Below are 54,159 nucleotides of genomic sequence, written 5' to 3'. Positions count from 1 at the left end.
TTTGCCGCTGCCGGCGATCTTGCGGACGAATACCGGCCAGGCCGGCCTCCGCACAACTTTGACGACGGGCACCAGCGGCGGCACTTCGAGCCGTTTTGCCGGCGCCGCCTGGCGCTTGTCAGCCTCGAGAGATTGGGACTTGAGCGCTTCGGATCTGACGGGTTCAGGCTTCCGAGAGTCAGGCTTGGGAGCCTCCGGTTGTGCAAGCTCAGGTTTGGCTGGTTCAGCTTTGGAAGATTCGACCCTGCGCGCCTCAGGCCTGGGGGGCTCGGACGTGACCGGTGCGGATTGGCGAGGCTCGGGCTCCGGCGGCGTCGGAAGCTCGGGCTTGAGCGATGCAGGCTTGGCAGGCTCTGCCTTCGGGGGTTCGAACTTCCGGGATTCTGGCCTCGGCTCCGTAGGAGCAACCGGCGCTGTTTCACGAAGCTCGGGCTTTTGCTCCGATTTGGGGAGCTCCGACCTGATAGGTTCGACCTTGCGCGGCTCAAGCTTCGGCGTCTCAAGCTTGGGCAATTCGGGGCCGGGCGGCCGCGGTGCGGGCGCCTCCGCGGCCGGCGGCGGCGTTACCGATTTCGATTTCAGCCTTGCCAGCAGTTCCTCGATCGAGGGCACCGATGCTGCGTCAAGCGGCGCGCGCGGCGCGGCCGGTGGCGTCGCCCGAACCGGAGGTGGCGGTGCCGCAACCGCAGCGGGCGGCGGCAGATCGTCCGGCGCCAATTGGGCGAACTTGCCGCGCGCGATCTCCAGCGCCTTGTCGAAGTCGGGCCGGTCGATCCACGCCTTCGACTGCACCTCGCTCACACGGGCTTCCCACAAGCGCGCGGCCTCGATGTCGTAATAGCCCATCTGCTTCTGGTTGATCAGTTGCAGACCGTGGCCGGTGACCGCCCATTGTCGGCCAAGCCAGTGGATGTCACGGTGGAGCGGCATCGCACTGGCCCTCGCCTTACATGCCGTGCTCGATGACCTTGAGCCCGCCCATATAGGGCTGCAGCACATCGGGCACCGCGATCGAGCCATCCTGCTGCTGGTAGGTCTCCATCACAGCAATCAGGGCGCGGCCGACCGCCGTGCCGGAGCCGTTCAGCGTATGCACGAAACGCGGCTTGCCGTCGGGACCGCGGTAGCGTGCATCCATGCGGCGGGCCTGAAAGTCGCCGCACACCGAGCAGCTCGAGATCTCGCGATAGGCGCCGCCATCGCCCTGCCCCGGCATCCACACCTCGATGTCGTAGGTCTTCTGCGCCGAGAAGCCCATGTCGCCGGCGCACAGCGTCATCACGCGATAATGCAAATCGAGCTTCTGCAGCACCTGCTCGGCACAGGACAGCATGCGCTCGAGCTCATCCTTGCTGGCTTCAGGCGTCGTGATCGACACCAGCTCGACTTTTGTAAATTGGTGCTGCCGGATCATGCCGCGCGTGTCGCGTCCCGCAGCTCCTGCTTCGGCACGGAAGCACGGCGTCAGCGCGGTGAGCCGCATCGGCAGCTCTTTCTCGTCGAGGATGGATTCGCGCGCGAGATTGGTCAGCGAAACTTCCGCGGTTGGAATCAGGCCGAGACGCTCGCCGCGCAGATCGGCATTCGGGGTGGAGAGCAATTCACCCTTGATCGCCCAGAACTGGTCGTCCTCGAACTTCGGCAACTGGCCGGTGCCGAACATCACGGCGTCGCGCACCAGCAGCGGCGGGTTGATCTCGGTGTAGCCGTGCTCGCCGGTGTGCAGGTCGAGCATGAACTGCCCGATCGCACGCTCGAGCCGCGCCAGCCCCTTCTTCAGCACGACGAAGCGCGCGCCGGACAGTTTCGCGGCGGCCTCGAAATCCATGTAGCCGAGCGCGGTGCCGAGATCGTCATGCAGCTTCGGCGCAAAGCCGTAGTCGCGCGCCTTGCCGAACACATGGTGCTGGACGTTGCCGTGCTCGTCGACACCGTCGGGCACTTCGTCGAGCGGCAGGTTCGGAATCGACGACAGCTGCTTCGTCAGCTCTTCATCGGCCGACTTCGCGGCCAGCTCGAGCTCGGGCATCGTGGTCTTCAGCTCGGCAACTTCGGCCATCAGCTTGGCCGCGCGCGCCTCGTCCTTGGACTTCTTGGCGTCGCCAATTTCCTTCGAGGCCGCGTTGCGCCGCGCCTGGGCCTGCTCGGACGCCAGGATCGCCGCGCGCCGCTTCTCGTCGATCGCCAGCAGCGACGACGACAGCGCCCCCAGTCCGCGGCGCTTCAGGCCGGCGTCGAAGGCTGTCGGGTTGTCGCGGATCGCTTTGATGTCGTGCATGGCAGTCCTGATGGCGGGCTTGCAGATAACGTCTTACGTCAACGCTTGCGTTGCATGTTTCCACTACCACGGCCGTCATCGTCAGCGAAAGCGGGTGATCCAGTATTCCAGAGACGTCAGCGTGTGACGGAGGGGCCGCAGCGTACTGGATACCCCGCTTTCGAGGGGTGTGACGGCGGGGTATGTGACCAAATCACCCTACTCGGCCGGATTGGTCGCCGACGGCGCCCCGGACGAGGCGTTCGCGGTGGCCGCCTTCTTCTCCACCATGCGCACCGCGATGATGGCGCCCTCATAGAGCGCGAGCAGCGGGATCGCCAGCGAGGCCTGGCTCAGCACGTCGGGCGGCGTCAGCACCGCGGCGATGATGAAGGCGATCACGATGAAGTAGCGCCGCTTCTCCTTCAGCATCTTCGAGGTGACGATGCCGATGCGGCCGAGCAAGGTCAGGATCACCGGCAGCTGGAAGGCGATGCCGAACGCGAAGATCAGCGACATCATCAGCGAAAGATATTCGCCGACCTTGGGCAGCAGCTGGATCTGCGCGGTCTCCGCGCCGGCGGTCTGTTGCATGCCGAGCGAGAAACGGGTCAACATCGGGAAAACCACGAAGTAGACCAGCATCGCGCCCATCACGAAGAAGATCGGCGTGGCGATCAGATACGGAAGGAAGGCATTGCGCTCGTGCTTGTAGAGCCCAGGCGCCACGAACATGTAGACCTGTCCGGCGACGATCGGGAACGAGATGAAGGCGGCCCCGAACATTGCGAGCTTGAGCTGGGTGAGAAAATACTCCAGCAGCGCCGTGTAGATGAATTTCGAATTCTCCGGTCCCGCCACCCAGATGAACGGCCAGACCAGGACATTGAAAATCTGCTTGGCGAAGAAGAAGCAGATGATGAAGGCCACGGCGAAGCCGAGCAGCGCCTTGATCAGCCGCGAGCGCAGCTCGATCAGGTGATCCATCAAGGGGGCCTTGCTGGCCTCGATGTCTTCGGCGCTCATGACGCCCTCGCGTCCTTGAGCACGTCGGGCTGTGCCGGCGTGACGTCCTGCGGCGCCGGCTCGGGCTTCACCTCATTGGTGATCGCAAGCGGCTCGCCGGCGGCAGCGTGCGCTTCGGCCTCGACGAAGGTTTCCGGCGTCGGCTCGGCAGGTGTCGTTGGCGTGACCGGCGCATCTATTGCGGACGCTACCTGCGCATCGACCGGCTTGTCGATCTGCAGGGCGTCGGTGACGTCCTTCTGCAGCGAGGTCATGATGTTGCCGCTGGTGATGCCGGTCGCAGCTTCCCTGACCTCGTCAAAACTCTTCTTGAGGTCGGCCATCTCGGCCTCGCGCATGGCTTCCTGGAACTGGCCCTGGAATTCGGCGGCCATCTTGCGGGCCTTGCCCATCCATTGCCCGACCATGCGCAGCACGCCCGGAAGTTCTTTCGGGCCGATGGCGATCAGCGCGACGACCGCGATGACGACCAGTTCACTCCACCCGATATCGAACATGAATTGTTCCGCCTAAGCGCGCCGCCATCGGCCCCATCGCTCCCAACAGGATGTGGGGCTGCCGGCGCCTTTTCTCAATCGGCGTCCATAGCGCGTCTGTGCGACGGCGTCACCGTTTCGCGCGAAGAAAAACGTCGAAATATACGTCAGTACAAGCGCGTTAGACGGCCTTGCTGCCGACGTCCTGGCGCGCGGCCGACGGCGTCGAATTGTGATCGATCGACTTGGTGGGCTCGGTCTTGTCCGCGACCTTGTCGTCGTCCTGCATGCCCTTCTTGAAGGCCTTGATGCCCTGGGCGACGTCACCCATCAGGTCCGAAATCTTGCCGCGACCGAACAGCAGGAGGACCACTGCGATCACGACGATCCAGTGCCAAATGCTAAGCGAACCCATCCTGCAACCCTCCAGAAATGGCCGGCGGACCGGCCTGAACATGGCCGGAAGTTAGGCCCGCGGGGTGTCAAAAACAAGGACCTCTGCCGCGGCAAATCGCTGTCGCGGCTACGTAATATTGCTAGGCTTAACCGGGAATATTCCGCCCTATTCGCCCTTCTCGGCGTCGTCGTGATCGCCCGCGTCGTCGGCCCGTTCGTCCGGCTCGTCGGCGTCGGGCTCGGCCGCGTCAGGTTCGCCTGCCTCCACGTCAATGATCACCTCGGCTTCGACCACGGCGATGGCTTCAACCTCGGCAGCGGCCTCGGTTTCGGTCTCGACCTCAGCCTTCGGTTCCTCGGCCTCCGGCTCGACGGCCGGCGCGAGCAGCAGTTCCAGCGTATCGCCGGGCTCGAGCGGCTCCTCGTCCTCGCGCAGCGTCGCATCGTCGGATGGCGACGGAACGGAGAAGCCGGTCGGCAGCCGCGAGTCGAGCAGACCCGTGCCCTTCAGCTCCTCGAGCCCCGGCAGGTCGCCGAGCGCTTCCAGGCTGAACTGCGACAGGAAGCCGTCGGTGGTACCGAAGGTCAACGGGCGGCCCGGCGTCTTGCGGCGGCCGCGCGGGCGGATCCAGCCGGTCTCCAGCAGCACGTCGATCGTTCCCTTCGACGTCACCACGCCGCGAATCTCTTCGATCTCGGCGCGGGTCACCGGCTGGTGATAGGCGACGATGGCCAGCACCTCGATCGCTGCACGCGACAGCTTCCGCGTCTCGGTGCTCTCGCGCGTCATCAGCCACGACAGATCGCCGGCGGTGCGGAACGTCCACTTGTTGGCGACCTTAACCAGATTGACGCCACGCGGCGCATATTCCGCCTGCAACTGCGCGAGCGCCTGCTTGATGTCGACGCCGTCGGGCATCCGCTTGGCCAGCGTCGCCTGATCAATCGGCTCGGCCGATGCAAACAACAGGGCTTCCAGGAGCCGCAATTCCTCAGGACGCGCTACCGGATGATCCATAGGAGAAACCTCCTCCTCGGGCTCGTCTCTGCGCACTTCCGCCAAGCTTGCCATGGGCTTGCTCTCCTTCTTCCACTTACTCAACCGACAGGTCCGGCGCGGCCATTGCGGCCTGTGCCTGACGCTTCCGGAAATAGATCGGCGCGAACGCCTGCTTCTGGTTGATTTCCATCTCGCCTTCGCGAACCAGCTCGAGGGCCGCGGCGAAGCTGGATGCGAACACCGTCGCCTTCTGGGTGGGATCGGCGACGTAGTTCATCAGGTATTCGTCGAGGCAGCTCCAGTCCTCGGCGATGCCGACCAGCCGCTCCAGCGAGGCGCGCGCTTCGGCGAGCGACCAGACGGTGCGCTTCTGCAGATGAACCGTGGTCAGCACGCGCGACTGGCGCTGCGTGGCATAGGCCGACAGCAGGTCGTACAGCGTCGCGGTGAATTTCGGGTGCTTGATCTCGGCAATCGATTCCGGATTGCCGCGCGGAAAGATATCGCGCTGGAACTGCGGCCGGTTCATGAGCCGGTTCGCCGCCTCGCGGATCGCCTCCAGACGGCGCAGCCGGTTGGCAAGCGCGGTCGCCATTTCCTCGGCGCTCGGCCCCTCCGCGCTCGGCGGTTCGGGCAGCAGGAGCCGCGATTTCAGGAAGGCGAGCCAGGCTGCCATCACCAGATAGTCGGCGGCGAGTTCGAGACGGATCTTGCGTGCCGCCTCGATGAACGAAAGATATTGGTCGGCGAGCGCAAGGATCGAGATCTTCGACAGGTCGACCTTCTGCTGCCGCGCCAGCGTGAGCAGCAGGTCGAGCGGGCCTTCGTAGCCCTCGACGTCGACCACCAGCGCCGGTTCGCCCTCGGCGAGGTCGGCCGGCCGCCCGGTATCAAACGATAGAATTTCAGCGGTCATGCCGTCCCTACCCGATCCAACAACGCATCCAGTTCGGCCCGCGCCGCCTGCCGGTCCAGCGGCTGGGGCTGCTTCCGCGCAGCGAGCGCAGCCTTGGCGCGCTCAAGCGCCTTGCCGGTGAGTTCCGGCGTCTCCCGCGCAACCTCGCGCATCTCGTCGATATTGCCGTTGCAGTGCAGAATCATGTCGCAACCGGCGGTGACGATGGCGCGGGTCCGCTCGGCAATTGATCCGGCCAGCGCATTCATCGACACGTCATCACTCATCAACAAACCCTGAAACCCGATCAGGCCGCGAATCACCTGTTCGATGATTGTCGCAGAAGTCGTCGCCGGATGGACGGGGTCCAGCGCGCTAAACACAACATGTGCAGTCATCGCCATCGGCAGGTCCGCCAGCGGCTGAAACGCGGCAAAATCGGTCCGTTCCAGCTCGGCCCTGGCGGTATCAACCGTCGGAAGCCGGAAGTGGCTGTCCGCCGTGGCCCGGCCATGACCGGGTATATGCTTGAGAACCGGCAGCACACCGCCCTGTTCCAGCCCGTCGGTGACCGCACGGGCGATCGCGGCGACCTTGTCCGGTTCGGTTCCATAGGCCCGGTTGCCAATGACAGCATCTGCGCCCCCCACCGGAACATCGGCCAAAGGCAGGCAATCCACCGTGATTCCAAGGTCGATCAGGTCGGCCGCAATCAGCCGCGAGCTGAGCCGCGCGGCCGCAAGGCCGAGCTTCGGGTCGGTGTCGTAAAGCGCGCTGAAGCTCGCGCCCGGCGGATAGACCGGCCAATGCGGCGGACCGAGCCGCTGCACCCGGCCACCCTCCTGGTCGATCAGGACCGGAGCGTCGGCCATGCCGGCCGCCGACCTGAGTTCCCCAACAAGAGCGGTGACTTGGACCGGACTCTCGATGTTGCGCTTGAACAGGATGAAGCCCCACGGCCGCTCGGCGCGAATGAATTCGCGTTCAGCGTCGTTGAGGGTCAGCCCGGATATGCCCGTGATGAATGCGCGGTTCGTCATTCGGCCGATTAGGCCGTATGCAGCTCACGGGTCAAGGAAACGGCCTTTAATTTCTTTGGATGAGGCATTGCGGCCCACCGGCCGACATCAGGCTCCGGCACACTTGGTTCGCCTCTTCCGACGACGCGAACGGGCCGGCAAAGGCGCGGTAGTAGACGCCCTTCTCGCCGAGATCGACGCGTTTCACCACCAAAGTCTGCGAACCGAGCACGTTGCGATACTTGCCCTGCAGCGTCCGATACGACGCCTGCGCGTCCGCCTCGTTCTTCTGCGACGACACCTGGACGAGGTATCCGCCACCGCCAACCGATGCGGTCGAGGTCGACGCGACCCGGGTCGGGGGCGCAGCCGGAGCTGCCGCCCCGTCAGCCTGCCCGGGAACCAGCGACATTGGCGAGTTCACGCTGGCGTTGGCTGCCGACGGATTGCCGCGCGACACCGGAGGCTTCGCCGCCGCGGGCTTGGCCGGCACCGCCGCCGTCGCCTGCGCGCCATCAGGTGTGTCGCCGCCCTTGACCGAGAGCGTGCGGACCTTGCGCGGCTCGTTGTTCGGCAGGGTCCCGTTGGCGGTGAGCGGCGCCGGCGCGGGCTGCGCCGTCTGCACGCTGGCGGCTGGCGGCGGGTTCGCATTGGCGTTCAACGGCGGAAACACAACGCGCGGTCCGGCGGTCTTCGAATTGACGTCGACCGGGGTCTCTTCGCGCGACACGATCTTTTCGGTGCCGTCACCCGTCGCCATGCGATCCGGCGTCTTTGCCGGCGCATCGGCCTGGGCCGGAATCACCTTGGTCGGCGTGTTGTCAGCCTTGATGATCGGGGGCTCACCGGTCCGCGGTGAGCCGACATAGTTGCGATAGGCGAGCGCGCCACCGGTGCCGACCACCGCAAGCGCCACGACCGCGGCAACCGTCATCAGGCCACTGCTCCGCTTGCGCGGTTCGGGTTCTTCCTCGTAGGCCTCATAGGCGTAGGGATCGTCCGGATAGGACGGATCGCGCTGCAGATCCTGCTCGCCGGCTTCCAGCTGGCCGTAGAGCGCGTCGTCATAGCGCGACGGATCCTGCACCTGATCACCGCCCTGATAATGCGGCTCCTCATCGAAGGCCTCAGGCTGCCGGGGGGGCTCGACCGGCCGATAGGCTGCGACCGGCGCGGGCGCAGGCGGCTGCGCCTGCTGGGCCGCATAACGGTGCAACGGATGCACCGGCTTCGGCTGATAGTCCTGCTCCGGCTCTTCGTATTCGGTGTGCTGCACGGGCGGCGGCGCAGCAGCTTCCTGCCGCGCGCGCTGCATCCAGGGCGGCGGGCCTGCAGGCGGCGTGTCGTCCTCGTCCGCCTGCGGCTCATATTGTTGCGGCCGCGCATTGGCGCGCGACTGCAGCGGACGCGGCGGCGGCTTGTTGACGGTGCCAAATGGATCCGTCTGGCCGATCAGCCGGGCCAGTTCAGCGAGCGGATCGCTCTCGGCCTTGGAGGCCGTGTCGGCGGAAAAATTTCGGTCCTGATATCGATCAGCCATTGTGATGATGCATCCCCTTCGGGACAGCGCCAAGATCGCCGGCACAGCCGGTCCGAACGAGTTGGCCCCTGCCAGATGCCCTCACAAATCCCCACTCGTGAGGGCCTAATGCCCCTGCCTACCGCATCTCGGTTGGAGCGTGGACGCCTAGAACAGCTAAGCCCGATGCCAGAACCGAGACGACGCCCTGAACCATTGCCAGTCGCGCCCTCGTGATTTCTGCATCATTATTGATAATGAAGCGTAAATAGGGCAAATCGCGCCCCTTGGTCCAAAGCGCATGAAATTCACTGGCCAAATCATATAGATAAAAAGCGATTCGGTGCGGCTCGTGTGCCACCGCCGCGGCCTCGATCATCCGGGGATAAAGCGCAAGCCGCTTGAGCAGGTCGAGCTCGGCCGGGTCGGTCAGCCGCTCCACCGTAGCACTACGGAGATAGGCCAGCCGGGCCTCGTCGGTCTCGGGGAGATCGGGAACCGCCTCCTCCCGCGCGTTGCGGAAGATCGAATGGCCGCGGGCGTGGCCGTACTGGACATAGAAGACGGCGTTGTCCTTCGACTGCTCGATCACCTTGGCGAGGTCGAAATCGAGCACCGCATCGTTCTTGCGGAACAGCATCATGAATCTGACGGCATCAGAGCCGACCTCGTCGACGACTTCGCGCAGCGTGACGAATTCGCCTGAGCGTTTCGACATCTTCACCGGCTCGCCATCGCGCAGCAGCTTCACGAGCTGCACGATCTTGACGTCGAGCACGGCCTTGCCCGCGGTTACCGCCTTCACGGCCGCCTGCATCCGCTTGATGTAGCCGCCGTGATCGGCGCCGAACACGTCGATCAGATTGGTGAAACCACGCTCGAACTTGTTGCGGTGGTTGGCGATGTCGGACGCGAAATAGGTGTACGAGCCGTCCGACTTGATCAGCGGCCGATCGACGTCATCGCCATAGGCGGTGGCGTGGAACAGCGACTGCTCGCGATCCTCGTAATCCTCGACCGGCTTGCCCTTCGGCGGCGGCAGACGTCCTTCGTAGATGTCGCCCTTGGCACGTAGGAAATCGATGGTCTCGGCGACCTTGTTGTTGCCGGAGGTGATCAGCGAGCGCTCGGAGAAGAACACGTCGTGATGGATGTTGAGCGCGGCGAGATCGCCCTTGATCATCTCCATCATCATGGCGATCGCCTTGTCGCGCACGATCGGCAGCCACGCGGCTTCCGTCATGCCGAGCAGCTTCTCGCCGTATTCCTTGGCGAGCGCCTCGCCGACCGGCACGAGGTAGTCGCCCGGATAGAGCCCTTCCGGGATCGCGCCGATGTCCTGGCCCAGCGCCTCGCGGTAACGCAGGAACGCCGAGCGCGCGAGCACGTCGACCTGGGCGCCGGCGTCGTTGATGTAGTATTCGCGGCAGACGTCGAAGCCCGCGAATTGCAGCAGGCTGCACAGCGCGTCGCCGAACACGGCGCCGCGGCAATGGCCGACATGCATCGGTCCGGTCGGGTTGGCCGAGACGTATTCGACATTGACCTTCTCGGCCTTGCCGATGTCGCTGCGTCCATACGCAGAGCCGGCCGCCAGCACGGCGCGCAGCGCGTCGGCCCAGACCTGCGGCTTCAAGGTCAGGTTGATGAACCCGGGACCTGCGACATCGACGGAGGCCACCAGCGCGTCGGCGCGCAGCCGCTCGGCGATCTTGTCGGCGAGCTCGCGCGGCTTGGCCTTTGCGTCCTTGGCGAGCACCATCGCGGCATTGGTCGCCATATCGCCGTGGCTCGCATCACGCGGCGGCTCGACCACGACGCGGGACAGATCGATGCCCGCGGGCCAGTTGTCCTCGGCTCCGACCGCGGCACAGATCGCGTGCACGCGCGTCAGCATGTCGGCAAAAAGGTGTGGTGAAGCAGTGGTGTCGGCCATGGCAGGGCGCTAACGCAAATCCGGGGTCGAGTCAAAAAGCCTTTGGTGTTCGATCAGGGCGAAACGGTCGGTCATCCCGGCAATGAAATTGCCGATCCGCCTGTTCCGCGCGCTCGCGGTCTCCTGCACGCTGCCCTCGATCCATTCCGCCGGCAGGTCGCCTGGCGATTGCCGGTAGCGCTCAAACAGGTTGCGCACCACCTGCTCCGCCTCCCGCATGACGATCATCACCCGCCGGTGGCGATACATCCGCCGGAACAGGAACGCCTTGATCGCCGCCTCCTGCTCGGCGACCTGAGGCGGAAACGCGATCAGCGGCGCATTGTGGCGGCGCACGTCCTGGGCCGATTGCGGCTGCGCTACCGCGAGCCGCCGAGTCGCCTCGTTGAAGACAGCGCTGATGAAATGCGAGATCAGCTCACGCACCAGCTCGGCGCCGCGCCGGACCTCGTCGAGCCCGGGGTAATGGCGGTCGATCTCGGCGATGATCTCTGATGTCAGCGGCATCTCCTTGAGATCGTCCACCGCGAACAGGCCGGCGCGCAGGCCGTCGTCGATGTCGTGGGCGTCATAGGCGATGTCGTCTGCGAAGGCCGCGATCTGCGCCTCGAGCGAGGCGTAGCTCCAGAGCTCAAGGTCGTAGGTCTTGTTGTAGTCGGCGATCCCGACCGGAAGGCCGCCTTGCAGATAGCGGCCGGCCGGCGCGCCGTTGCGCTCGGTCAGCGGGCCGTTGTGCTTGACGATCCCCTCGAGCGATTCCCAGGTCAGGTTCAGGCCGCCGAATTCCGGATAGCGGTGCTCCAGCGCGGTGACGACCCGTAGCGCCTGCGCATTGTGGTCGAAGCCGCCGTCGGCCTTGAGGCAGTCGTCGAGCGCCCGCTCCCCGGCATGGCCGAACGGCGGATGGCCCAGATCGTGCGCGAGCGCCAGCGTCTCGGTCAGATCCTCGTCGACCCCGAGCTGGCGCGCCAACGCCCGGGCGATCTGCGCCACCTCCAGCGAATGGGTCAGCCGGGTGCGATAGTGATCGCCCTCATGGAAGACGAAGACCTGGGTCTTGTGCTTCAGGCGGCGGAACGCCGTGGAATGGATCACCCGGTCGCAATCGCGCCGGAACGGGCTGCGGGTCCGGCTCGGCGGCTCCGCGACAAGCCGGCCGCGGCTGCGGTCGGGGTCGCAGGCATAAGGCGCGCGGGGGGCAGCCATTCCGACCGACACAGTATTTTAGTCCTTATCCATTTGATTCCATGGTCCGACGCACTTAACTATGACTAAGGCGGCTGACCAAATGAATTGGGTATGACGCCGGGCATGATCCGATTCGACCATGCCCAGAATAGGGTTCGGAGACCGATATGACTGCTGCCATCACCGTCAGCGAACGGGCCGCCCGCCGTATCGGGCAGATCCTCAGCAAGGAAGGCGAAGGCGCCAAGCTGCGCATTTCGGTCGAGGGCGGCGGCTGCTCCGGTTTCCAGTACAAGTTCGATGTCGAGCGCACCCAGGCCGATGACGACCTCGTGATCGAGCGCGACAGCGCGGTGGTGCTGATCGATCCCGCCTCGGTCCCGTTCCTGGCGGGCTCAGAAGTCGACTTCGTCGACGACCTGATCGGCGCCTCGTTCCGCGTCGTCAATCCGAACGCCACCGCCTCCTGCGGCTGCGGCACCAGCTTCTCGATCTAACGCCCTCGCGCCGACGCGTTTCCCCGATGCGAACCGGTGTCCGGTTCGCACGAGGCGCAATTATTCCGCCGCCACCACCTGCGGACGCTCGGCGTCGCCATCCGCCAGCGGATCGAGCTTGCGGCGCAGCCTGCGGTCGATGCGGTCGAGATAGATGTAGATCACAGGCGTGATGAACAGCGTCAGCAGCTGCGAGACGCAGAGGCCGCCGACCACGGCGACACCGAGCGGCTGACGCAGCTCGGCGCCGGCGCCCGCGCCGAGCGCGATCGGCAGCGTGCCGAAGATCGCCGCGAACGTCGTCATCATGATCGGGCGGAAGCGCAGCAGCGCGGCCTCGCGGATCGCGTGCTCGGCACTGAGGCCGACACGGCGGCGCTCCAGCGCGAAATCGACCATCATGATCGCGTTCTTCTTGACGATGCCAACCAGCATCACGATGCCGATCATCGCGATGACGGACAGCTCCATCCCGAACAGCATCAACGTCAGGATCGCGCCGATGCCGGCCGACGGCAGGCCCGAGATGATGGTGATCGGGTGGATGAAGCTCTCGTAGAGAATGCCGAGGATTACGAAGGCTGCGAACACCGCGGCGAGGATCAGGACGCCCTGCCCGCGCAGCGAATCCTGGAACACCTGCGCGGTGCCGGAGAAGCCGGTCGCGATCGTCGGCGGCAGGTTGGCGCTCTGCTCGAGCTCGGTGATCTTGTCGACCGCGTAGCCGAGCGAATTGCCGGGCGCGAGATTGAACGAGATCGTCACCGCCGGCTGCTGGCCTTGATGGTTGATCTGCAACGGTCCGACCGTCGGCACCAGCTTCGCCACCGCATTGAGCGGAATGGTCTGGCCGTTCGCGGTCTTCATGTAGAGCTTTGACAGGTCGGACGGATCGACCCGGAACTGCGGCTGCACCTCCAGGATGATCTGGTAGTCGTTCGACGGCATGTAGATGGTGCCAACCTGCCGCGCGCCGTAGGCATTGTAGAGCTGGTTGCGGACCTGGTCGACGGTGACGCCGTAGACCGCCGCCTTCTCGCGGTCGATGTCGACCGTCATCTGCGGGTTCTTGATGTAGAGGTCGGTGGTGACGTCTAGCAGGCCCGGGATCTTCTCGATCTTGTCCCGCATGTCAGGCGCCAGCCGGTACAGCGCCTCGGTATCGCCGCTCTGCATCACATACTGGTACTGGCTCTTGGAGATGCGGCCGCCGATGTTGAGGTTCTGGATGCTCTGGAAGAACGCCTGCATGCCCGGGATCTCGCGGGCCTTCTGCCGGAGACGACCGACAACGACGGTGGCGCTGTCGCGCATCTTCTGCGGCTTCAGCGCGATGAACAGCCGGCCGTAATTCGCGGTCGGATTCGGACCGCCGGAGCCGACCGTGGAATTGATGTACTCGATCGCCGGATCGGTCCGCAGCACCTCGACCAGCGCCTGCTGCCGCACCTTCATCGCCTCGAATGAGGTGTCGGTCGCGGCCTCCGTCACGCCGATCAGGAAGCCGGTGTCCTCCTGCGGGAAGAAGCCCTTCGGCACGATCACGTAGAGATAGATGGTGCCGCCGAGCGTTGCCAGCGTCACCACCAGCATCAGCGCCTTCTTGGCCAGCACCCAGTCCAGCGCCCGTTCATAGGCGCGCAGCCAGGCCTCGAACATCGCCTCGAACGCCCGCAGCACGATGTTCGGCCGCTTGGTCGCATCATGGGCGCGCAGCACACGGGCGCACAGCATCGGCGTCAAGGTCAGCGACACGAAGCCGGAGACGATGATCGCGACCGAGATCGTGACCGCGAATTCGCGGAACACGCGGCCGACGATGCCGCCCATGAGCAGCACCGGGATGAACACCGCAATCAGCGAGAAGGTGATCGAGATGATGGTGAAGCCGATCTCGCGGGCGCCCTTCAGCGCCGCCTCGAACGGCTTCATGCCGTGCTCGATATGGCGGACGATGTTCTCCAGCATGACGATGGCGTCGTCGACCACGAAGCCGACCGAGAGCGTCAGCGCCAGCAGCGTCATGTTGTTGATGGAGTAATCCAGCGCGTACATCACAGCGCAGGTGCCGAACAGCGAAATCGGCACCGCCAGCGCCGGAATGAAGGTCGCCGACGCCGAGCGCAGGAACAGGAAGATCACGAGGATCACCAGCGCGATCGCGATCAGCAGGGTCTCCTCGACGTCGCTGACCGCCTGCCGGATCGAGACCGAGCGATCCATCATGACCTGCATGGTCACCGACGGCGGGATCGCCGCGCGCAGCGACGGCAGTTTTGCGAGGACGGCGTCGACGACGGCCACGGTGTTGGCGTCAGGCTGCTTCTGGATCGCGAGCACGATCGCGCGCTCGTCGTTCATCCAGGTCGCGATCTTGTCGTTCTCGACGCTGTCATAGACCTTGGCGATCTCGTCGAGCCGGACCGGCGAGCCGTTGCGCCAGGCGACGTAGATCTGGCGGTAGTCGGCCGCCTTGTCCATCTGGCCCGAGGCCTGCAGCGCGACGTCCTGCTTGGGGCCGTTCAGCGTGCCGACCGGGGTCGAGGAATTGGCGCGCGACACGGCGGCGCGGATGTCCTCCATCGAGACGCCGCGCGCGGCCGCGGCCTCCGGATCGGCCTGGACGCGGATCGCGAATTTCTGCGCGCCATAGATCAGGACCTGCGCGACGCCGGGAAGCTGCGACAGCGCCTGCCCGATCGTGATGTCGCCGTACTCATTGACCGCCGACAGCGGCAGCGTCGCCGACCCCAGCGAGACGAACAGCACCGGGAAATCAGCCGGGTTCACCTTCCGGAAGCTAGGCGGGATCGTCATCTCGATCGGCAGCCGGCGCTGCGCGATCGTCAAGGCCGTCTGCACGTCAAGCGCCGCGGCATCGATGCTGCGGTTGAGGTCGAACTGGATGGTGATGACGCTCGTGCCCTGCGAGGAGTTCGAGTTCATCGATGAGATGCCGGCAATGGTCGAGAGCTGGCGCTCGATGATGCCGGCGACCGAAGCGGCCATGGTATCGGCGCTGGCGCCGGGAAGCGTCGCGGTGACCGCGATGGTCGGGAAGTCCACCTTCGGCAACGCCGAGACCGGCAGCAGGCGGAAGCCGAACACGCCGAATGCGATGATCGACGCCGTGATCAGCGTCGTCATGACCGGACGGCGGATGCAGAGCTCGGAGAGCGTCATCGGTCAGGCTCCGGCCTTGCGCGCCCGCAGCTCGACCCGCGATCCCTCCGACAGCAGCAGCTGTCCGTCGACGACGACGCTTTCATCGCCCGCCAGACCGTCCGAGATCACCGACGAGCCCTGGAAGGTGCGGTCGACTTTGACCGGCCGAACCTTGGCGACGCCGTCCTGGACGACGAAGACGAAATTGCCGTTCTGGCTGCGCTGGACCGCAACCGTCGGCACCACCACGGCGTCCTCGCTGCGGATGATCAGCTTGGTCTGCACGATGGTGCCGGGCCACAGCGTCTCGCTGACATTGTTCATGATGCCGCGCACCGTCACCATGCCGGTGGTCGCATCGACGGCGTTCTCGACCATCGCGATCTTGCCGCTCTCGGAGCGCTGGTGGCCGGGAATGGTTGCGGTCACCTTCGAATCTCCCTTCCCCATGGCGTCGCGCAAATCGACCAGCGCACGCTGCGGGATTGCGAAGGTGACGTAGACCGGCGCCATCTGGTTGATGACCGCGAGCGGCTGGGTGTCGGCGGGACGGACGAAGTTCCCGACCTTGACGTTGGCGGCGCTGATCCGGCCCGCGAACGGGGCGCGGATCACGGTGTAGCTCTTCTGGACGCGAAGATTTTCCAGCGCAAACTGGTCGGCCTTAATGGTGCCGATCAGGACGTCGGACTGGGTCTTGGCGTTGTCGAGGTTGACTTGGGTGGTCGCGCCCTTGCCGACCAGCTCGGTGTAGCGGCGGAGATCGCGCTGCGCGCCCTCGAGCTGGGCCTGGTCACGTGCGAGCACGCCCTCGGCCTGCTCGATCTGGGCGTCGATCTGCCGCGCGTCGAGCATGAACAGCAGATCGCCTTCATTGACCCTGGCGCCGTCCTCGAAATGGACGGAGACGATGGTGGTCTCCAGCCGCGACTTCAGCGCGACGCTGGAGATCGGCGTGACCTGTCCGATCGCATCGACGTCGACCGGAACCGATTTGCGTTCGGCCTTGGCGAGATCCACCGAGACGACGCGTGGCCGCGGGGTCCCCTGCGCGGTGGCGGCACCGCCACCCATCCATGAAGCGCGGGTCATGTAAGCCGCCCCGGCCGCAATGCCGAGAACAGCGACAGTCAGAACCAAATTGCGTTTTTTCATAAGTTTTGCACGTGCGCCGCCCGCTTCCCTTGAGGGGCGGAACGCTTCGCAACTCCCCCGTCGGCAATTGTTACGCCTTGTTTCTGGAGAGGGTTACCACAGCAGGGCTGCACATGGTATGCCACCAAAGTGAAAAACTGCGCCGCGTCGGGCGCTGCGAATCGCTGCTTTATGTCCACCTCCGTCCTGATCTGCACCTGGGAAGACGCCCGCGAACGCTCCGGCGCCATCCGCTACAATGTCTTTGTCGAAGAACAGGGCGTGCCGGTCGAACTCGAGTGGGACGACATGGACGCGTCGAGCTGGCACGCGCTGGCATTTGCTGAGGACGGCACCGCCGTGGCGACGGGCCGGCTGCTCCCCGACGGCCATATCGGCCGCATGGCCGTGCTCAAAATGGCACGCGGCACAGGCGTTGGCGCCCGGGTGCTGGAGGCGCTGATGGCCAAGGCGGCCGAACTCGGCTATCCCGAACTGATCCTCAACGCGCAGACGCACGCGGAGCCGTTCTATGCGCGCGCCGGGTTCGAACGGTGCGGCGACGAGTTCGAGGAAGCCGGCATCCCACACATCGAGATGCGGAAACGCTTGGGCCAGGCGGAGCGCTTGCCAGCGCGCCGCGTCAAATAGAGGACTTCCGATGACTGTTCGCATCGCCACCTGGAACGTCAACTCGGTCCGGCAACGGATCGAGCTTCTTGTCGCGTGGCTGAAGGAGTGCTCCCCCGACATCGTCTGCCTGCAGGAGATCAAATGCGTCGACGACGCATTTCCCCGGCTCGAGGTCGAGGCGCTCGGGTATAATGTCGTCACCCACGGCCAGAAGACCTTCAACGGCGTCGCGCTGCTCTCCAAGCTGCCGTTCGACGAGACCAAATCGGGCCTTGCCGGCGACGACGAGGATGCCCATGCCCGCTTCCTCGAAGGCGTCGTCACGCTGAAGCAGGGCGTTGTGCGCGTCGCGTGTCTCTATCTGCCCAACGGCAATCCCGCGAACACCGACAAATATCCCTACAAGCTCAAATGGATGTCGCGGCTTCTTGAGTACACGAAGGAACGGCTTAGGGCCGAGGAGCCGCTGATCCTGGCCGGCGACTACAACGTCATCCCGGCTGCCCGCGACGTCTACAATCCGGCCGCCTGGGCCGACGACGCCCTGTTCCGGCCTCAGACCCGTGAAGCCTTCCAGTCGCTGCTCGGCCTCGGCCTGACCGATGCGCTGCGGGCGGTCAATGACGAGCCCGGCCAGTACACCTTCTGGGACTACCAGGCCGGCGCCTGGCAGAAGAACTGGGGCCTGCGCATCGACCATCTCCTGATGTCGCCGCAAGCCAGCGACCGGCTGATCGATGTCGGCATCGACAGCTATGTCCGCGCCTGGGAGAAACCGTCCGACCATGTCCCGGTCTGGGCCGATCTCGATTTCGAGACCGCCTGAGCCCCGAGCAAGCCGCGAAGGCCGCCCGCGATATCAGTCGCGGCGGCCCTGTACCCAGTGCTCGAGCATCTGCAGCGCCATCGCGCGATCGTCTTCCGACGCCTTGGCGATCGCCCGGTTGTAGCTTTCCTTGATCCAGGCCTCGTCCGGCGTCGCGCTGTCACGCGCCAGGGTCAGCCACATCAGGCCGCGCGCCCGCTGCGGCGGCAGCCGGTCGCCGTTGAACAGCATCTGGCCGAGCAGCGCCTGCGCCTGATGCTGGCCCTTCTGGGCGGCGAGGCCCAGCCAGCGCGCGCCATAGCGGAAATCGTCCCGCGAGGCGTCCGGCGTCTTCAGGTACAGCCGGGCAAGGTCGTACTGGGCGTCGGCATTGCCGAAATAGGACGCCGCATAGGAGAACATCTCCCGCGCGCGCTCGGTGTCCGCCTTCACCTTGGAATTGGGAATGCCGCTCAGATAATAGCGGCCGAGTGCAACGAAGGCGTTCGCCACGATCGAGGCCTGCGGCGCCGACGGGGAATCCTCGGCATGCGCATTGGCGATCCGGCTGAAATACTCGAAGGCGCGCATGTCGTCCTGGATGACGCCGTCGCCCTCGGCGTACATCTTGCCGAGCTTCCACTGCGCCACGGGGTGGCCGCCCTCGGCCTGGTACTGCAGCGTGCTGAACGAGGAGGTCGGCGCGGTCGGTGCGACCGGGCTCGCGGCCCGCTTCAGCGCGGCGGCCGTCCCCGGCTGCGGGGAAACCACCGGAAGAACGGTATCCTGGGGGCTGACCGGGGCGCCGTCGAATCCGAATCCAGGGCCTGCCACCGGAATGGCCCCTAACGCAAACGCAAAAATCGTACGCTTAAACGTCCGCATAACACTGTTTCTCGTGCGCGCCACCCGGATGGGTGACTGCGCCATCCACCGCCGGCCCCACTTGCTCGGCGTACTTCCACAGCGCACCTGATGTGTGGTTAGTCGCCCGAGGGGCCCATTTGGTCTTACGATTTGCGAGCTCGGCGTCGCTCAATTTTACGTCAAGTGTGCCGGCGACCGCATCGATCTCGATGATGTCGCCGTCCTGCAATAACCCGATCGGCCCGCCGACGGCCGCTTCAGGTCCAATATGTCCGATGCAGAAGCCACGGGTGGCGCCGGAGAACCGGCCATCGGTGATCAGGGCAACCTTGCCGCCCATTCCCTGCCCGGTCAGCGCCGCCGTGGTCGCCAGCATCTCCCGCATCCCGGGACCGCCCTTCGGCCCCTCGTAGCGGATCACAATCACTTCGCCTTCCTTGTAGGTGCGCTTCTGCACCGCCTCGAAGGCGTCTTCCTCGCGGTCGAAGCACCGGGCCGGACCGGTGAACTTCAGGTTGGACATTCCCGCGACCTTCACGATCGCACCCTCCGGAGCGAGATTACCCTTCAGACCGACAACGCCACCTGTCACGGTGATAGGTTTGTCGGCCGGCCGCACCACGTCCTGGTGCGGATTCCATTTCACGCTTTTGAGGTTTTCGGCGATCGTTCGGCCAGTGACGGTCAGGCAATTCCCGTGCAGGTGGCCATTGTCGAGCAGCGTCTTCATCAGCAGCGGAATGCCACCTACTTCAAACATGTCTTTGGCAACATAACGGCCGCCCGGCTTCAAATCCGCGACGTAAGGAGTCTTTTTGAAGATTTCGGCAACGTCGAACAAATTGAATTTAATGCCGCACTCATGGGCGATCGCCGGCAGGTGCAGCGCAGCATTGGTCGAGCCGCCGGAGGCCGCAACCACAGCTGCAGCATTCTCAAGGGCTTCGCGGGTGACGATGTCGCGCGGCCGGATGTTTTTCTCGATCAGCTCCATCACCTTCTCGCCGGCGGCGGCGCAGAAGGAGTCGCGGATCTCGTAGGGCGCCGGGGCTCCGGCCGAATACGGCAGCGCGAGGCCAATCGCCTCGGAGACGGTCGCCATGGTGTTGGCGGTGAACTGGGCGCCGCAGGCGCCGGCCGACGGGCACGCCACCCGCTCGATCTCGTCGAGGTCCTCGTCCGACATGGCGCCGACCGAATGCTTGCCGACCGCCTCGAACATGTCCTGCACGGTAACCGGCTGCCCGCGGAAGTTGCCGGGCAGGATCGAGCCGCCATAGATGAAGATCGAGGGCACGTTGAGGCGGACCATTGCCATCATCATGCCCGGCAGCGACTTGTCGCAGCCGGCGAGCCCGACCAGCGCGTCATAGGCGTGGCCACGGACGGTGAGTTCGACCGAATCGGCGATGCATTCGCGCGACGGCAGCGACGAGCGCATGCCGTCATGGCCCATCGCGATGCCGTCGGTCACGGTGATGGTGCAGAATTCGCGCGGCGTGCCGCCGGCGGAAGCCACGCCCTTCTTCACCGCCTGCGCCTGACGCATCAGCGAAATGTTGCAGGGGGCTGCTTCATTCCAACATGAAGCAACGCCGACAAAGGGTTGATGAATCTGGGCTGTCGTCAGCCCCATCGCGTAGAGATAGGAACGATGCGGCGCGCGCTGGGGCCCCTCCGTCACGTGACGGCTCGGCAGCCTGCCCTTGATGTTCGTCTTGACGTCCATCGCGACCCTGTTCCGACGCTCTTTTCCTGCGCTCTTTCCTCCATCAACGCCGGAACCCGAAAAAATGTCCCGCCGTCGGAGCGCTGGCTATTCAGCTAGGTGAATATCCTTTCATGTGAGGGTGTGGCCAAAAAGCGGCGCGACTACGGATGGGGTGCTTTTAGGGTTAAATGTTCAGGTATCGTTGCAACAACGCAACAATCGTGGCCGCCGCGCAACCATGTATTATTAGTCCTTATGGGAACCTGACACGTGCCTGACAACGTCCGTAAAGTGGCTAGATCGCAATCAATCTCTCTCTAGTTGTGAGTTCGCTGCTTGCATAAGGCCGAAGCCGCTGCGCGCGATGACGGGACAGAATGGGCATTCGCGGCTCTCGACCGTTCTCCTGACAGCCAAACTCTCGGTGTCATCACCCGCGAAAGCGGGTGATCCAGTATTCCAGAGGCAGCGGTGCTTGAGCCGAGAGGCCGCGGCGTACTGGATCGCCCGGTCGAGCCGGGCGATGACACGCGAGGATGAGGATGAGCTTCGCAGCCCTTTCCCCGCGTCATTCAGGGGTGCGCCTCTTGGCGCGAGCCCGGAATCCATTGGGCAGCGCGACCGCCGCACGACCCTTGGATGAGACCCTTGGATGAATGGATTCCGGACTCTCGCTCCGCGAGCCCCGGAATGACGAGTCTCTGGGATCTGGGGCGCTTCGCTCGATCCACCCTGCAGCCTACTCCGCCGCCAGCTTCGGCGCCGCCGGAGGTGCCCAGCACTCGACACGATTTCGGCCGCACTCCTTGGCCTGGTACAGCGCCGCATCGGCGGCCCTCATCAGGGCGTCTATCCCGGGCATGCTGGTGAAGGCCTCGGCAACACCGATGCTCACCGTGAGCGACACCGGACGATCATCCGCGCCCAACGTCAACGCTTCCGCCTGCTTGCGAATGCGCTCGGCGACGGTGCGGGCGCGCGACAACGTCGTTTCCGGCAACAGGACCGCGAACTCCTCGCCTCCGACACGGCCCACAACGTCAGACTTGCGCTTGCCGCGAATGCAAATCTCGCCAACGGCCTTGATTGCCTCGTCGCCGACCGCGTGGCCGAACCGGTCATTGATGCTCTTGAAGTGGTCGATATCGACCATCAGCACGGATACGGAACGATAGTAGCGCTGGAACCGGCTCCACTCTGCATCCAACGTCGTCAGGAAGTGCCTGCGGTTGAACAAGCCGGTGAGCGGGTCGGTGGTCGCGAGCACCTCAAGCTGTTGCGCGTTGCGGACGAGATCGGTGACGTCGACGAAGGTCAGCATCCGGCCGCCGTTTGCCATCGTCGAGCAATGGACCCTGATGTTGCGGCCGTCCGGCGTCTGCACATCGCGCTTGTGATCGCCGGCCTTGATCTCCGCGATCCGTTTCGCCGGAAACGCCTTGATCTGCTCCGCCGTCGCGCCGGTCGGGACCGCGCGGCGATTGCGCGTGAGCAGCGTGATGTATGGCGGATGCCGCGCGACCTCCTCCTCGCTAACCTCCCAGAATTCCCGCATTCTCCGGTTGAGGAAGATCGCATTGAGATCGCGATCGAGCAGCACGACGCCGTCCTCAACATTCTCGAGCGCACCGGTTAGCACCTTCAGCTTGTCGGACGCGCGCACGATGTCGGTCACGGGCGTATAGCTCACCATCCGTCCGCCGTCGGGCAGCGGCGTGCACTGACACCGAACCACATCGCCGTTGCTGCGCCTGAGATCGATCGGGTTTGCGTCCCCGACGCTGACGAGGCGAACGCGCTCGGCAACATAGGCTTGGAGCTGCTCGGCCGGCAGCTCATAGGCCATGATCTTGCAGCCGTGATGCATCAAATCGGTGAAGGTGGGGTTGCGGTCGGCAACCGCGTCGGGGAGCTGCCACATGTTCCGGAATGCGCGGTTGATGAACAGGGCTTTCAGCTCCGCGTCCAGGAGCAGGATGCCGACCGGGATATGATCGAGTGCCGCCCGCAGCGCCAGCATGTGCCCGCGCAGGATATCGCCGCTGCGCCGCTCGGGAATTGCAGCCGGCGCGGGAGCGGCAGGAACTGCAGGCGCGGGCGCCGCGGGATTTGCCCGCTGCTCCTCAAAGGCAAGGCCGAGCTGCCGGTCCGATTGCCACAGCCGTTTGCACGGCCTCACCTGGTTGGTGCCGACAAGCAGCAGCTGGACGTGGTCGGGAATGCCGATCGTGGCTTCGAGTTCTACCGTCGCGCCCGCATCGGTGAGCTGCCGGACGGTGCAGTCGAATGCGGACCGCCCGAAATTGAAGACGATCTTCCCGGCCAGGAATGTTCGGCCGCGAGAAGCTGACACCTGTCCGGACATGGCACGACTACCTGGAGCAATTGCGAGCCCTGTCACCACAGCACCTTTGAGTCACCAAGCCATGAACGCTATCGGGGGATTTTGAATCGGGAGCCGACGACGAGGATTGCGTGCGCTGCACTGCAAAACGAGTTCCATTCGGCGGCCCCACGCAGCGATATCGGTCAAGGTCGCTGTCGGGAAGAATTTGGTTCGACCCTATAATTATGGTGGCGCTAGACGCAGTCGGAGTAGTAGCGTCGCAACTCCCTCAGTAACAGTCAGGGAAACGCCCGCCATGTCTGCTCTCCAAGCGAAGCTGGAACGTTTTGAGACCCTCGCCGACGAATGCGAGCTGATCGCGAGCAGGACGCTGGATGGGAGCAACCGCGAACTATACCAGCGGCTGGGCGGGCGTTATCGCGAGCTGGCGACCGACATGAGGACCATGATCGCGACCATCGACGCAGCGGCGGCGTAAGAAAAAGGGCCGCTCGAAACAACAAGCGGCCCCAAGTCTAGGGAGGAAACGCCCTCAAGGAGGGCGGCGATAGCGCGAGGCGCTACCGCACCGTACCCATATGGGGTGAGAGTTCGGCTTCGGGAGCCCGGACTGCGCAAGCCAGGGGTGCGACTCGTGCGCCTTGAATCAGGGCTTCGCAGCGCATACCTCCGAACGCGACCGGCGGAGACACGAGCACTTCGCGGGTAGCACGCAGCGATACCCACCCCACAATCTACGAAAGCCGCTTCCGCTTCGCGTTCAGCGCCGAGGCGACGCGGCTCACCGGCGGGCGGCCGAGCAAGGTGGCGACCTCGTTCGTCGTCGCCAGCAGCCTGTCCATGTCCACGCCGGTTTTCACGCCCATGCCCTCGAGCATGTAGACGATATCCTCGGTCGCGACATTGCCGGTGGCGCCGGGCGCATAGGGACAGCCGCCGAGGCCGCCGGCGGCGGCATCGATGACGCGGACGCCCTCTTCCATGCCGGCGTAGAGGTTGGCCAGCGCCTGGCCGTAGGTGTCGTGGAAATGCATCGCGAGGTTGGCGACCGGAAGCTCGGCGCCGACCGCACGCAGCATCTCCCTGGCCTTGAGCGGCGTGCCGACACCGATTGTGTCGCCGAGCGAGATTTCGTAGCAGCCGAGATCCCATAGCGTCATCGCGAGGTCGGCGACCGCCTTCGGCTTGATCTCGCCGTCGAACGGACAGCCCAGCACGCAGGAAATATAGCCGCGCACCTTGACGCCATCGGCCCTGGCGCGCGCCAGCACCGGCTTGAAACGCTCGATCGACTCTGCGATCGAGCAGTTGATGTTGGCGCGCGAGAAGCCTTCGGAAGCCGCTGCGAACACCGAGACCACCTGGGCGCCGGCCGCACGCGCGGCGTCATAGCCCTTCTCGTTCGGCACCAGCACGTGGAATTCGGCGTCCTTGATATGGCCGACACCGCGCAGCACTTGGTCGGAGCTCGCCATCTGCGGGATCGCCTTCGGCGAGACGAAGGCGCCGACTTCGACGGTGTTGAGCCCCGCGGCCACCAGCGCCTCGACGAAAGCGATACGCGCCTCGACGCTGACCTGTGTCTTCTCGTTTTGCAGACCGTCGCGCGGCCCCATCTCGACGATGCGGATCTGATCACTCATGGCGCGGCCGCAGGTTCGACTTCGGCAAGCTCGACGCCCTCGCCGACGATATCGCCGACCTTGCATTTCAGCTTCTTCAAGACACCGGCATACGGCGCGCGCAGGGTCTGCTCCATCTTCATCACCTCGAGCGTCAGGATCGGCGCACCCTTCTCGAGCGTCGCGCCCTCCTCGGCCAGCAGCGCAACCACGGTGCCCGGCAAGGGCGCGACGATCTTGTCCTCGCCGACCTGCTCCTCGCTCTCGCCGCCGAACGGATCGACCCAGTGCAGGTCGAAGCGGCCGTTGCGGGTGCGCAGATAAAGCTCGTGGCCCTCGATCACAGATGCAACGCGCGACTTGAGGCCGTTGAGCGTCAGGTCGAAGCCATCCTCGCCGGCCGACGAGATCGCAAAGGCGAGCTCGCGCCCGCCGACCGATAGCGTCGACGGTCCGTTGCCATAATGCAGCGTGATGGTTTGCGGCGGCTCATGGCCCTGCCGCAACGAGAACACCCGCTGGCGGCGGCCGACCGGCATCCAGCCGAAGGCTTGCCAGGGCGAATTCGCCTCGCGCCTCGCCGCCTTCTGCTCGTCATTGACGATCGCAGCCACCGCCGCGCAGAGCTCGAACTCGCCGGCCGCGCCGCTGCGGGCCGTCAGGTTCTTCAGCTCGCGCTCGATGAAGCCGGTATCGATCGCATTGGCGCGCGTCGCCGGATGCGTCACCAGTGCCGACAGGAACGGGATGTTGGTGACGATGCCGCGGACGTCGGTCTGCTCCAGCCCGCGATTGAGCTTCTCGATCGCGCCTTCGCGCGTCGGCGCCCAGGCGATCACCTTGGCGAGCATCGCGTCGTAGTATGGCGAGACGTTATCGCCGCTGCGATAGCCGGCATCGATGCGCAGGCCGTCGCCGTCCGGCGGCGTCCGCCAGGTCTTGATGCGGCCCACTGAAGGCATGAAGTTCTTCTGCGGATTTTCCGCGTAGACGCGCGCCTCGATGGCATGCCCGTTCAGCTTGATCTCGTTCTGCTTCAGCGGCAGCGCTTCGCCGAACGCGACGCGCAGCTGCCATTCCACGAGGTCGACGCCGGTGATCAGCTCGGTGACGGGATGCTCGACCTGCAGACGGGTGTTCATCTCGATGAAGAACACGTCCTTGCCGTCGGACACGAATTCGATGGTGCCGGCGCCGACATAGTTGACCGCACCGGCGGCCTTGCGGGCGGCCTCGCAGACCGTCTCGCGCTGCGCGGCGTTCAGCGTCGGCGACGGCGCCTCCTCGATCACCTTCTGGTGTCGCCGTTGCAGTGTGCATTCGCGCTCCCACAGCGAGAGCAGATTGCCATGGCTGTCGCCGATGATCTGCACCTCGATGTGGCGCGGGTTCTGGACGTATTTCTCGATCAGCATGCGGTCGTCGCCGAACGCCGCCTTGGCCTCGCGCTTGGCGCTGGTGATCGCGGCCGCGAGTTCCGCCGCCGAATTGACCACGCGCATGCCGCGGCCGCCGCCGCCGGCCGACGCTTTGACCAGCACCGGGAAGCCGATCCGGTTGGCGGCCTCGGCCAGGATCGCCTCGTCCTGCGCCTCGCCGTGATAGCCGGGCACCAACGGCACGCCGGCCTTCTCCATCAGCGCCTTGGAGCCGGACTTCGAGCCCATCGCTGTCATCATCCCGGCGGTCGGACCGACGAACACCAGACCGGCCTCGAGGCAGGCCTGCGCGAATTCGGCATTCTCGGACAGGAAGCCGTAGCCGGGATGCACCGCCTCCGCGCCAGTCTCCTTGGCTGCCGCGATCACCCGCTCGATGTTGAGATAGCTGTCGCGGGCCCGCGCAGGCCCGAGCAGCACGGCTTCATCGGCGAGCGCGACGTGCATCGCGTCGCGGTCGGCCTCGGAATAAACCGCGACCGTGCGCAGCCCCATGGCGCGCGCCGAGCGGATGACACGGCAGGCGATCTCGCCGCGGTTGGCGATCAGAAGCGTACGGAAACGCCGGTAGAGTTTTGAGCGGTCCATGATCACATCCTGAACAGGCCAAACTTGGTGGGCTCGATCGGCGCATTGGCGGCGGCCGACAGGCCGAGCCCGAGCACCAAACGCGTGTCGGCAGGATCGATCACGCCATCGTCCCACAGCCGCGCCGTGGCGTAATACGGATTGCCCTGCTTCTCGTACTGCGCGCGGATCGGCTCGCGGAACTTGTCCTCCTCTTCCGCCGACCAGCTCTCGCCCTTGGCCTCGATGCCGTCGCGCCGCACCTGGCTCAGCACCATCGAGGCCTGCTCGCCGCCCATCACCGAGATGCGGGCGTTCGGCCACAGCCAGAGGAAGCGCGGGCTGTAGGCCCGACCGCACATGCCGTAATTGCCGGCGCCGTAGGAGCCGCCGATCACGACGGTGAATTTCGGCACGCCGGCGGTCGCGACCGCCGTCACCAGCTTGGCGCCGTCACGCGCGATGCCGCCGGCCTCGTACTTCTTGCCGACCATGAAGCCGGTGATGTTCTGCAGGAACACCAGCGGAATGCCGCGCTGGCAGCACAGCTCGATGAAATGCGCGCCTTTCAGCGAGCTCTCGCTGAACAGGATGCCGTTGTTGGCGATGATGCCGACCGGATAGCCCCAGATATGGGCAAAGCCGCAGATCAGCGTGGTGCCGTAGAGTTTCTTGAACTCGTCGAACTCGGAGCCGTCGACGATCCGCGCGATGATGTCGTGCACGTCGAACGGCTTGCGTCCGTCGGCAGAGACCACGCCGTAGATCTCCTCGGCGGGAAACAACGGCTCCTGCGGTGGGCGCATATTGAGCTGTGCCTTCGCCGGCTGCTTCAGCGTGCCGACGATGCGGCGCGCGATCCCGATCGCATGAGCATCGTTCTGCGCGTAGTGATCGGTCACGCCCGACTGCCGCGAATGGACATCGGCGCCGCCGAGCTCTTCGGCGGTGACTACCTCGCCGGTCGCGGCCTTCACAAGCGGCGGACCGCCGAGGAAGATCGTGCCCTGGTTGCGCACGATGATGCTCTCGTCGGACATCGCCGGCACATAGGCGCCGCCCGCAGTGCAGGAGCCCATCACGATCGCGATCTGCGGGATGCCCTGCGACGACATCTGCGCCTGGTTGTAGAAGATGCGGCCGAAATGCCGCTCGTCGGGAAAGATCTCGTCCTGCAGCGGCAGGAAGGCGCCGCCGGAATCCACCATGTAGACACAAGGCAGATTGTTCTGCCGCGCGATGTCCTGGGCGCGCAGATGCTTCTTCACCGTCATCGGGTAGTAGGTGCCGCCCTTGATGGTGGCATCGTTGGCGACGATGATGCATTCACGGCCCGCGATGCGCCCGACGCCGGTGATGACGCTCGCCGAATGAACGTCGCCGCCGTACAGGCCATTGGCGGCGAGCGGCGACAGCTCGAGGAACGCGGTGCCGGGATCGACCAGGAGATCGACGCGGTCGCGCGCCAGCATCTTGCCGCGCGAGGTGTGGCGCTTGCGCGAGGTCTCGCCCCCACCGCCGGCGACATGCTTGAGCTTGTCGCGGAGCTCCGCAACCAGGCCCCGCATCACGTCGGCGTTGCGGGCGAATTCAGAAGATGTGGGATCGATCGTCGAATGAAGCGGCATCGGTATTGCACGTTTCGTTGGAGGAGCCGACAGGATTTTGGGGAAGCGGGTCGCCGCGCCGGGGGCGCGACGACCGGTGCGCAGCTCAGGCCGTCTTGGCGAACAGCTCGCGGCCGATCAGCATGCGGCGGATCTCGCTGGTGCCGGCGCCGATCTCGTAGAGCTTTGCGTCGCGCAGCAGCCGGCCGGTCGGGTAGTCGTTGATGTAGCCGTTGCCGCCGAGCAGCTGGATCGCATCCAGCGCGCACTGGGTGGCCTTCTCGGCGGCATAGAGGATGGCGCCGGCGGCATCCTCGCGCGTGGTCTCGCCACGGTCGCAGGCTTTCGCCACCGCGTAAACATAGGCGCGCGAGGCGTTCATCGTGGTGTACATGTCGGCGATCTTGCCCTGCACCAGCTGGAACGAGCCGATCGGTTCGCCGAACTGCTTGCGCTCATGGACATAGGGCAGCACGACGTCCATGCAGGCCTGCATGATGCCGATCGGACCGGCCGCCAGCACCGCGCGCTCATAGTCGAGGCCACTCATCAGCACGTTGACGCCGCGGCCGACCTCGCTCAGCACGTTCTCCTCCGGCACCTCGCAATCCTCGAACACCAGCTCGCAGGTGTCGGAGCCGCGCATACCGAGCTTGTCGAGCTTCTGCGCGGTGGAAAATCCCTTCATGCCTTTTTCGATGATGAAGGCGGTCATGCCGCGTGGGCCGGCGTTCGCGTCGGTCTTGGCGTAGACCACCAGCGTCTCGGCGTGCGGACCGTTGGTGATCCACATCTTGTTGCCGTTGAGGATGTAGCGGTCGCCCTTCTTGTCGGCCCGGGTCTTCATCGAGACAACATCCGAGCCGGCGCCGGGCTCCGACATCGCCAGCGACCCGACATGCTCGCCGGAGATCAGCTTCGGCAGATATTTGCGCTTCTGCGCCTCGTTGCCGTTGCGGCGGATCTGGTTGACGCAAAGATTGGAATGCGCGCCATAGGCCAATCCGACCGAGGCGGACGCCCGCGAAATCTCCTCGACTGCGACGCAGTGCTCGAGATAGCCGAGGCCCGAGCCGCCATACTCCTCCTCGACCGTAATGCCGTGCAGGCCGAGCGCGCCGATCTTCGGCCAGAGGTCGCGCGGAAAGCTGTTGGAACGATCGATCTCGGCGGCACGCGGCGCGATCTCGTTGGTCGAGAAATCATGCACCGTCTCGCGGATCGCGTCCGCGGTCTCGCCAAGGTCGAAATTGAAGATTGCCGCCTGGTTCGAGGCCATGATCCCTCCCGTGAGATTCATTCTGCAATTAAACGATCATACGTTTTTTTTATTGGCTTCGCAAGCGACTGTGCTAAGGTTGCCGCATGAAATCCGCAGTTCATTGAATTCACTGGGGTTTCATGCGATAAACATACGGTCGTTCGCTTGTTTCCGGCACCCCCTGGCAAGCCAATACCTCTCCGAGGCCCCGATGGCACGCACGATCGGCTCACATGGCCCCACGACGCTGGAGGCGATCCGCAAGGCCGGCGTGCGCCTGATCTTCGAGCACGGCTACGAGGCCATGAGCCTGCGCCAGCTTGCCGCCGAGGTCGGCATCCAAGCGGGCTCACTCTACAATCATATCTCAACCAAGCAGGACCTGCTGTTCGATCTGGTGCAGGACCATATCAACGATTTGCTGCGCGAGCTTGATCAGGCGCTGGAAGGCAAGGCCGATCCGGTCGAGAGGCTGCGCGCCTTCGTGGCCTTCCACGTCACCTATCACATGACCCGCAAGCGCGAGGTCTTCATCGCCAACTCCGAGCTGCGCAGCCTCGATGCCAAGAACTACGACGCCGTGGTGGCGTTGCGCGGCGCCTATGAGCAGCGGCTCGCGCAGATCCTCACCGACGGGCTGTCGGAGGGCGTGTTCGAGGTCGTCGACATCCAGGTCGCGACCTTCGCGATCCTGGCGCTGTTGACCGGGCTGTGCACCTGGTACCGCCCCGGCGGCCGGCTGACCCGCGACGCCATCATCGCAGCGCACGAGAAGCTGGTGCTGTCGGGCGTTGCGCCGCAGGCCGCGGCCGGCCAGGCGAGCCACGGCAGCAAGGGCCCGCGGACCGCGGTGGCGGGTTCGTGACCGTGACAGAACGCCCACAGCTCGATGACATCGATCTACGGATCCTGTCCGAGCTGCAACGCGACGGCCGGATCAGGATCAACGAGCTCGCCGAGCGGGTCGGCATCACGGCCCCGCCCTGCTTGCGTCGGGTCCGCGCCCTGCGGAGCCGCGGCGTGGTGCAGGCGATCCGCGCCACGCTCGACGAACGGCTGCTCGGCTATGAGGTCACGACCTTCGTCCTGATCCAGCTCGACAGCCAGACCCTGGTTGCGATCGAGGCGTTCGAGGCCGCCGTGGCGGAGGTGCCGCGGTTCCTGCAATGCTGGCGGATCTCGGGCGATGCCGATTTCATGCTGAGATGCGTCGCGCCCAGCGTCGACGACATGCGCCAGCAGCTGCTGCAGTTCGCCGGCCTGCCGAACGTGCGTAAAATTAGAAGCTTCCCGGTGCTCGGCGTTTCCAAGGATGCGCCGCTGCCGATTCCGGGCACCGTCGCCGCGGAAAGCCCGGCGAGCTGATCTGATCGCCGGCCCGGGTTGGTCGAACCAGAGGGTTCGGTCAGTAGGGCCCGACTAGTGGGTCCACGGCTCCCAGCGGCGGAACGCAAAATTGTCCGCATAGGCGATCTGGCGGTGCGCCGAATCCTTCGGCTCGATCACCTGGTAGGCGATGCCCTTGCGCTCGCAATAGGCCACCGCCTCCTCCTTGGTATCGAAGTGCAGCGTGAGCTGCTGCTTCATGTCGGTCGACGAGGTCCAGCCCATCAAGGGCTCCACGGTGCGCGGCTGCTCCGGCTCGTAATCCAGCTGCCACGCTTTGGTCTTGGCACGTCCCGATTGCATCGCGTTTTTGGCGGGCTTAAAAATGCGTGCGGTCATGGATGGTCGGCCCCGTGGGATGTGCAACATGGAAGCGATTTGAAGGAAACCGTCGGGATAGTATAGAGACACCGTTCAACGAACTGATCGGTGATTCCTCGATCTCGGAGGTCGCCTTCGCCGGACCGGTATAGTCATTCTACCGCGCTGTGACAATCTGGCCCCGGGGGCGCTCCGGAGGCTCTCCCTTGGGCCTGCGGGGCCAGATTGTCATGACGCGGTCTTCTCGACAGCATCACCTCGAGGAAGCGGCGCCCCATGGAAATCCACGCTCATTTGCCCGAAAAAGGACGTGACCTCCGGCTCGACCTGTTCCGCGGGATCGCGAACTGGGCGATCTACCTCGATCACATCCCCGACAACATCGTGAACTGGATCACGACGCGCAATTACGGCTTCAGCGACGCCGCGGACCTGTTCGTCTTCATCTCCGGCTACACTGCGTCCTTCGTCTATGCCCGCATGATGCTGGAGCGCGGCTTCATCGTCGGCGCCACAAGGCTGACCAAGCGAGTCTGGCAGCTCTACGTCGCCCACATCATCCTGTTCGTGATCTATATCGCCTCGATCAGCTATCTGGCGCTGCGCTTCGGCGATTCCGAAATCATCAACGAGTTCAACGTCGCCGGCCTCGTCGACAACGCCACCGAGACTCTGCGCCAGGGCCTGTTCCTGAAGTTCAAGCCGGTCAATCTCGACGTCCTGCCGCTCTACATCGTGCTGATGGGGCTGTTTCCGCCGGTGCTGTGGTTCATGCTGCGGCGGCCGAACTGGACCATGCTGGCCTCGCTCGCGCTGTGGCTGGTCTCGCGCCATTTCGGCTGGAACCTGCCCGCCTACCCGGCCGGGACCTGGTACTTCAATCCGTTCGCCTGGCAGGTGCTGTTCGTGTTTGGCTCGTGGTGCGCGATGGGCGGCGCACGCGCCAACATGCACATCATCAACTCGCGCTATACGCTGTGGTTCTGCGTCGCCTATCTGATCTTCGCGCTGATCATGACGATGGCCGGCCGCTTCCCGGACTTAGGCGCGATGTTCCCGGACTGGCTGTATTCGACCTTCAACCCGAACGACAAGACCAACCTCGCGCCCTACCGCTTCCTGCACTTCGTGGTGATCACGGTGCTGGTGATCCGCTTCGTCCCGAAGGACTGGTCGGCGCTGGAGTGGAAGGTGTTCGATCCCCTGATCGTCTGCGGCCAGCAGTCGCTCGCGGTGTTCTGCGTCGGCGTGTTCCTGTCCTTTGTCGGACATTTCGAGCTCTCGATGAGCTCGGGCTCGCTGTTCGCGCAGATCTTCGTCAGCATCTCCGGCATCGCGATCATGACGATCGTGGCCTATTACATCTCGTGGTCGAAGCGGCAGGACAAACCGGTCAAGCCGCCGGCACAGAAACCCGCGGCACCGGCAAAGGCGGCCTGACCCTTATTATTTGAGCATGGCCTTGTCGGAAAACCGCTTCGCACTTTTCCGGGCCATGCTCTAACTTCCGCCGCGGCTGGGATCCTGCGTCGTCGAGGAGACGATGGTGGCGACGTCGCCGAACGTCGTCATCACGGGCGTCACGACCTTGTGCATGGCGGTCTTCGAGACCAGCGTGTCGTGCAGCACGAGGTTGTCGATGCCCGTGGTGAGGAAGCAGCTCACCGCATCCTGCGGCGTCTCGATGATCGGCTCGCCCTTGACGTTGAACGAGGTGTTGATCAGCACCGGCACGCCGGTCAGCGCCTCGAACTCCCTGAGCAGGCGATAGAGCATCGGGTTGGTCTCCTCCCGCACGCTCTGCACCCGCGCCGAGCCGTCGACATGCACGATCGCCGGGATCCTGTCGCGCCACTCCGGCCGTACCGGCTTTGCGATCAACATGTAGGGCGAGTCCTCCTCGCCTTCGAAGATCTCCTTCATGCGCTCGGCCAGCACGATCGGCGCGAACGGACGGAATGCCTGGCGGTGCTTGACGCGGCTGTTGAGGATGTCCTTCATCTCGGCCTTGCGCGGATCGGCGATCAGGCTGCGATTGCCGAGCGCGCGCGGCCCGAATTCGGACGGTCCCTGAAACCAGCCGATCACGCGCTGGTCGGCGAGCAGCCTGGCGGTGTCGCGGCAGATGTTGTCGCTGCGCTTCGCATCGATCTGGATGCGCACCAGGAAGCTTTGCAGCGCGGCCGCCACCTCGGCGTCGCTGTAGCGCCGGCCGACATAGGCATGGTCCATCACGAACGAGCGGCGCTGTTTCAGAATCTCGAGCCAGCCGTAATAGGCGCAGCCGATCGCGATGCCGTCGTCGCCGGCGGCGGGCTGGATCCAGACGTTCTCGAAGCCGGCCTCGCGCGCGATCCGCCCGTTCGCCACACAATTCAGCGCGACGCCGCCGGCGATACAGAGGTTCTTCGCGCCGGTGCTCTCGCGCAGCCAGCGCGCCCGCGCCAGCAGCACGTTCTCGGTGTCGTCCTGCACCCGCCAGGCGATGTCCTCCCAGTGCCGCATCGTCGGGCTCTTGTCCCAGCTGCCGCTGTCGAGCACGAAGGGCTGCTGGTTGTCGGCGCCCCAGAACGGCACGTGCAGTCTGCCGTCCTTCATCTCGAGCAGATGACCGACCTGCTCGCGGCGGCCATAGGGCGCAAGCCCCATCAATTCGCCGCACTTGTTCCAGTCGCCGAACACATAAGTCGAGACGCGGCTGTAAAGCGCGCCGAGACCCGGCATGTTGTAGAACTCGTCCGACAACAGACCGCGCGCCGGCTCCATGAAGACCTTCTTCAGGCATTCGAGCCTGGTGTCGTCGAACCTGTAATAGCTCTCGGACTCGCGGGCGAGCGGCGAGGCCCCATCCTGCGGATAGGACTCCATCGCGTCGGCCTGGTAGCTGCCGACGCCGTCGACGATCATCACGACGCCATCCTTGAACGGCGACACCGCGAACGCGCTGTAGGCATGCGCGAGGTGATGCGAGATCGACACCACCTTGTCGGATTTGGAACGAAACAGCGGATGCTTGATTGCCTCGTTGCGTTCGGCGATCGGCAGGAAGCCCGGCATGTCTTGGTGGAGCATCCGCTCCTCCATCTCCGGCACCGGCAGGATGTAGCTGTTGCGCACCACGAGATCGACGTCGTCGAGCGTGATGCCCTCGGCGGACAGGCAGTAGTCGATGACTTCCTTGTAGAAGCCGGAGGCGTGCTTCTCGCGGGTGATGCGCTCCTTGGAGATCGCGTAGGCGATCGCACCGTCACGCAGCAGGCAGGCGCTCACGTCATGGTCGTAGACGTTGAGACCAAGGACGTAGGTGTGCTGTTTCGGCATGGGCACTCTTCAGGAAGGACTCTCAACGCTCAGAGAACATGATCGTGTCGACTTCAAGTTCGGGACGGCACTTTCCGCGGTTCGCAAATCTCTGCTTCTGCGATGCACAAATCAGATCGGCACCAAGTCGATGCAATGCAAGATGAACAGAATGAACGGCGGATGAACGACAAGATGAGCGCAGCAACCACGTCGTCCTATGCAGGCGGGACTGTAACTTGACCTTACCTTTTGGTCTCAATAGAGTCGTTAAAGCTCGCAAGAACCTTAGTGAAAATATTGTCTTAGCATGCTCGAACCGAATACCGGTCTCGCGCGTCTAAGCGAGACAGCCGGCATCGGTTCAGATGTTTGGAAGTGACTGGAGATCTTCAGAATGACTAAACGCTACAATATCCTGACTCGTTGCCTTGCAGCAGTCGCTTTGTTGTTCGTCTATGTCGCAAGCACCTCTGCCATCCTGGTCGGCGCCACCACGTCGTCTGCGCAAGCGCAATGGCGCGGACGTGGCTATGGCTATCGCGGTGGCTGGGGTCGCGGCCGCGGTTGGGGCTATGGCCGCGGATATTATGGTCGTGGCTATGGCTACTACGGCGGTTACGCCGGTCCCCGTTGCTGGTGGACCCCGCGTGGCGTTCGCGTTTGCCGGTGGTAACAACCGCCGACACAGCCGACACGCAAGCGATATTGAAGATATAAATCAGGTGCGTCGGTTCCGGCGCACCTGATTTACTTTTGGGGGGTGATTCACCCGCTGGGGCTTGGCTCACCTGCGGCACGCAAGAAAGAGCCCCGGGAGACGCCGGGGCTCTAGTCACGGGAGAGAACGCTTCGGAAAATCGGGACGCGAGGAGGAGCCGGCGGCCCGATCACCCAATGCATCTACTGCGTGCATGAGAGCAGATTCGGCCCCCTCAGGCTGTAGCCGTGCCGCAACAACCTGCGGGAATGAACAGCCTGTCCACCGGTTCCCTCGCCCGCCGAAAACCGCCTGAGCCATGGCCTAACCGTCGAGGATGGCAACCGCCCTCGTCCACCCCGCCGACGCGCGCTCGATCTTCACCGGGAAGCACGACACCATGAATCCGGTCGACGGCAGCAGTTCGAGATTGTGCAGCTTCTCGATGTGGCAATAGCCGATGTGCCGCCCGGCCTTGTGGCCTTCCCAGATCAGGCTGGCGTCCCTGGTCTCGGCATATTTCTTCGCGGTGAAGACGAACGGCGCATCCCAGCTCCAGCCGTCGATACCGGTCAGCCGCACGCCGCGCTCGAGCAGATACATCGTCGCCTCATAGCCCATGCCGCAGCCCGAATTGACGTAGTCGGGCTGGCCGTATTTCGCGCCGGCACTGGTGTTGACGACGACGATCTCGAGCGGCGACAGCGTGTGCCCGATACGCTTCAGTTCGGCTTCGACATCGCCGGCAGTCGCAACATAGCCGTCGGGCAGATGCCGGAAGTCGAGCTTCACGCCCGGCTGGAAGCACCATTCCAGCGGTACCTCGTCGATGGTCCATGATCGTTCGCCGCGGTTCATGGTCGGATGGAAATGCCAGGGCGCATCGAGATGCGTGCCGTTATGCGTCGAGAGCGAGACCTGCTCGACGGCCCAGCCCTGCCCGTCAGGCAGATCCGCGGCCTTCAGACCATCGAAGAACTGCAGCATGCGCGGCAGCCCCTGCTGATGGTCGATGTACTGGATGGTCGGGTGGTTGCCGGGCAGATCGGCCGGAACATCGTTCTGCAGGGGAACGGAGATATCGATCAGTCTGCGCGCCATGGTGCCTCCTCGCGGATTGGTCTTGTCAGGCAGGACTACCCTGCCAGCCCGCGCGCGTGATCGGCAAGCCACATCCGCTCGGGATCGCAGCACATGATCTCGAGACTGGACTGCGGCAAGGCGGCGCAACGTTGAACCTATTTCCCGCCGGGGCGACCCATGGGCACTGGGGATTTCAGGGCCCAGTATTCGACGGCGCCGTCTGGACGAAGATATTCCGTCCGGGCGGCGTTGTTGCGTCAGGCAAGACAATCTCTGGCTTCGTGACGCCGGCAATGTTGACCCTTTGATCCCGATCGCTGCCGAGGCAAACGGTGTAGGGTTTCCTTGATCCGGCTGGCCTCGGGTTTGCCCGCGGTTTGGTGTCAATGTCCTTGGGGGACCACAATGCACGAAATGACCGTTCCGGCAGCAGCGCTACGAGACCCAGAGTCGATCGAGGTGCTTCGGGTCTGGATCGCCGAGAAGAGTCTTTGGTGTTCGATCAAGGTCGGGATGTACCGAGAAACGATGAACGTTTCCGAAGAGAAGGCTTGGGGAACAATTCTAGCGGACGCAACCCGGCACATCGCCAACGCACTCGCCAAAGGATACGAAGCAGATGCGTCCATCACGATCGAGCGAATCCGGCAAGCCTTGCTGGACGAGCTTGCTGATCCAACATCCAAAGTATCGGGCGACTTTATCTAGTCCAGTCGTGCTCGCCGTCGCAGTAGCACACGGCTTGGAGCGCTTATCCAACTGAATTGCCCGATAGGGCGTCAATTGATCGCTTCAGAAGGTCGCTGGCGCCTAGTCGCGGCAGCGACGGAATGCTGACGAAAAGTCCAGCAGATTCAAGATGGGATGGTCGGGGCAGCTGGATTCGAACCAACGACCTGCAGTACCCAAAACTGCCGCGCTACCAGGCTGCGCTATACCCCGACATTTCCGAGAAGCCCCGTGGATACACGCTTCAGCCAGCGCCAGCAAGGCATCGGTGCGGGGCTTCGGGCCGCGAAATCGGCGGCGGTTTCTGTCCCGAAATCGCGTCAAGAAACCTAATGACCGCCGAACAGCGGATGACCGACCCGATCGCCGGGCTGGATGCCGTATTTCTGCGCGGTCCCGGCAATCACCTCGAGGACGCCCTTGGCGAGCCCCCGCGACGGAATGATCTTGGTCGACAGCGGCTCGGTGTTCTCGGCGATCCGCAGGATGCGCCCGTCGGCGCGGATGAAGATCATGTCGAGCGATATGTAGGTGTTCTTCATCCACATCGACACTTCCTGTTCCGGCGTGAAGTCGAACAGCATGCCTTTGCCGTCCGCGAGCTCCTTCCGGTACATCAAGCCGGTCTCCTTCTCCTGCTCGGTGGTCGCCATTTCGACGGAGAAGACGTGCACGCCCGATTTGGTGACGATCTCGAGCGGCTGGACGCTGGCGGCCTGCGCGGCCGGGGTCAGCAGCGCGCCGAACATCATGACGAGGGAGGCCACCAGCCACGGTCGAAGCCGCCCAACCATGCGATCGAAATTCATCGACAAATACTCACACCGGGGAAGATTTTCCGGCGGACCCTAACCCGATGATTGCGGCAAATGCCAGAGCCCTGGAGGCTCGCCGGCGGCTCACGTTTCCGTCAGGGCGGACGACCGTTGTATTGGGCATGATCCTTTCGGAAAACCGCTCGGCACTTTTCCGGATCATGCCTTTTAGTGCGACGACAGCGCCGACGGACCGGTCTCCGGGTGGATCTCGGCGGCCATCATGCCCTTGGAGCCGGGCCCGAACCGCACCAGCACATACTGGCCGGGGCGCAGCTCGGTCATGCCGAAGCGGCGCAGTGTCTCCATGTGCACGAAGATGTCGGGCGTGCCCTCGCCGCAGGTCACGAAGCCGAAACCGCGCAGCCGGTTGAACCACTTGACCTGTGCACGCTCGAGCCCACTGGTTGCGGTCACCGTGACATGGGTTCGCGGCGGCAGCATCTGCGCGGGGTGGATCGCGGTCGACTCGTCCATCGAGACGATGCGGAAGGCCTGGTAACCCTTCGCGCGCTGCACGCATTCGACGACGAGGCGCGCACCTTCATAAGCGGTCTGATAGCCGTCGCGCCGCAGCACCGTCACATGCAGCAGGATGTCGGGCCAGCCATTGTCGGGGACGATGAAGCCGTACCCCTTGGAGGCGTCGAACCATTTGATGACGCCGGAGACTTCGACGAGGTTGGCCGCGGCGTCGCCGAGACCGGAGAAGGCATCCATCGCCGGATCGCGCGGCCCGCTGCCGTACTCGCCTTGTCCAATCCTGCTTTGCCCAACTCCGCCTATCGGCGGTCCGCCGAGCTTCTTGGACTCAAATCCGTCCGACCCCATGACCCCGGACCCCACACATCAAATGCAGAGCGCCGACGTTGCGGCGCACCCTGTACACGCTGCTTTCCATGACCAATTCATTTGGACGCTGCGCGAATCTCTCAACCAAAAGATAACACTCCCGCTTCCCGGGCATAGCTAAAAAACGATTCTTGCGGGAACTATGAACAGGCTTGCACAGCCGCGAATCAATCGGGCGTCAGTTGCCGACGAAAGGACCAAGCGTGTCGCCGATGTCGTGACGGATCACCAGATCGGCGATGTCGTCCTGATCGGTCGGCTCGTTGTTGATGATCACGAGCCGCGCACCGCTCTCCTTGGCCATCATCGGAAAGCCCGCAGCGGGCCACACCACCAGCGAAGAGCCGATCGCCAGCAGCAGGTCGCAATGCCTTGCGAGTTCCGTCGCGCGGTGCATCGCATCCTCGGGCATCGACTGCCCGAACGAGATCGTCGCGGTCTTCACCGGATCACCGCACTCGGTGCAATCGGGCGCACCACCGGCCTTGTCGAACTGCAGCTTCACCCAAGAGAGGTCGTAGGCCTTGCTGCAACCGATGCAGCGGGCGTAGGTGGTGTTGCCGTGCAGCTCGATGACATCATCGGCCTTGAAGCCCGACGCCTGATGCAGATTGTCGATGTTCTGGGTGATGACGCCGGGAATCTTGCCTGCCCGGTACAGCGACGCGAGCGCGCGATGCCCGCGCCCCGGCTTGGCGGCGGCAAATGTCGGTTCCATCGCGAAGCGGCGGCGCCATGACTCGTCGCGCGCCTCCTGGCTGGCGACGAACTCGTCGAACGGGATCGGCCGGTTGCGGGTCCACAGCCCGCCGGGCGAGCGGAAGTCGGGAATGCCGCACTCGGTGGAGATGCCCGCTCCGGTGAAGGGCACGATCGAGGACGCCTCGGCAATCATGTTGCCGAGCCGCTCGACGCCGCTGCGCAGGTCTTTTGCAATCGCGTTTTTTGCAATCACTGGAAATTTTCCGGTTGGCCGCCGCGACTATAGCACGGCCCGACCGATTGCGAGCTCGAGGGCGATGCGGCCGGCTGCGAGCCGCTTCGCCGCATCGGCCCGGTCACTGCCGCCTCAGCATCATCACATTCCTGCACGGCCTGCTCCGCATTGACGCCCAATTCGCCCACGCCAATGCGCGCGGGATAGGACCACTACGATGAGGATGGGCAATGACCGATCAGGAAGAGCGCGTCGCGCGCGAGCGCGAGGAGATCGTCGCACGCGTTGCCAGCTTCAGGGCGACGCAGCAGAAGTTCGAGCGCGATCGCCAGGAGTATTACGACAACACGCTCGGCAACGTCTGGAACGGATTTCAGCGCAAGAGCGCCTGATGTCGTCCACGCGCGCATTCCCGCGCTATCGCATCATGACGCACAAATGAGAAAGCCCGGAGCGATGTGCTCCGGGCTCGTCGCCGTTACCAATAGTGGCGATAGTAGTGGTGCCGGTAATACGGACCGCGATAGTAGGCGTAACCGTCGTCGTAGTAGCCGTAGCGCGGGCCGTAATAACCGTAGCCGGGCCCGTAATAATAGCCTGGGCCGTAATACGCACCGGCCGCGCCCGCGGCGAGCGCGCCGGCGGCCAGACCGAACGCCAGGCCAGGTCCGATATGACGCGCCTGCGCCGGCGCGCTGACCATCGTTGCGCCAACCGTCGCAACTGTGGCCAAAACTGCCAATGTCCTTTTCATGCGCAACCTCCTCACGTCGTTATGTGCACCAACGCGAGCGGATTGGGATGGTTGCAGCAAAACGCCTGTTCCGGTTCCCCAGCCATGCGATAGCGCAGAGCTACCATCGGTTAGCGCCGGAACAAAAACACAACCTCAGTGATTAGCTGCGAAGTGAGCGAGGTTGGCATCGATGCCGGCGTGGATGGAACTGCTGCTGAACGTGATGGGCTTTGCCGGCTTTATCGGCATCGCGGTGTATCACAAGCATCCGAACGGGAAGCTGCCGGACTGAACGCCGGCGTCGTCCCGGGATTTGCCGCGCCTCAGTTTGCCTTGCGCGCCTCTCCCGCCGTGCGGACCAGCCGGTCCGCCTTTACGAGTACCTTGCCACTGTCCGGCTGCGGCCGAAGCCAGAAGCTGATCACCATAAAGACGGAACAGAACAGCACGCCCACCACCATCACACGCCGGTGGGTCGGTCTGTCAGCGCTATGGAACGACGGCATCATGGCTATCACCTGCGACCATCTCTAGCGCAATCGCAGGTGGTGGCAACGCAATGCCACGCTTAACCTAACTCGGTAGGGTTAGCGGTGGCCCGGTATGGCGCCGGCGGGGATGTCCTGATCACCGGCTGCTGTGGAATCCACAACATATCCCGCGCTTGTCCGCAGCAAATTCACAGGGGCCGTAAGCCCGTTTCCTCAACAGGCTTCGGCGCTTGCCGCGCACTCGTCCACAGCCTCGCCCGATCAGGCGTCCGCCAGGCGTTTCAGGGTTGCCTGGAAGCTCAAGCTGCGGGTTCCGACCAGCACCGTCCCCAACACCTCGGCCTGGTCGCCGCTGAAGGTGCCGGAGAAGCCGCTCGTCACCTCCTGCCCGGCGAACAGCGGCCGGGCGAACGGATCGGAAAACGGCGAGTGCTGGTTGGTCCTGAGGTGCCCCTTCCAGGTGCCCTCGCCGGCCGTGTAGGCGCCGATCGACCAGAAATACGGCCCGCCGCCGATCAGGAGACCATCCCGCAGGATCAGGACGCCACTGTCGCGACCGCGCACGCCGTCGGTCATATGGATATGGATCGAATAGAGCCCGTTCCGCATCGATCGCGCCGTCCGGTCCTGAACGGCCGCAGTATGACGCCAAGCCGGGCGGCGCGCGAGCACGCCGATACCGCCCGGCCGCCGATTCGGGCCGAAAGCGCGGATCCGGACGCTAACAAGTCGTTAAGAAAGCCCTGACAAGGTTCGGACCGCCGGAGGGAGAGAGCCATGCTCATTTACCCCGTACCTGTCGAAGTGACGCAAGCCAGGGTGCAACTCGTCGTCGATCAGACGGCGAAGGAGCAGCCGCGCATCATCAATGCGGATGTGCTGGATGTATTCGCAGCGAAGAACCAGGCCGACCGTGACGCCGTTGAGACCATTCTCGACATCAAGGTGTGAGAGCGGAACCACCCAACCGCGTTTGATCGGCTGGGCAGCAATGCCGGTTGCTGCACATTGCGCATCAGCCGCGGGGCGCGATCAGCTTTTGCTCGCATCCACCAGACGGAACAACTCGACTGCGCGCAGGTAGTCGTGGGTGACGTCAGGGGATATCCATGAGCAAGCTCATAATCATTTTCATCGCTGCGCTCGCCGTCGTCAGCGCCTCCGCCCTCGCCCAGAATGCCGGTCCGGCCCCGCAATCCGGCATGGAGCGCCCCGAGAAAACCCATGGCGCCACCGAGAAAGGTTCCATGGACACCACCGGCATGAACGTGAACCGGGCCAACCAGTCCGAGACAAAGGACGCAGCAAAGGGCGCAGCCAAAAAGGACAACGCAAAGAAGTAGGTGCGCCCCTGGTGCAAACTCACCGTCGACAAAAACAGCGTACGGGAACAGGAACGGATTTTCAGTTCAGCCGTTGGTGTGACGAGCGATACAACGAGGGAGAAATCCACCGGAAATATCAGCTCAACAAGCCCCGTCAGCTACTTCGGTAACTGGCGGGGTTTTGATTCTGGAGGTGCCTATGTACGCCCTGTTTCGCGGCAAGACACAGCTTGGCAGATCGTTCGCGACCGAGAAGGAAGTCTGGGAGGCCGCGCTCATCGATGGCTTGGTGGAAAATGTTCCGCTCGCGGATGAGAAAATGTTCCGCTCGCGGATGAAATGGGTGGTCGGATCCTGCCTGCGGCCTATCGCGTCGAGCAGGTTGATGAATACGAGCCGCAGCCCAATTGGAAACCGGGCCGCTCCTGAAGCCGACACTTTGCAAGCTCACGGCAATCCGGCGAGAATCCCAACGGTCTTTTGAACCTTTTGCGCTGTGGGTCGACACAATGGCACTGGGGATTTCAGGGCCCAGCATCCGGCGCAGCGCTGTGGGACGAACATATTCCGTCTACGCGGCGCTGTTGCATTTTATAAATTCAACCTTAAGTTTGACGCCAACAGTTGACGGCTCACGCCCTGAGAGATCCCCAGTCCGTCAGCTGGGAAAGCCCCGCATCCAGCCTGCGGGGCTTTCTGTTTTTGCGGTGGCGGAACCTTCCGCGGCGAGCACCGTTAGGTGTCCGGTTGCCCGCACGATCTCCCCAAGGCCGGTCGGCATCAGGCCTCGCGAGCCCGCTCGCGGGGTTTTGCTTTTTAGATGATGTCCAACCTCGCGCGTCCTTGATTGGCGGTGATGGGCATTCAATGAGATAGAGGCACGTGCCTCCAAGGCTCGACCACGAAAGCCCTGTCCTGGAATTATCCTGGGCGGGGCTTTCTCGTATCGCGTGCGCGCATGCTTGCGGCGATGCGGCGGCGCATAAAGCTTTAGATACTGCGCCAATTGGGCGGCAACCCCTGAGTGCTAGCAAGGCGTGGCGTCAGGGGCAGCCCATGTCAGAAGACCAATCGTCAGCCGATCTCGCGCCGATCATGTGGAAATGATTCGTGCGGCTGATCTGGTTCGGCAGCATCGGATGCTTTCAGTTCGCCGAGATCGAGCGATACCTGAGCGGCAACACATGGCCCCTTTTTCGGCCTCTACGCCGGCCTGCTGTTCGCTCTCGTCATCTGGTTCATGGCCTGCGCGATCCGGAACATCGCTCAGCGCAGGGAGGCGCGGCACGGCCCGCCGGCCTGACGGGATTCCGTTAAGGGATCGAGCGTTCACGCAATCGCGATCACGAATGGCGGGAAAGCGCGAACGGCAGCGGGGCAGACCCGCACGTTAGCGCTGCCCCTTGATGCGATTTGCTGCTATTTTTCGTCCCCGACCATCCCGCCCAAACAAGCATCTCTGCAAGAATCTGAACCTGCCAGGAGGACAACAATGCGCTATCTGCACACCATGCTGCGCGTCCGCAATCTCGATGTCGCGATGAAATTCTATCAGGACGCACTCGGGCTGAAGGAAGTGCGCCGCATCGACAATGACAAGGGCCGCTTCACGCTGGTGTTTCTCTGCGCGGAGGAAGACCTCCATCTGCTCAAGTCGCTGCCTCAGACCCGCGGCGCGCCGCTGGTCGAATTGACCTACAATTGGGACGAGGAGAAGTACGGCGAAGACCGCCATTTCGGCCATCTCGCCTACGAGGTCGATGATATCTACGCGACCTGCGAGAAGCTGATGAAGATGGGCGTCACCATCAATCGCCCGCCGCGCGACGGCAATATGGCGTTCGTGCGTTCGCCCGACCTGCACTCGATCGAGATCCTGCAGAAAGGCGATCCGAAGGCGCCTGCCGAACCGTGGGCCTCGATGCCCAACACCGGCCACTGGTAAGACGCGAAAGTAAACGCCGCACCCGAACGCACGTTCCTGTCCGCACGTCTCCATCGCTGACGGGCGGGACAATCGCGAGGCGAGACAATCTCTAGGAACGTGTCGCAACCGTTGAAGTTGCCTCCTCATACATTGAATGCGAGGAGACAACGAGATGGGAAAAGGAATTCTGCTTTGGCTGTTGGGTGTGCCGATCCCGGTGATCATCGTGCTGTGGTTGTTGTTCGGTCGCTGACCGCGTTTTGATGCTGCGTATGAGCGAGGCTCTGCCGCGATGCGGTGGAGCCTCTTTTTTTTGCTCTCGATACAATTCACCGCGCGCTTTTCCCCGGCGTTTCGGCTAAGAACGCGCGCAAAGCACAACAGCGGGAAGAATCGCGAGATGGACAGCAAGCCGCAACTGACGATCTGGGGCCGGGCCAATTCGGTCAACGTGCAGAAGGTGCTCTGGTGTCTCGCCGAGCTCGACCTTCCCTATCAGCGCATCGATGCCGGCATGCAGTTCGGCAAGAACGATCAGCCCGAATATCTCGGGATGAATCCGAACGGCCGCGTCCCGACGCTGGTCGACGGCGACTATGTGCTGTGGGAATCCAATTCGGTGATGCGCTATCTCTGCATGGCGTACGGTCAAGGCTCGCCGATCTATCCGCAGGCGCCGAAGGCGCGCGCCGGCGTCGATCGCTGGCTCGACTGGACGCTGTCGACGCTGCAACCGGTCGACCGCCCGGTGTTCTGGGGGGATCGTGCGCACGCCGCCGGAGCAGCGCGACATGGCCAAGATCCAGAAGGACGCCGATGCCGAGGCCGTGGTGTGGCGGGTCGCCGAGGCGCAGCTTGCAACGCACCGCTTCTTCGAGGGCGATCAGTTCACCATCGCCGACATCGCGCTCGGCGCTTTTGCGCGGCGCTGGTTCGGCGTCGAGGGCCTCACCAAGCCGAAGCTGCCCAATCTCGAGCGCTGGTTCGGCGAGATCGCGCAGCGGCCGGCCTTTGTCCGCATCGTCGCGCCGCCGATGTCGTGAGCGGCAAGGCGGTTAGAGCCTAATCTTTCGGAAAACCGCTTCGCACTTTTCCGGATCATGCTTCAACGTCCGCTGGACATCCCCGCACCAACACTGACGGCGCCACCGAGTTTCACGCAGGTGTCGGTGCCTTCGACCTTGACGAAGCCTGGTCCGTAGGACGCGCAGGGATTGCGGCGCGTCACGGATTTTGACGGCAAGGTCCTGCCGGCATCGGGCGGCGTCTGGAAATTGCGGCGATCGCCGGCTTGGGCGAGCGCTGCGGCGGGGAGCAGGACGGCGATGAAGGCGAAACAGGTCTTGCGCATCCGGCCTTTTATCGCGCGCGGCCGGATGAGGCTAGATCATGCTGCGAAGGGGTCGCATCGTGACCTGGCTTCTCCTTTTTATGGCGCGATCTTTTCGGAAAACCGGCGTCCACTTTTCCGGATCACGCGTCAGCGCACGAATTTGACGCCGAACGTCCTGCCTCGCGCCAGACCACCTCGCAGGCGCGCCCGGTGCGGGCGTCGCGCGAAAACGCCAGCCGCAGCTTGGCCGGCAGCGTGTTGTTGTCCTGGACCGTGATTTTTGCGCCGGTCGAGGACATGTCCTCGACCACGCAGGGCCGCGCCGCGAACCCGCCATCGAGCGTGATCCAGCCGGACTGACGCAGCGATTTGCGCGCTTCGCGCTTCTTGGACCCAAGAGCCATCACATCATCCCCCGGGATCACGCCTATCGCCGCTGGCTTACCAAAGAGTTGCGAAATCGTGGCGGATTGCAGCGATTGCGGGCTTGTTCACACCCGCGGGGACGGCGCGGCAAAGCCTCCACCCGAAAGACAATCCGTTCAATTGGCCGGATTTCCGGTTCGGCCGTAATGGCGCTCCGCGATGGGGCTCCCTGGCGACGGCAACGGTCGTACGCAAATGGGGTAATCCACGCGCGCCTTTGAAACTCACTCGAACCTATGCTTTCCCCAAGGGGGCGACGGCCGTGCACCGCTGGACGGACAGTGGCTTTGACGGCTCGCCCATAGAGAGAGAAAGGCTTGTGCCGATGCTGGCGCGCTCACTGGACCGCCTCTTGCCGACGCTCAAAGCGATCAACGCCGATGTTTTCGCCAAACGCGCATTCGAGTTCGCGTTTTGGATGAAACTGCGGGCTCAGCAACGAATGTCCGGCATCTATGAACCCTGCTTCACCCAATTGGTTGATCTGGCCTTAGACGATTATCGCGGCAAGAGAGTGCTCGATATCGGCTGCGGCCCACTTGGTACATTAGAGTGGGCCGACATGACGGTCGAACGCGTTGGCCTCGACCCGCTGGCTAACCTCTATCAAAAGCTGGGAACTGATAGCCACAAGATGACATATGTGACGGCTCATTCCGAAAGTATCCCCTATCCGGACGGCCATTTCGACATCGTTTCCTGCTTCAATGCGCTCGACCATGTCGATGATCTCGATCAAACAATCGCGGAGATCAAGCGAGTAGTAGCAAAGGGTGGAATATTCTTGCTGGGCGTCGATACTAACCACGCGGCGACGATTGCTGAGCCGATCACAATCGACTGGGACATCGGTAAGAAATTTCACCCAGAGATGAGCATCGAAGTCGAGCGGCATTATGAACGGTCATCGACCAACTATATCGATGTGATGAATAGCAAAGCGTTTTTCGATCACGCCGACCCTCGCCCCCGCCCCGGCATCATCATTCTCAAACTTCGCAAGGTACTTTAGTCCGATCGTCGCCGCAGTGGTCGGCGCGCCGTCGTCCGCTTCAATGAAATTGAGGAAAACTCCCAAACCATTTTTGCCGGTTGGGAAAATCGTCGACAACCAAGGAAAAATCAGGCGCTTAAGCTGCCAATGGCGCTCCCTAGCGGTGCGATCCGTGTCGCAGGCGATCCTGTTGATATCTCTTAAAAATATTGAATTTGTTGACTTTCCCGCACGCCTGCGCGGATGGTCTACGTCCAACAACGGGTGCAACAGGGCTGGAATGCCGGAGCGTCTAACCAAGCGGAAGGGATACTGGCACTTCGTGCGCCGGGTGCCGCCCGAGTTCGCCGAGATCGACCCTCGCGGCATCGTCAAGCTGTCGACCAAAATCCGGGTTGCCGACGACCGTACCGGCATCCGGGCCGGCCGGGTGGCCGACCAGCTCAATATCGATCTGGAAGCCTCCTGGCGGGCCGCAGCGGGCCAGGGAACCCAGGACGCCATCGTGGCGCTCGAGGAGGCCCGGCAGCGCGCGCAGGCCCTGCAGCTCGCCTACCGGCCGGTCGACGACGTCGCGAAGGAGGCTCTCACCGAGATCCTCCGCCGGCTCGACGCCCTCGCGATCGGCGATCGGCGGCACGATCCGGCGACCGCGGCCGCTGCGCTCGGCGGCGTCGACCTGCCCGAGATCAAGCTGTCCGGCCTCTACGACGAATTCGCGATCGCCAAGAAAACCACCATCGCGAAGATGTCGGCCGGCCAGTTCAAGAAATGGAAGAACGGCAAAAAGCGCGCGGTCGAGCTACTGATCACGGTCGTTGGCGACAAGGTCATCACCCAACTCACCCGCGACGACGCGCTGAAATATTCTGACCATTGGACCGAGCGCGTCGTCGACGGCGAGGTCGTGGCCGACACCGCGAACCGGAACCTTACGCATATCACCGGGATGCTGTCGGCGGTGTCCCGACGTCACCGGCTCAATCTCGATCGCGTGTTCGCGGGCGCCAGGCTCGAGGGCGAGAAGTCGCGCCCGCGGCCCCCCTTCTCACCATGGTGGATCGTCAACCGCCTCCTGGCGGATGGCGCGCTGGAAACCATGAACGACGAGGAGCGTGCGGTCATCCTGGTGATGATCAACACCGGCGCCCGGCCGAGCGAGATCATCAACCTGCGCAGCCGGCACATCGTGCTCGACGGACCGATTCCGTTCATCCGGGTGCGGCCGGACGATCGCGTCCTGAAAACCGAATTCTCCGATCGCGACATCCCGCTGGTCGGGATCTCGCTCGAGGCGATGCGCCAGTTTCCGGACGGCTTTCCGCACTACCGCGACAAGGGCGACTCGCTGTCGGCCGCGGTCAATGCCTACTTCTCCGATCATGGCCTGCGCGAGACCGTGGCGCACACGCTCTATTCGCTGCGGCACGGCTTCAAGGACCGGCTGCGTGCCGTGGAGACGCCCGACGAGCTCAAGGACGAGCTAATGGGCCACGACACCAAGAAGCCGAAATACGGCGACGGGCATGGCCTCGATCTGAAACGGAAGTATATCGAACGGATCGCGCTCGCACCCGGCATGACTGTCACGGCCCCACTGCAGCTGGTAAAGGCCAGCGCCTAGCTGTGGACCGCGATCCTCGCAATCATGCTGGTCGGCGGTATCGCGCTCTGCACGAGCACTGATCCACTGCCCATGCCGGCATCTGTTGACCAACTCGTTGTAGGCGGGCGCTGGCTCCCGGGTAGTCCTAGCGGCTTCTCTCTCGGGGCATTGGGCGCGATTATGGGGAATGGGATCCAAGTCTCGGGAGTACATGTTTGGAGTGACCGTCAGGCATCTGGCCGAACGCGCAGCTGAGGCGCGCCGGGAGGCCGACGTGCTGGGCTGTCAAGCCTGGAACGCCCGAATGCTCGCCTTCCAAGGACCGGCCCAGCCGTCCCCGGCCCTCGGCGACGCGCTCAATGCCGGCTACCGCTATCTTGAGGTCAAATGCCTCGGCTGCGAGACCCATCAAACGGTGGCGCTCGACGTCGTGCGACGGCCGAAGTGGACCCCGATCCACGAGCTGGAACGCTACATGCGGTGCAAGCAGTGCTCCAGAGCGAACGGCTACCCCTTCAAGCGCAGCCATCTTGTGGCATTGCGGACCACGAAGATTTCAAGCATGAACCCACCGTCGATATGGTGGCCGGGGGAACGATAGGCCATGTTGGCTGCACCGAGACGAAACAACTAAAGCGCTTGATCTACGGTAAGCACGTCGAGAGAATGCGATGCTACCGGCGGGGCCTGCCGAGGTGGGACAGATGAAAGACGAACGACGTGGCACGGCGACTGAGTACAGTCCCGCCTTCGTCCGCCTGGTGGATGGCTACATCGCCCAAGGCCACCTAACCGCGCTTCAGAGCCTTCGGTCTATCTACACCGCGGCCACCCGCAGACCGCTGGTCTCCAACAGCCAAGACAATCTGGATCTGATGTCGATCTTCGAAACTCGCCTCGCTCTTTTGGACGAAGCAATTACCACCGTCAGTCTCGCGGCTCTCAAGCGACACCTCAGCCAAGAATGAAATCTGTAAGCGACCGCCCCTACTCCAACCCCGAGAACGCCGCCCGCAGGATCATGGAGCACGCGAGAGCGTTCGAGCCCATCCAGGACGGCCGGATCTACATCGAGAAGATCAACCGGCCGATGATCGACGAGGACAAGTCGACGCCGGCCGAGTATTGGGCTGGGCTACAGCACGCGATCGCCCAAGGCTGGCTCGAGTACCATGAGAGTGGAACGTTCGTGAGATTGACGCAGTCTGGGAAAGAGCTGTTCACCTGAAAAGAAACGGCCCCAGCTAGGGGGGCAACCCGGGGCCGAGGTAACGTGCCATTCCTGATGTGGGCGAGCAGTCAAAACGCGAGGAGTCGGGCTGGCGAGCCTCACGATGCTTTCTTCATCTTTTTCTTTTTGGATCTGATGACGTCGGCTTGCGCCCGGTAGGCCCGTGCGAGTGCCTGCAATCCTTCCGCTAGGTCGCGGTCGAGAACGGACAGTGCTGCGCGCTCTGCCTTGTCAGCGTGCTTGCGAAGGGACTTAATCATCTTAGCCATAGTAGGCAGGTCCTAGTGTGGAACGTACTCGTAGGCAACGAGCGCCCCGAGTCCGAGCATGGCAACCAAGACTGCTATAGCGAACGGATTGCGGGCGCATGTCGCTTCCCCCAATTCCAAAAGCCTCTGCGTCAGAGATTACTCCAGAGGGAGCCTATGTGAAAGAAATGTTCCTGTGGGTGCTGATCGGCACCCTTATCATCCTGTCTCTGACGACCGTTCTAGCCAAGACGAGCTTGGGAGCTGGTCAGGACGAAGACGTATTGTTCGCCGTCCAGGTTGCGTCATTGCTTGCGTCAATCATCGCTGCGGCAGGCCTGTTGGTGATGTTGAACCGGCCCGACGTCCGCTAGGGCGGGGTTAGCATCCGCTCAATGTAGGCGTTGACGGTTTCGGCGAAGTTGTGCCGATCTCCAACCACGGCGTCGCGCTGTTTTAGAACGTCGTCCTGAATCAGGCGAAGACCACTCCTGCGGGCGCCTTCGGGCGTCACCTCCAGATACTCGGTGATCGCGCGTTCGGCCAAGGGAATGCCATTCGGGTCGCCCTTGGCGATCAGGTGGCGCAGGACGCCCTTGCAAGTCTCTAAGTGCGGCATGTCCTGATATGTGGTTCCGGTTCTGCCGTTTGTCCATTCGGAACCATGTTCACCCACGGAGGACACCGGATAACATCCCTACGGCGACGGCCAGTGTTTTGGGCGGCTCGCGCCGCTTAATGCTCGGGATGAGGTGTTGCGCCGAAGAACGCCGGGTCTTCGGCGATGTAGTCGAACACCTCGCCGTAGCTGAGGCCGAGCTTTTCGTGGATCAGCGCCCAATGCGCACCATCAGGAAGGTCCAGCGCGTCGACCTCCTGGATGACCTCACGCACGCGCTCTTTCGAAGGGCGGCTCATATCCGGCCTAAAGAAAAGCGGCCCCAGCGAGGGGGCTGGGGCCAAGGTCAACCCTGTCATCGCGTCAAGCGCCGGGATCATGCGGCGCTTCTGGGACCCACTGCGTGAGTGGTCCGCATCTGAATGCGTACCGGTCATGGGGTTTGTGACAACCCAGAAACACACAGGGAATCATTAACTTTTTCTTAGCTATAGTCGGGCGCTCACGCCCGAAAAGAAACGGCCCCAGCACCCTTGGAGGTGATGCTGAGGCCGTTCCTCATTCCAGCCTTGCCGAGCCGCCGATGCAATGATTAGGCGCCCCACTGGGCTTAAGCAAATTGACCTTAATGAAACTGTCCGCCCAGTGCCGGGATGATCGAATCAAAGTCTGAGCCCGTCAATTAACTTGCGTTAATCAAAGGTAAACAACTTCCAAAAATGCTTAACGGGATGGGAAATCCGGCCCCCGATACCTATTTCACGGGCATGCTCAAATTCGATTTTTGCCTGCCGACTGTTGGGAAAGCGGTCCCGGCCGGCCCTGAGTGGTTCCATGAGATCAAGTATGACGGCTACCGCCTGCGCCTCGAGCGCGACGGAGATCGCGTCCGGCTGATCACTAAGGGCAGCCATGATTGGACCAAGCGCTTCCCGTGGATCGTTGAGGCCGCGCTGAAGAACCGCCAGAAGCACTTCGTAATCGACGGCGAGGCCATCGTCCGCGGCGTAGACGGCTACTCCGACTTCAATGCCTTGCACTCAGGCAAACACAATACGGAGGTCGAGATGCTGGCATTCGATATCCTGGCCCTGGACGGAGAAGACCTGCGGGACCTGCCGCTCTCGATGCGGAAGACCAACCTGCAGCGACTGCTCGCGCGCCGGCCGGAGGGGATCTTCGTGTCGGATTACGAGCAAGGCGAGATCGGCCCTGACCTATTCCGCAAGGCCTGCGAGTTCGGCTTTGAGGGTCTGGTGTCCAAGCGATCGGATCGGCCTTACCGCGGCGGTCGGTGCCCGCACTGGATCAAGGTCAAGAACAGGATGCACGCGGCCATGTCGCGGGAGTTTTGAATGATCAAAGACGCATTCGACCAATGGTTGGAATGGGTCGGGAAACCGCTGAAGAGCAAGCTCGCGATACCGGTCGAGATCTGGCGCCCGGCTTCCGAGCTCTCACCCGAAGATCAGCTTGACCGTCAGAAGGTCAATGAGGCTGTCGCGAGGCACAAAGAAGAGCCCGACGCGTCCCGCCAAGCATAGGAACCATCCATCGTCCGGAAAATTATTGCAATTGTGGATGCGTCCCGCCGCCCAAGTTGGTGCATTCACATTTAGTCCCGGCGCTCCTCCCCAGAGCGCTGGGACTTATCATTTTGGCAAAGGACCGGCGCCACGCGCTGGGCCGAGGTCCGAGCGAGTGCGACTGCGAGATCAGCGCTTGAGATGGATGTCGACGAAGTTGGTCACGATCCAGCCGACGCCGCCGCTCAACCCCACGGCGGCCCAGTAAAGCCAGCGGCTGGCATTGCGCACGCCGGTCGCCTGCACCTGGACATTCTGGACGGCCTGAACGGTCGGCTTCATGTCGGCGATGTCTTTGGTCGCCGTCGCGACCTCGCCCCGCATGGTCGTCACCTCGGCCCGCAGCGCCTCGACCTTCTGATGCAGATCCTTGCGACCCTCGGATGCCTTCGCCTCCATTTGCGTCCAGGTATGCAGCAGCGTCGCGACGGTCGACTCGAGACCGCCGATCTTGGCGGCCATCTGCAGCAAGGCGGCATTCACGCTCGCCATTTCGTCACCGCTCATTTCGCCCGCTTTCGCTTGAACAGGCCGAGGCGCGGCGCCGGCTGTTCGACCGGCGCGATGTTCTCGCAGGCGACGCCTTCCACGCGGCCGATCCCCTCGCGGACGTCCTGGTATTGGCAGACGGCGCGACGCAGGCAGGCATTGACCTTTGCCAGCGCGGCGCGGTCGGTTTTCCAGAGCCGCTCGATCTCGCCGGCGTCGAGATCACGATCCGGCGTATCGACCGGCGCGCGCTCGCAGGCCGCAACGTCCGCCGGCAACGCAGGAATGTTCGGCGCGTCCGGAGGCGGAGGCTGCAGCTTGTCGACGCTACCGGACCCCACGCACCCGGCGAGACATGTCGCGAGTAAAGCACTTGTTAGGATTAGCCGGCGTTGCATCGATAGCCCCCTGGTTAGATTGCAGTTGCGCCTCGGCCGCCGCGGCGCGCCCGGCGTCGCGTCTCTGCAGAGCGTTGGCGAAAGCGAGCTGGCGATCCTTCTCCTCGAGGCGCGCCTGCAATTGAGAATTCTGTGCGGCGACCTGCGCCGCCTCGCACTTGTCGTCTGCCGAGCGATAGCCGGCGTTGTAGAGATGCGCGGCGCCTGCGATCGCGCCGCCGCCGGCGAGCAGCGCCAGGGCGCCGGCAAACAGCGCGCCGGCGGCGAACGGCGAGAGGCTGACGCCCGCAAGGCCGGCCAGGCGCATGAGGATTGCGACGATCCAGCTCATGCGTGTTTCCCCGCGCGATAGTCGGCCAGGCGGCGCTGCTCGAGCGTGTCGGCGACAAACCAGACCAGGACGCCGACGCCGGCGACGACGACCAGGGTGGCGACGCCGATCGCGATCGCCTGGATCGCGCCAGGCGTCAGGCCGAGGCCGCCGACCGCGTCCTTTGCCGCCGAGACCTGCGTCGCGCGATCGGTCAGCCAGGCGAGCACGCCGGCGCCGCCAAGGCCGCCGGAGCCGCCGAATATCTTGCCGGCCCATCTCTTGGCGCGGTCCGTCAACGCGATCGTCTGTGAGCCCTCGTCGCGCAGATCCTCGACGGTCGCGGTCGCCCGCGTCTCGGCCACCTGGCGCGGCGTCTGCGGCTTGCCGAGCTCGGCGATCAGCTGGTCGTCGATGTCAGGCGTCAGCGGCAAGCCGCGCGCATTGCGATAAGCCAGGATCATTCCCTCGGTCCGGCCCTGCGGCGATTGCTCGCCGTCGACCTGGCCGACGTCGTAATAGCCGAGCTCGCGCAGCCGCCGCTGGACGTAGGCGATTGCGTCCGGATCGACCGGCGCCGGCGTCGTCGCGAGCTTCGCATGCTCACGCGGATGCGAGGCCGCGAGGCCATGCTCGAAAAGCGCCGCCTCGTCGTCGCGGCGGATGCGTAAGCCCTTGTCGTCAGGCCAGAGCCGTTTCATCGATCGGATCAGGCCAGGGATCTTGGCGAGCTCGCCGCTGCCGATCGCCGCCTTGATCTGGCGCATCTCCGACCAGCGCGGCCCCGGTTTATTGAAGCCGACGGCGTCGCGGTTAAACGCGATCGAGAGGATGACGCCGACGCAATCCGGCGAGAGCTCGTCGAGACCAGGCAGCAGCCGCCGGCAGATCGCCAGATAACGCGGGATGTCATGGTTCGAGAACACCTCGAGCGCGACGTCCCAAGGGAT

The 54,159-nt window shown here is 63.8% G+C and carries 59 protein-coding genes, 1 tRNA gene and 2 pseudogenes (1 of these 62 only partly in view); 23 read left to right on the top strand and 39 right to left on the bottom strand.

Features of this window, described 5'->3' with window-relative positions; translation table 11 throughout:
* The 11 genes from AC628_RS07655 to AC628_RS07605 all read right to left on the bottom strand — a co-directional run.
* Positions 1-930 carry the 5' portion of a hypothetical protein gene (locus AC628_RS07655; protein ID WP_074126119.1) on the bottom strand. 72 nt of this gene lie to the left of the window's left edge, so only the first 930 of its 1,002 coding nucleotides appear in the window; the start codon lies at positions 928-930; its stop codon lies off the left edge, out of view.
* A 16-nt stretch (positions 931-946) separates the two neighbouring features.
* Positions 947-2,278, bottom strand: a complete 1,332-nt coding sequence (gene serS, locus AC628_RS07650; RefSeq protein WP_074126118.1) for a serine--tRNA ligase — start codon at positions 2,276-2,278, stop codon at positions 947-949.
* Positions 2,279-2,476: 198 nt separating this feature from the next.
* Entirely contained in the window at positions 2,477-3,283 is an 807-nt protein-coding gene (tatC, locus tag AC628_RS07645; protein WP_074126117.1) for a twin-arginine translocase subunit TatC, read from the bottom strand.
* Positions 3,280-3,780: a Sec-independent protein translocase protein TatB gene (gene tatB / locus AC628_RS07640; protein ID WP_074126116.1), complete on the bottom strand. Its 501-nt coding sequence runs from the start codon at positions 3,778-3,780 to the stop codon at positions 3,280-3,282. Before tatB ends, tatC begins: the two co-directional genes overlap by 4 nt.
* Positions 3,781-3,940: 160 nt before the next feature.
* The gene (locus tag AC628_RS07635) at positions 3,941-4,174 is read right to left on the bottom strand and encodes a twin-arginine translocase TatA/TatE family subunit (RefSeq protein ID WP_074126115.1); all 234 of its coding nucleotides are present in this window, start codon (positions 4,172-4,174) and stop codon (positions 3,941-3,943) included.
* A gap of 147 nt (positions 4,175-4,321) precedes the next feature.
* Positions 4,322-5,173, bottom strand: coding sequence for an SMC-Scp complex subunit ScpB (scpB, locus tag AC628_RS07630; protein ID WP_074126114.1), 852 nt, complete (start codon positions 5,171-5,173; stop codon positions 4,322-4,324).
* A 76-nt stretch (positions 5,174-5,249) separates the two neighbouring features.
* On the bottom strand, positions 5,250-6,071 hold the full coding sequence (locus AC628_RS07625) for a segregation and condensation protein A (RefSeq protein WP_050420355.1): 822 nt from the start codon (positions 6,069-6,071) through the stop codon (positions 5,250-5,252).
* Positions 6,068-7,090, bottom strand: coding sequence for a beta-N-acetylhexosaminidase (gene nagZ, locus AC628_RS07620; RefSeq protein ID WP_074126113.1), 1,023 nt, complete (start codon positions 7,088-7,090; stop codon positions 6,068-6,070). The genes AC628_RS07625 and nagZ overlap by 4 nt, the downstream gene beginning before the upstream one ends.
* A 46-nt stretch (positions 7,091-7,136) precedes the next feature.
* Positions 7,137-8,609, bottom strand: coding sequence for an SPOR domain-containing protein (locus AC628_RS07615; RefSeq protein ID WP_074126112.1), 1,473 nt, complete (start codon positions 8,607-8,609; stop codon positions 7,137-7,139).
* Between the two features lie 118 nt (positions 8,610-8,727).
* Entirely contained in the window at positions 8,728-10,524 is a 1,797-nt protein-coding gene (argS, locus tag AC628_RS07610; protein WP_074126111.1) for an arginine--tRNA ligase, read from the bottom strand.
* 9 nt (positions 10,525-10,533) lie between these two features.
* A complete protein-coding gene (locus tag AC628_RS07605; RefSeq protein ID WP_083632696.1) occupies positions 10,534-11,742 on the bottom strand; it encodes a deoxyguanosinetriphosphate triphosphohydrolase in 1,209 nt (402 codons plus the stop codon).
* 137 nt (positions 11,743-11,879) lie between these two features.
* Here AC628_RS07605 and erpA point away from each other — a divergent pair, with 137 nt between their 5' ends.
* Positions 11,880-12,209, top strand: a complete 330-nt coding sequence (erpA, locus tag AC628_RS07600; protein WP_016846874.1) for an iron-sulfur cluster insertion protein ErpA — start codon at positions 11,880-11,882, stop codon at positions 12,207-12,209.
* 60 nt (positions 12,210-12,269) lie between these two features.
* Here the strand turns inward: erpA and AC628_RS07595 are convergent, their stop codons facing one another.
* Both AC628_RS07595 and AC628_RS07590 read right to left on the bottom strand, forming a co-directional pair.
* Positions 12,270-15,392 (bottom strand): efflux RND transporter permease subunit, encoded by a 3,123-nt coding sequence (locus tag AC628_RS07595; protein WP_074126109.1) that lies wholly within the window; start codon positions 15,390-15,392, stop codon positions 12,270-12,272.
* Positions 15,393-15,395: 3 nt separating this feature from the next.
* Positions 15,396-16,529, bottom strand: coding sequence for an efflux RND transporter periplasmic adaptor subunit (locus AC628_RS07590; protein WP_074126108.1), 1,134 nt, complete (start codon positions 16,527-16,529; stop codon positions 15,396-15,398).
* 171 nt (positions 16,530-16,700) lie between these two features.
* Between AC628_RS07590 and AC628_RS07585 the strand changes: the two genes are divergently transcribed.
* Both AC628_RS07585 and xth read left to right on the top strand, forming a co-directional pair.
* Positions 16,701-17,159: a GNAT family N-acetyltransferase gene (locus AC628_RS07585; protein ID WP_074126107.1), complete on the top strand. Its 459-nt coding sequence runs from the start codon at positions 16,701-16,703 to the stop codon at positions 17,157-17,159.
* Between the two features lie 10 nt (positions 17,160-17,169).
* Entirely contained in the window at positions 17,170-17,967 is a 798-nt protein-coding gene (xth, locus tag AC628_RS07580) for an exodeoxyribonuclease III (RefSeq protein ID WP_074126106.1), read from the top strand.
* Positions 17,968-18,000: 33 nt separating this feature from the next.
* Here xth and AC628_RS07575 read toward each other — a convergent pair whose 3' ends face one another.
* From AC628_RS07575 to AC628_RS07565, 3 genes are all read right to left on the bottom strand, one after another.
* Positions 18,001-18,831, bottom strand: a complete 831-nt coding sequence (locus AC628_RS07575) for a tetratricopeptide repeat protein (protein WP_074126105.1) — start codon at positions 18,829-18,831, stop codon at positions 18,001-18,003.
* Positions 18,818-20,542 (bottom strand): dihydroxy-acid dehydratase, encoded by a 1,725-nt coding sequence (gene ilvD, locus AC628_RS07570; protein ID WP_074126104.1) that lies wholly within the window; start codon positions 20,540-20,542, stop codon positions 18,818-18,820. The genes AC628_RS07575 and ilvD overlap by 14 nt, the downstream gene beginning before the upstream one ends.
* Positions 20,543-21,263: 721 nt before the next feature.
* Complete coding sequence (locus AC628_RS07565; RefSeq protein WP_074126103.1) at positions 21,264-22,889, bottom strand: sensor domain-containing diguanylate cyclase; 1,626 nt, start codon at positions 22,887-22,889, stop codon at positions 21,264-21,266.
* Between the two features lie 277 nt (positions 22,890-23,166).
* Between AC628_RS07565 and AC628_RS07560 the strand changes: the two genes are divergently transcribed.
* Positions 23,167-23,349, top strand: a complete 183-nt coding sequence (locus AC628_RS07560) for a hypothetical protein (RefSeq protein WP_074126102.1) — start codon at positions 23,167-23,169, stop codon at positions 23,347-23,349.
* A 256-nt stretch (positions 23,350-23,605) separates the two neighbouring features.
* Here AC628_RS07560 and AC628_RS07555 read toward each other — a convergent pair whose 3' ends face one another.
* The 4 genes from AC628_RS07555 to AC628_RS07540 all read right to left on the bottom strand — a co-directional run bounded on the left by AC628_RS07555 (position 23,606) and on the right by AC628_RS07540 (position 29,385).
* Positions 23,606-24,514, bottom strand: a complete 909-nt coding sequence (locus tag AC628_RS07555; protein ID WP_074126101.1) for a hydroxymethylglutaryl-CoA lyase — start codon at positions 24,512-24,514, stop codon at positions 23,606-23,608.
* The gene (locus AC628_RS07550) at positions 24,511-26,520 is read right to left on the bottom strand and encodes an acetyl/propionyl/methylcrotonyl-CoA carboxylase subunit alpha (protein ID WP_074126100.1); all 2,010 of its coding nucleotides are present in this window, start codon (positions 26,518-26,520) and stop codon (positions 24,511-24,513) included. Before AC628_RS07550 ends, AC628_RS07555 begins: the two co-directional genes overlap by 4 nt.
* Before the next feature lie 2 nt (positions 26,521-26,522).
* Complete coding sequence (locus AC628_RS07545; protein ID WP_074126099.1) at positions 26,523-28,127, bottom strand: carboxyl transferase domain-containing protein; 1,605 nt, start codon at positions 28,125-28,127, stop codon at positions 26,523-26,525.
* 85 nt (positions 28,128-28,212) lie between these two features.
* Positions 28,213-29,385 (bottom strand): isovaleryl-CoA dehydrogenase, encoded by a 1,173-nt coding sequence (locus AC628_RS07540; protein ID WP_074126098.1) that lies wholly within the window; start codon positions 29,383-29,385, stop codon positions 28,213-28,215.
* Positions 29,386-29,578: 193 nt separating this feature from the next.
* Here AC628_RS07540 and AC628_RS07535 point away from each other — a divergent pair, with 193 nt between their 5' ends.
* Together AC628_RS07535 and AC628_RS07530 are read left to right on the top strand one after the other, a co-directional pair.
* Positions 29,579-30,232 carry a TetR/AcrR family transcriptional regulator gene (locus AC628_RS07535; protein ID WP_074126097.1) on the top strand — a complete coding sequence of 218 codons (654 nt, stop codon included), beginning with the start codon at positions 29,579-29,581 and terminating at the stop codon, positions 30,230-30,232.
* Between the two features lie 2 nt (positions 30,233-30,234).
* Positions 30,235-30,732 (top strand): Lrp/AsnC family transcriptional regulator, encoded by a 498-nt coding sequence (locus AC628_RS07530; protein ID WP_074126149.1) that lies wholly within the window; start codon positions 30,235-30,237, stop codon positions 30,730-30,732.
* Between the two features lie 54 nt (positions 30,733-30,786).
* On the opposite strand, the gene AC628_RS07525 is transcribed toward AC628_RS07530, so the two are convergent.
* A complete protein-coding gene (locus AC628_RS07525; RefSeq protein WP_074126096.1) occupies positions 30,787-31,092 on the bottom strand; it encodes an ETC complex I subunit in 306 nt (101 codons plus the stop codon).
* 258 nt (positions 31,093-31,350) lie between these two features.
* Between AC628_RS07525 and AC628_RS07520 the strand changes: the two genes are divergently transcribed.
* Positions 31,351-32,514: an OpgC domain-containing protein gene (locus AC628_RS07520; RefSeq protein ID WP_074126095.1), complete on the top strand. Its 1,164-nt coding sequence runs from the start codon at positions 31,351-31,353 to the stop codon at positions 32,512-32,514.
* Between the two features lie 60 nt (positions 32,515-32,574).
* On the opposite strand, the gene AC628_RS07515 is transcribed toward AC628_RS07520, so the two are convergent.
* Positions 32,575-34,395 (bottom strand): carbamoyltransferase family protein, encoded by a 1,821-nt coding sequence (locus tag AC628_RS07515; protein ID WP_074126094.1) that lies wholly within the window; start codon positions 34,393-34,395, stop codon positions 32,575-32,577.
* Between the two features lie 376 nt (positions 34,396-34,771).
* On the opposite strand from AC628_RS07515, the gene AC628_RS07510 reads away from it, so the two are divergent.
* On the top strand, positions 34,772-35,050 hold the full coding sequence (locus tag AC628_RS07510) for a hypothetical protein (RefSeq protein WP_074126093.1): 279 nt from the start codon (positions 34,772-34,774) through the stop codon (positions 35,048-35,050).
* A gap of 348 nt (positions 35,051-35,398) precedes the next feature.
* On the opposite strand, the gene AC628_RS07505 is transcribed toward AC628_RS07510, so the two are convergent.
* Positions 35,399-36,175, bottom strand: a complete 777-nt coding sequence (locus tag AC628_RS07505; RefSeq protein ID WP_074126092.1) for a cyclase family protein — start codon at positions 36,173-36,175, stop codon at positions 35,399-35,401.
* 387 nt (positions 36,176-36,562) lie between these two features.
* On the opposite strand from AC628_RS07505, the gene AC628_RS07500 reads away from it, so the two are divergent.
* Positions 36,563-36,865: a DUF5076 domain-containing protein gene (locus AC628_RS07500; RefSeq protein ID WP_074126091.1), complete on the top strand. Its 303-nt coding sequence runs from the start codon at positions 36,563-36,565 to the stop codon at positions 36,863-36,865.
* Between the two features lie 157 nt (positions 36,866-37,022).
* Here the strand turns inward: AC628_RS07500 and AC628_RS07495 are convergent.
* From AC628_RS07495 to AC628_RS07480, 4 genes are all read right to left on the bottom strand, one after another.
* Positions 37,023-37,099: transfer RNA gene (locus tag AC628_RS07495), tRNA-Pro, on the bottom strand.
* A 116-nt stretch (positions 37,100-37,215) separates the two neighbouring features.
* Positions 37,216-37,695 carry a DUF192 domain-containing protein gene (locus tag AC628_RS07490; protein ID WP_074126090.1) on the bottom strand — a complete coding sequence of 160 codons (480 nt, stop codon included), beginning with the start codon at positions 37,693-37,695 and terminating at the stop codon, positions 37,216-37,218.
* Positions 37,696-37,869: 174 nt separating this feature from the next.
* A complete protein-coding gene (locus tag AC628_RS07485; RefSeq protein ID WP_074126089.1) occupies positions 37,870-38,532 on the bottom strand; it encodes a cold-shock protein in 663 nt (220 codons plus the stop codon).
* A 199-nt stretch (positions 38,533-38,731) separates the two neighbouring features.
* On the bottom strand, positions 38,732-39,448 hold the full coding sequence (locus tag AC628_RS07480; protein ID WP_074126148.1) for an SIR2 family NAD-dependent protein deacylase: 717 nt from the start codon (positions 39,446-39,448) through the stop codon (positions 38,732-38,734).
* Between the two features lie 272 nt (positions 39,449-39,720).
* Here AC628_RS07480 and AC628_RS43805 point away from each other — a divergent pair, with 272 nt between their 5' ends.
* A complete protein-coding gene (locus tag AC628_RS43805) occupies positions 39,721-39,882 on the top strand; it encodes a hypothetical protein (protein ID WP_168193327.1) in 162 nt (53 codons plus the stop codon).
* Positions 39,883-39,968: 86 nt separating this feature from the next.
* On the opposite strand, the gene AC628_RS07475 is transcribed toward AC628_RS43805, so the two are convergent.
* From AC628_RS07475 to AC628_RS07465, 3 genes are all read right to left on the bottom strand, one after another.
* Positions 39,969-40,244, bottom strand: coding sequence for a hypothetical protein (locus AC628_RS07475; protein WP_074126088.1), 276 nt, complete (start codon positions 40,242-40,244; stop codon positions 39,969-39,971).
* 305 nt (positions 40,245-40,549) lie between these two features.
* Positions 40,550-40,735: a hypothetical protein gene (locus AC628_RS07470; protein ID WP_074126087.1), complete on the bottom strand. Its 186-nt coding sequence runs from the start codon at positions 40,733-40,735 to the stop codon at positions 40,550-40,552.
* 243 nt (positions 40,736-40,978) lie between these two features.
* Complete coding sequence (locus AC628_RS07465) at positions 40,979-41,326, bottom strand: GrlR family regulatory protein (RefSeq protein ID WP_074126086.1); 348 nt, start codon at positions 41,324-41,326, stop codon at positions 40,979-40,981.
* A 168-nt stretch (positions 41,327-41,494) separates the two neighbouring features.
* Between AC628_RS07465 and AC628_RS43800 the strand changes: the two genes are divergently transcribed.
* The 5 genes and pseudogenes from AC628_RS43800 (at position 41,495) to AC628_RS07445 (ending at position 45,012) form a co-directional block, all read left to right on the top strand.
* On the top strand, positions 41,495-41,668 hold the full coding sequence (locus AC628_RS43800; protein ID WP_168193326.1) for a hypothetical protein: 174 nt from the start codon (positions 41,495-41,497) through the stop codon (positions 41,666-41,668).
* A gap of 158 nt (positions 41,669-41,826) precedes the next feature.
* Positions 41,827-42,060: a hypothetical protein gene (locus tag AC628_RS07460; RefSeq protein WP_074126085.1), complete on the top strand. Its 234-nt coding sequence runs from the start codon at positions 41,827-41,829 to the stop codon at positions 42,058-42,060.
* A gap of 181 nt (positions 42,061-42,241) precedes the next feature.
* A complete protein-coding gene (locus AC628_RS07455) occupies positions 42,242-42,526 on the top strand; it encodes a hypothetical protein (RefSeq protein ID WP_245321086.1) in 285 nt (94 codons plus the stop codon).
* 1,008 nt (positions 42,527-43,534) lie between these two features.
* On the top strand, positions 43,535-43,987 hold the full coding sequence (locus tag AC628_RS07450) for a VOC family protein (protein WP_050420326.1): 453 nt from the start codon (positions 43,535-43,537) through the stop codon (positions 43,985-43,987).
* Positions 43,988-44,369: 382 nt separating this feature from the next.
* Positions 44,370-45,012 (top strand): annotated as a pseudogene (locus tag AC628_RS07445) (glutathione S-transferase family protein).
* Positions 45,013-45,074: 62 nt separating this feature from the next.
* On the opposite strand, the gene AC628_RS07440 reads toward AC628_RS07445, so the two are convergent.
* Together AC628_RS07440 and AC628_RS07435 are read right to left on the bottom strand one after the other, a co-directional pair.
* A complete protein-coding gene (locus AC628_RS07440) occupies positions 45,075-45,320 on the bottom strand; it encodes a hypothetical protein (protein WP_074126084.1) in 246 nt (81 codons plus the stop codon).
* Positions 45,321-45,449: 129 nt separating this feature from the next.
* Positions 45,450-45,706: pseudogene (locus AC628_RS07435) on the bottom strand (PilZ domain-containing protein).
* Positions 45,707-45,789: 83 nt separating this feature from the next.
* Between AC628_RS07435 and AC628_RS07430 the strand changes: the two are divergent.
* From AC628_RS07430 to AC628_RS07410, 5 genes are all read left to right on the top strand, one after another.
* Positions 45,790-46,740 (top strand): class I SAM-dependent methyltransferase, encoded by a 951-nt coding sequence (locus AC628_RS07430; protein WP_143201486.1) that lies wholly within the window; start codon positions 45,790-45,792, stop codon positions 46,738-46,740.
* A 16-nt stretch (positions 46,741-46,756) separates the two neighbouring features.
* Positions 46,757-48,346, top strand: coding sequence for a site-specific integrase (locus AC628_RS07425; protein ID WP_245321085.1), 1,590 nt, complete (start codon positions 46,757-46,759; stop codon positions 48,344-48,346).
* Positions 48,347-48,515: 169 nt separating this feature from the next.
* Positions 48,516-48,929, top strand: a complete 414-nt coding sequence (locus AC628_RS07420; RefSeq protein ID WP_074126081.1) for a hypothetical protein — start codon at positions 48,516-48,518, stop codon at positions 48,927-48,929.
* Between the two features lie 103 nt (positions 48,930-49,032).
* Positions 49,033-49,296, top strand: coding sequence for a hypothetical protein (locus AC628_RS07415; protein WP_143201485.1), 264 nt, complete (start codon positions 49,033-49,035; stop codon positions 49,294-49,296).
* Positions 49,293-49,556: a hypothetical protein gene (locus tag AC628_RS07410; protein ID WP_074126079.1), complete on the top strand. Its 264-nt coding sequence runs from the start codon at positions 49,293-49,295 to the stop codon at positions 49,554-49,556. The genes AC628_RS07415 and AC628_RS07410 overlap by 4 nt, the downstream gene beginning before the upstream one ends.
* A gap of 101 nt (positions 49,557-49,657) precedes the next feature.
* On the opposite strand, the gene AC628_RS43795 is transcribed toward AC628_RS07410, so the two are convergent.
* Positions 49,658-49,828, bottom strand: a complete 171-nt coding sequence (locus AC628_RS43795; RefSeq protein ID WP_168193325.1) for a hypothetical protein — start codon at positions 49,826-49,828, stop codon at positions 49,658-49,660.
* 158 nt (positions 49,829-49,986) lie between these two features.
* Here AC628_RS43795 and AC628_RS07405 point away from each other — a divergent pair, with 158 nt between their 5' ends.
* The gene (locus AC628_RS07405; protein WP_143201484.1) at positions 49,987-50,181 is read left to right on the top strand and encodes a hypothetical protein; all 195 of its coding nucleotides are present in this window, start codon (positions 49,987-49,989) and stop codon (positions 50,179-50,181) included.
* On the opposite strand, the gene AC628_RS07400 is transcribed toward AC628_RS07405, so the two are convergent.
* Both AC628_RS07400 and AC628_RS43790 read right to left on the bottom strand, forming a co-directional pair.
* Positions 50,178-50,492 carry a hypothetical protein gene (locus AC628_RS07400; protein ID WP_245321084.1) on the bottom strand — a complete coding sequence of 105 codons (315 nt, stop codon included), beginning with the start codon at positions 50,490-50,492 and terminating at the stop codon, positions 50,178-50,180. The two genes, AC628_RS07405 and AC628_RS07400, sit on opposite strands and share 4 nt — an antisense overlap.
* 50 nt (positions 50,493-50,542) lie before the next feature.
* Entirely contained in the window at positions 50,543-50,701 is a 159-nt protein-coding gene (locus tag AC628_RS43790; protein ID WP_168193324.1) for a hypothetical protein, read from the bottom strand.
* Between the two features lie 456 nt (positions 50,702-51,157).
* Here AC628_RS43790 and AC628_RS07390 point away from each other — a divergent pair, with 456 nt between their 5' ends.
* Together AC628_RS07390 and AC628_RS07385 are read left to right on the top strand one after the other, a co-directional pair.
* Positions 51,158-51,781, top strand: a complete 624-nt coding sequence (locus AC628_RS07390; protein WP_349510105.1) for an ATP-dependent DNA ligase — start codon at positions 51,158-51,160, stop codon at positions 51,779-51,781.
* The gene (locus tag AC628_RS07385) at positions 51,782-51,970 is read left to right on the top strand and encodes a hypothetical protein (protein WP_074126075.1); all 189 of its coding nucleotides are present in this window, start codon (positions 51,782-51,784) and stop codon (positions 51,968-51,970) included. It begins immediately after the preceding gene.
* Between the two features lie 171 nt (positions 51,971-52,141).
* On the opposite strand, the gene AC628_RS07380 is transcribed toward AC628_RS07385, so the two are convergent.
* The 4 genes from AC628_RS07380 to AC628_RS07365 all read right to left on the bottom strand — a co-directional run.
* Positions 52,142-52,519, bottom strand: a complete 378-nt coding sequence (locus tag AC628_RS07380) for a DUF1515 family protein (protein WP_074126074.1) — start codon at positions 52,517-52,519, stop codon at positions 52,142-52,144.
* On the bottom strand, positions 52,516-52,842 hold the full coding sequence (locus tag AC628_RS07375) for a hypothetical protein (RefSeq protein ID WP_074126073.1): 327 nt from the start codon (positions 52,840-52,842) through the stop codon (positions 52,516-52,518). Before AC628_RS07375 ends, AC628_RS07380 begins: the two co-directional genes overlap by 4 nt.
* Positions 52,829-53,230: a hypothetical protein gene (locus tag AC628_RS07370; protein WP_074126072.1), complete on the bottom strand. Its 402-nt coding sequence runs from the start codon at positions 53,228-53,230 to the stop codon at positions 52,829-52,831. Before AC628_RS07370 ends, AC628_RS07375 begins: the two co-directional genes overlap by 14 nt.
* On the bottom strand, positions 53,227-54,159 hold a 933-nt coding region (locus AC628_RS07365; RefSeq protein ID WP_074126071.1), incomplete at its 5' end, for a hypothetical protein. The genes AC628_RS07365 and AC628_RS07370, both read right to left, overlap by 4 nt.

It is taken from the genome of Bradyrhizobium sp. NAS96.2, assembly GCF_001908235.1.
Lineage (GTDB): Bacteria > Pseudomonadota > Alphaproteobacteria > Rhizobiales > Xanthobacteraceae > Bradyrhizobium.
Note: the sequence above shows the minus strand (reverse complement) of the source record. Positions and strands in the feature narration are given on the sequence as shown.

What these genes read in the sequence shown, in the direction of transcription:
- serS (WP_074126118.1), bottom strand. Translation starts at nt 2,278, where the DNA reads ATGCACGACATCAAAGCGATCCGCGACAACCCGACAGCCTTCGACGCC.
- tatC (WP_074126117.1), bottom strand. Translation starts at nt 3,283, where the DNA reads ATGAGCGCCGAAGACATCGAGGCCAGCAAGGCCCCCTTGATGGATCAC.
- tatB (WP_074126116.1), bottom strand. Translation starts at nt 3,780, where the DNA reads ATGTTCGATATCGGGTGGAGTGAACTGGTCGTCATCGCGGTCGTCGCG.
- AC628_RS07635 (WP_074126115.1), bottom strand. Translation starts at nt 4,174, where the DNA reads ATGGGTTCGCTTAGCATTTGGCACTGGATCGTCGTGATCGCAGTGGTC.
- scpB (WP_074126114.1), bottom strand. Translation starts at nt 5,173, where the DNA reads ATGGATCATCCGGTAGCGCGTCCTGAGGAATTGCGGCTCCTGGAAGCC.
- AC628_RS07625 (WP_050420355.1), bottom strand. Translation starts at nt 6,071, where the DNA reads ATGACCGCTGAAATTCTATCGTTTGATACCGGGCGGCCGGCCGACCTC.
- nagZ (WP_074126113.1), bottom strand. Translation starts at nt 7,090, where the DNA reads ATGACGAACCGCGCATTCATCACGGGCATATCCGGGCTGACCCTCAAC.
- AC628_RS07615 (WP_074126112.1), bottom strand. Translation starts at nt 8,609, where the DNA reads ATGGCTGATCGATATCAGGACCGAAATTTTTCCGCCGACACGGCCTCC.
- argS (WP_074126111.1), bottom strand. Translation starts at nt 10,524, where the DNA reads ATGGCCGACACCACTGCTTCACCACACCTTTTTGCCGACATGCTGACG.
- erpA (WP_016846874.1), top strand. Translation starts at nt 11,880, where the DNA reads ATGACTGCTGCCATCACCGTCAGCGAACGGGCCGCCCGCCGTATCGGG.
- AC628_RS07595 (WP_074126109.1), bottom strand. Translation starts at nt 15,392, where the DNA reads ATGACGCTCTCCGAGCTCTGCATCCGCCGTCCGGTCATGACGACGCTG.
- AC628_RS07590 (WP_074126108.1), bottom strand. Translation starts at nt 16,529, where the DNA reads ATGAAAAAACGCAATTTGGTTCTGACTGTCGCTGTTCTCGGCATTGCG.
- AC628_RS07585 (WP_074126107.1), top strand. Translation starts at nt 16,701, where the DNA reads ATGTCCACCTCCGTCCTGATCTGCACCTGGGAAGACGCCCGCGAACGC.
- xth (WP_074126106.1), top strand. Translation starts at nt 17,170, where the DNA reads ATGACTGTTCGCATCGCCACCTGGAACGTCAACTCGGTCCGGCAACGG.
- AC628_RS07575 (WP_074126105.1), bottom strand. Translation starts at nt 18,831, where the DNA reads ATGCGGACGTTTAAGCGTACGATTTTTGCGTTTGCGTTAGGGGCCATT.
- ilvD (WP_074126104.1), bottom strand. Translation starts at nt 20,542, where the DNA reads ATGGACGTCAAGACGAACATCAAGGGCAGGCTGCCGAGCCGTCACGTG.
- AC628_RS07565 (WP_074126103.1), bottom strand. Translation starts at nt 22,889, where the DNA reads ATGTCCGGACAGGTGTCAGCTTCTCGCGGCCGAACATTCCTGGCCGGG.
- AC628_RS07560 (WP_074126102.1), top strand. Translation starts at nt 23,167, where the DNA reads ATGTCTGCTCTCCAAGCGAAGCTGGAACGTTTTGAGACCCTCGCCGAC.
- AC628_RS07555 (WP_074126101.1), bottom strand. Translation starts at nt 24,514, where the DNA reads ATGAGTGATCAGATCCGCATCGTCGAGATGGGGCCGCGCGACGGTCTG.
- AC628_RS07550 (WP_074126100.1), bottom strand. Translation starts at nt 26,520, where the DNA reads ATGGACCGCTCAAAACTCTACCGGCGTTTCCGTACGCTTCTGATCGCC.
- AC628_RS07545 (WP_074126099.1), bottom strand. Translation starts at nt 28,127, where the DNA reads ATGCCGCTTCATTCGACGATCGATCCCACATCTTCTGAATTCGCCCGC.
- AC628_RS07540 (WP_074126098.1), bottom strand. Translation starts at nt 29,385, where the DNA reads ATGGCCTCGAACCAGGCGGCAATCTTCAATTTCGACCTTGGCGAGACC.
- AC628_RS07535 (WP_074126097.1), top strand. Translation starts at nt 29,579, where the DNA reads ATGGCACGCACGATCGGCTCACATGGCCCCACGACGCTGGAGGCGATC.
- AC628_RS07525 (WP_074126096.1), bottom strand. Translation starts at nt 31,092, where the DNA reads ATGACCGCACGCATTTTTAAGCCCGCCAAAAACGCGATGCAATCGGGA.
- AC628_RS07520 (WP_074126095.1), top strand. Translation starts at nt 31,351, where the DNA reads ATGGAAATCCACGCTCATTTGCCCGAAAAAGGACGTGACCTCCGGCTC.
- AC628_RS07515 (WP_074126094.1), bottom strand. Translation starts at nt 34,395, where the DNA reads ATGCCGAAACAGCACACCTACGTCCTTGGTCTCAACGTCTACGACCAT.
- AC628_RS07510 (WP_074126093.1), top strand. Translation starts at nt 34,772, where the DNA reads ATGACTAAACGCTACAATATCCTGACTCGTTGCCTTGCAGCAGTCGCT.
- AC628_RS07505 (WP_074126092.1), bottom strand. Translation starts at nt 36,175, where the DNA reads ATGGCGCGCAGACTGATCGATATCTCCGTTCCCCTGCAGAACGATGTT.
- AC628_RS07500 (WP_074126091.1), top strand. Translation starts at nt 36,563, where the DNA reads ATGCACGAAATGACCGTTCCGGCAGCAGCGCTACGAGACCCAGAGTCG.
- AC628_RS07490 (WP_074126090.1), bottom strand. Translation starts at nt 37,695, where the DNA reads ATGAATTTCGATCGCATGGTTGGGCGGCTTCGACCGTGGCTGGTGGCC.
- AC628_RS07485 (WP_074126089.1), bottom strand. Translation starts at nt 38,532, where the DNA reads ATGGGGTCGGACGGATTTGAGTCCAAGAAGCTCGGCGGACCGCCGATA.
- AC628_RS07480 (WP_074126148.1), bottom strand. Translation starts at nt 39,448, where the DNA reads ATGATTGCCGAGGCGTCCTCGATCGTGCCCTTCACCGGAGCGGGCATC.
- AC628_RS43805 (WP_168193327.1), top strand. Translation starts at nt 39,721, where the DNA reads ATGACCGATCAGGAAGAGCGCGTCGCGCGCGAGCGCGAGGAGATCGTC.
- AC628_RS07475 (WP_074126088.1), bottom strand. Translation starts at nt 40,244, where the DNA reads ATGAAAAGGACATTGGCAGTTTTGGCCACAGTTGCGACGGTTGGCGCA.
- AC628_RS07470 (WP_074126087.1), bottom strand. Translation starts at nt 40,735, where the DNA reads ATGATGCCGTCGTTCCATAGCGCTGACAGACCGACCCACCGGCGTGTG.
- AC628_RS07465 (WP_074126086.1), bottom strand. Translation starts at nt 41,326, where the DNA reads ATGCGGAACGGGCTCTATTCGATCCATATCCATATGACCGACGGCGTG.
- AC628_RS43800 (WP_168193326.1), top strand. Translation starts at nt 41,495, where the DNA reads ATGCTCATTTACCCCGTACCTGTCGAAGTGACGCAAGCCAGGGTGCAA.
- AC628_RS07460 (WP_074126085.1), top strand. Translation starts at nt 41,827, where the DNA reads ATGAGCAAGCTCATAATCATTTTCATCGCTGCGCTCGCCGTCGTCAGC.
- AC628_RS07455 (WP_245321086.1), top strand. Translation starts at nt 42,242, where the DNA reads ATGTACGCCCTGTTTCGCGGCAAGACACAGCTTGGCAGATCGTTCGCG.
- AC628_RS07450 (WP_050420326.1), top strand. Translation starts at nt 43,535, where the DNA reads ATGCGCTATCTGCACACCATGCTGCGCGTCCGCAATCTCGATGTCGCG.
- AC628_RS07440 (WP_074126084.1), bottom strand. Translation starts at nt 45,320, where the DNA reads ATGCGCAAGACCTGTTTCGCCTTCATCGCCGTCCTGCTCCCCGCCGCA.
- AC628_RS07420 (WP_074126081.1), top strand. Translation starts at nt 48,516, where the DNA reads ATGGGATCCAAGTCTCGGGAGTACATGTTTGGAGTGACCGTCAGGCAT.
- AC628_RS07415 (WP_143201485.1), top strand. Translation starts at nt 49,033, where the DNA reads ATGAAAGACGAACGACGTGGCACGGCGACTGAGTACAGTCCCGCCTTC.
- AC628_RS07410 (WP_074126079.1), top strand. Translation starts at nt 49,293, where the DNA reads ATGAAATCTGTAAGCGACCGCCCCTACTCCAACCCCGAGAACGCCGCC.
- AC628_RS43795 (WP_168193325.1), bottom strand. Translation starts at nt 49,828, where the DNA reads ATGGCTAAGATGATTAAGTCCCTTCGCAAGCACGCTGACAAGGCAGAG.
- AC628_RS07390 (WP_349510105.1), top strand. Translation starts at nt 51,158, where the DNA reads ATGGGAAATCCGGCCCCCGATACCTATTTCACGGGCATGCTCAAATTC.
- AC628_RS07385 (WP_074126075.1), top strand. Translation starts at nt 51,782, where the DNA reads ATGATCAAAGACGCATTCGACCAATGGTTGGAATGGGTCGGGAAACCG.
- AC628_RS07380 (WP_074126074.1), bottom strand. Translation starts at nt 52,519, where the DNA reads ATGAGCGGTGACGAAATGGCGAGCGTGAATGCCGCCTTGCTGCAGATG.
- AC628_RS07370 (WP_074126072.1), bottom strand. Translation starts at nt 53,230, where the DNA reads ATGAGCTGGATCGTCGCAATCCTCATGCGCCTGGCCGGCCTTGCGGGC.